Here is a 57671-nt window from a genome sequence, read left to right as displayed (position 1 = left end):
GTTTAGCTTAACAATATGCCAGCCAAACTGACTTTCAAAAGGTTCTGTATAATCTCCAACATTTTTTAATTCGAAAGCTTTCGATTCAAAGATTTCAGAACTCAATTGACCTGATCCAAAACGAGGCAAAGCCCCTCCTTTGGGTGCAGAACTTTTATCTTCAGAAAATTGATTAGCTAAAGTAGCAAAGTTTTCACCTTGCTTTAATTTAGTATAAATTTCATTGATTGTATTTTTTGCCTTTGTCAAGTCGGACTCATTAGCTCCTTGTGGTTTTAAAGTCATGATATGTGCTACACTCACTTCACCACGATTTTCTCTTGTTTCTAAGACTTTCACTAAATGATAACCAAATTTTGTACGAACAGGCATTGAAACTTCACCAACTTTAGTCGTATATGCAGCTGTTTCGAAAGGATAAACCATTCGAAAAGCAGAAAAATATCCCAAATGCCCTTTATTATCTTTTACCGAAGGATCTTGAGAAAACTGCAAAGCCATTTCCTCAAACGTTTTACCATTAAGAATCTGCTTACGAACATCGATTAACTTGTTATAAGCTTTCAAAGTATCTTCTGCAGTGGCATTTTCATCACACAATACTAATATATGCGCTGCTTTTACCTCCTTTTGCATACGGGCATACGCTTCATCAATTAAAGCTTTAGTCACTTTAGTATCAGAAGTATAATTTTTAGCTAATTGATTGCGATAGGATTTAAGTTCATTTTGATACTGTGCCCCATCTTGAAGCCCTAGTTTATTAGCTTTATTAATTTTCAATTTATAAGCAACAAACAGATCTAAATACGCATTCAAATCTTTTTGAGATTCGTCTTTAACTAAATCAATATTTTTATTATAAACTCGAATAAACTCGTCTGTATAATAAGGTTTATCCTCAATCGAAAACAAAACCTCTTTGTTTACACTTTGAGAAAACCCAAAAGAGGACATGGTTAAGAAAGTAGCAAGTACCAGCTTTTTGATATTCATTTTTATGTCATTTATTTTTATAACAAAGCAAAAATAAGAATTCAAGCACATTAAACAAGTAATCAGTAGTTGATTAACAAAAAATTATTAACAAAAAAGGACAATCTTTCGATTGTCCTTTAAAATTGCTGTATAAAAGTTACATCTTCACTATAATAAACTCACTTCGTCTATTAGCTTGATGTTGTTCTTCAGTACAAGATGATGAATTAGTAGGCTCACAACCACAATCATTAACTAATTGTGATTCGCCATAACCACGTCCTGTTAAACGTTTGGCTTCGATACCATTTTTCACTAACCATGCGATAGTTTCTTTTGCACGTCTATCAGACAACTTCATGTTATAAGTAGCTGTTTGACGACAATCAGTATGTGAACGAACATCCACTAACATTGAAGGATATTGCTTCATTACTTCAAGAATTTTAGCTAGATCAACAGCTGCGTCCTGACGTATAAATGATTTATCTAAATCAAAATAGATAATTTTGATATCAAATGTTTTAGCTAAATCCGATCCCTCTTTAATTGTTCTTACTTTTTTACCTGTATCAATTGGCAAATTCGTTTTCCCAGCTCTATTAGGAATATCTACTGATTTTTCTTTAGTTTCATACTCATCTTTTTCGGCTCTTACGTAGTATTTTTTACCCGCAGGAACTTTCTTAAAATCGTAAACTCCTTTTTCATCAGCAGTAACCTTAGCAACTTCGTTGAATTTATCATCAAACAAAATTACTGTTGCCCCTGGCAAAACCTCACCAGTTTCAGTGTTAGTCACCACACCAGCTAATTCATGTTCAAATTCATATTTCAACTGCTTAGTTTCAATAAAAGAATAGATATCATCATTTCCTCTACCTCCTGGGCGATTAGAGGAGAAAAATCCTTTTCGATTAGTATCGATAATGTAGGCAAAATCATCCATTGAACTATTAATAGGCTCCCCTACGTTATGAATTTGTGTAGGCATCCCTTTGTCATCCAATTTACTTACAAAAACATCTAAACCACCTAAACCTGGGTGTCCATCAGAAGCGAAAAACAACTCACTAGTATCAGATATGAATGGAAAAGTTTCTCTTCCTTCTGTATTAATTCCTTTACCTAGGTTCATGGGAGTTCCATAACTATTCTCACCTAAAATAGCCACTTTATACAAATCAGACTGCCCTAAAGTACCTGGCATATTAGATGCAAAATAAAGAGTCTTTTCATCTTGACTTAAAGCAGGATGGGCTACACTGTACTGATCACTGTTAAATGGAAGTTCCGTTATATTAATCCATTTTCCGTTACTATCCAAATTAGCTTTGTACAATTTAAGATTAATCACACGCTTATCATCTCTACCTATTTTCCCTTCGTGGTAATTATTACGTGTAAAGAAAACCGTTTTCAAATCTTTTGAAAAAACAGGGGTGTCTTCATGAAATTTTGAATTCAAATTACTTGAAAACTTTTTCGGTTTAGTCATATCCACAGCGTCTTCACTGCGATTAGAAGTATATAGATTCGTAAATGCTCCATCTGTCCATTTTGCTTTTACTTTCATAAAACCTAAACTATCCCTAGATGTAGAATAAACAACTTGATCTCCATAGAAAGCAGTACCATAATCAGATGATTTTGTATTTACACTTACAGCATTTACTGCATGTCTGCCTGAATTTTTTGCAATAACCTGTTTATAATCTTTTTGTTGACTATATAAACCTGCACGTATATCACTTGAAGACAACTGATTAAATTTTGACAAATATTCATCTGCCTTTTTATAATCTTGAACAGCCTTTAAAGTTTGTGCATAACGGTAATAATACTCAGGTTCTACGGAATTATCAAAATTGAATAATTCAGAATACCAACGATTTGCTTCAGCTAGCTTAGCATTGAAATAATATGAATCCCCAAGCTTTTTAAAAAGTTCCTTTGATTTATATCCTTTATTTGCAACTTTCAAATAAGTATCAATTGCATCAACATAGGCCAAACCATCATACTGATTATTACCTTTAATAACTTTAGTTTCCTGAGCCGTAATTGACTGCAAAGAAAGTCCTAAAACGGAGTATAATATAATTTTTCTCATAATAACAGTTTTAAAAGAAACGAGGAGCAACTACTTTATCAATTTTCTTGAATAACTCGTAGCGTAAAAAGATTTCATGTGATCCTGAATTGAAATTTCCAAGACGCGTAACATCACGATCATAAGCATAACCCACCATCCAAGAGTCATTAATTTGGAATCCTGCCATAGCACTCCAAGCTGCGCTCCAACGGTAAGCTGCCCCCAAAGAGAACTTTTCACTAAACCAAAAATTACCCGATAGATCGACTTGCAAAGGAGCACCCTTTACAACTTTAATCATGGTAGCAGGTTTAAACTGAATTTCATTACTCAATTTAAAAACATGACCTGCAATTAAATGAGGGTGCATACGTTCACTAGCGATATACTGTACGTCATTATCATAAAACTTATTCTCTAACATAAATGGAATTGAAACACCCACATAAGTTTTATCAGAATACCAATACAACCCTGCACCTATATTTGGAGTGAAACGATTATCATTATTTTTAACATTAGTAATACTAGCCGCATTAAATGTGTTCAATTTATTAAAATCAACACTAAATAAATTAGCAGTACCTTTTATACCAAAAGCTAATTTAGAGTTTTCAGTCGTTGGTATTGCATAACTGAAATCTACAGATATTGCATTTCTATTTACAGGACCTAGCGCATCGTTAATTATACTTACTCCTAAACCTTTACGTTGTTCTGAATCTAAAGGAGAGCTAACGGCAAGTACATTAGTCTTAGGCGCTCCATCAAGACCAACCCATTGACTTCTATGCATTACTAAAGCACTTAAACACCCTCTAGAACCTGCATATCCAGGATTAACATTGGCAGTGTTATACATATATTGAGTGTACTGAGCCTCTTGCTGAGCAAGGGCGATACTACTTACGAAAAGTAATATTGATACGATTCTCTTTTTCATAATACATTTTTTTAATTACCCCCCGCCTCTTCAGGCGGAGGGATAATAATTATTATCTATTGATATATAAATAACCTGCTTTTTCTTTAGACTCATTTTTACTATTTACATATCTCAAGATGTAGTAGTAAGTTCCTTCTGGAAGTTGCGTATCACGTTGGATCGTAACTCTACCATTAGACTCTCCTCTAAAAGCTTTGTCATTGTTATTATATCCTGTAGCTTCATACACTAATACGCCCCATCTGTTATAAATTTCAACAGTGTTGTTAGGGTATTTTTGTATTCCGTCAATAAAGAACAGCTGATTCTCTGGGCTGTTTGGAACTACGTGGTTGTACACGACTAACTCTTCTCCTCCCGCTGGATTTACAGTTACTTTAACAATAGCTGTATCACATACCGAAGGATTTACAACTAAACATGCGCTATAAGTAAAAGTATAAGTACCTGCTGGTGTTCCTGCTGGAACAATTACATTTCCAGTAACCTCATCTAAATATGGCACTGGAGAATTAGCAGGTGCTGTAATTACTGGTTGAGCAAAAGTCAATTGATCTAATGTAACCGTTGCAATCGTTGGTGGATTCTTTATATCGTTATTGATTATATCATTAACTAATACATTTCCAACTGAAGCTCCTGTACTTCCATTTACAGTTCCAAAATCATCATCATTTGCTTCCACTTTGGCAATTACAACTACTGTAACTATAGCAGATTGACAATTTTGAGGCACAGCTCCATTTTCACAAATTGTATATGTAAATGAATAAGTACCATCTGGAACTGTGTTAGCTACACTTATAGTCCCGTTAGGATTCAAAGTAATACCCGGTGTAGCGATAACAACAGGCGACAATGTTACTTGACCAGGACCATTGCCTATAGATAATGGTTTACCATTAAAGGTATCGTCATCGAAGATATTTGTAGTACCCGTAGTACCTACAACAATTTGATCAGCATCATTATCTAAAACAATTGGATTAGCAACTACTACGGTAGCGGTCGCTGTATCACAATTTGCTGGAGAAGCTCCTGTCTCACACAATTGGTACGTTACTGTATATGTACCACTTGGCGTGTTAGCCGCTACTGTAATCACTCCGTCTACATCAACACTCAATGGTCCTGATACTACTGGTGTAACATCTGTATTAGCTGTTGTTACTGGCACTCCATTTAAAGTATCGTTACCGATTACTGAACCTGGAACTACCGTCGCTGTTGCTCCTGTTGTAACTGTTACCGCTGGGTCATTTACCGCATCGATAACATTGTTTACTACTACTGTCGCGGTCGCTGTATCACAATTCACTGGAGAAGCTCCTGTCTCACACAATTGGTACGTTACTGTATATGTACCACTTGGCGTGTTAGCCGCTACTGTAATCACTCCGTCTACATCAACACTCAATGGTCCTGATACTACTGGTGTAACATCTGTATTAGCTGTTGTTACTGGCACTCCATTTAAAGTATCGTTACCGATTACTGAACCTGGAACTACCGTCGCTGTTGCTCCTGTTGTAACTGTTACCGCTGGGTCATTTACCGCATCGATAACATTGTTTACTACTACTGTCGCGGTCGCTGTATCACAATTCACTGGAGAAGCTCCTGTCTCACACAATTGGTACGTTACTGTATATGTACCACTTGGCGTGTTAGCCGCTACTGTAATCACTCCGTCTACATCAACACTCAATGGTCCTGATACTACTGGTGTAACATCTGTATTAGCTGTTGTTACTGGCACTCCATTTAAAGTATCGTTACCGATTACTGAACCTGGAACTACCGTCGCTGTTGCTCCTGTTGTAACTGTTACCGCTGGGTCATTTACCGCATCGATAACATTGTTTACTACTACTGTCGCGGTCGCTGTATCACAATTCACTGGAGAAGCTCCTGTCTCACACAATTGGTACGTTACTGTATATGTACCACTTGGCGTGTTAGCCGCTACTGTAATCACTCCGTCTACATCAACACTCAATGGTCCTGATACTACTGGTGTAACATCTGTATTAGCTGTTGTTACTGGCACTCCATTTAAAGTATCGTTACCGATTACTGAACCTGGAACTACCGTCGCTGTTGCTCCTGTTGTAACTGTTACCGCTGGGTCATTTACCGCATCGATAACATTGTTTACTACTACTGTCGCGGTCGCTGTATCACAATTCACTGGAGAAGCTCCTGTCTCACACAATTGGTACGTTACTGTATATGTACCACTTGGCGTGTTAGCCGCTACTGTAATCACTCCGTCTACATCAACACTCAATGGTCCTGATACTACTGGTGTAACATCTGTATTAGCTGTTGTTACTGGCACTCCATTTAAAGTATCGTTACCGATTACTGAACCTGGAACTACCGTCGCTGTTGCTCCTGTTGTAACTGTTACCGCTGGGTCATTTACCGCATCGATAACATTGTTTACTACTACTGTCGCGGTCGCTGTATCACAATTCGCTGGAGAAGCTCCTGTCTCACACAATTGGTACGTTACTGTATATGTACCACTTGGCGTGTTAGCCGCTACTGTAATCACTCCGTCTACATCAACACTCAATGGTCCTGATACTACTGGTGTAACATCTGTATTAGCTGTTGTTACTGGCACTCCATTTAAAGTATCGTTACCGATTACTGAACCTGGAACTACCGTCGCTGTTGCTCCTGTTGTAACTGTTACCGCTGGGTCATTTACCGCATCGATAACATTGTTTACTACTACTGTCGCGGTCGCTGTATCACAATTCACTGGAGAAGCTCCTGTCTCACACAATTGGTACGTTACTGTATATGTACCACTTGGCGTGTTAGCCGCTACTGTAATCACTCCGTCTACATCAACACTCAATGGTCCTGATACTACTGGTGTAACATCTGTATTAGCTGTTGTTACTGGCACTCCATTTAAAGTATCGTTACCGATTACTGAACCTGGAACTACCGTCGCTGTTGCTCCTGTTGTAACTGTTACCGCTGGGTCATTTACCGCATCGATAACATTGTTTACTACTACTGTCGCGGTCGCTGTATCACAATTCACTGGAGAAGCTCCTGTCTCACACAATTGGTACGTTACTGTATATGTACCACTTGGCGTGTTAGCCGCTACTGTAATCACTCCGTCTACATCAACACTCAATGGTCCTGATACTACTGGTGTAACATCTGTATTAGCTGTTGTTACTGGCACTCCATTTAAAGTATCGTTACCGATTACTGAACCTGGAACTACCGTCGCTGTTGCTCCTGTTGTAACTGTTACCGCTGGGTCATTTACCGCATCGATAACATTGTTTACTACTACTGTCGCGGTCGCTGTATCACAATTCACTGGAGAAGCTCCTGTCTCACACAATTGGTACGTTACTGTATATGTACCACTTGGCGTGTTAGCCGCTACTGTAATCACTCCGTCTACATCAACACTCAATGGTCCTGATACTACTGGTGTAACATCTGTATTAGCTGTTGTTACTGGCACTCCATTTAAAGTATCGTTACCGATTACTGAACCTGGAACTACCGTCGCTGTTGCTCCTGTTGTAACTGTTACCGCTGGGTCATTTACCGCATCGATAACATTGTTTACTACTACTGTCGCGGTCGCTGTATCACAATTCACTGGAGAAGCTCCTGTCTCACACAATTGGTACGTTACTGTATATGTACCACTTGGCGTGTTAGCCGCTACTGTAATCACTCCGTCTACATCAACACTCAATGGTCCTGATACTACTGGTGTAACATCTGTATTAGCTGTTGTTACTGGCACTCCATTTAAAGTATCGTTACCGATTACTGAACCTGGAACTACCGTCGCTGTTGCTCCTGTTGTAACTGTTACCGCTGGGTCATTTACCGCATCGATAACATTGTTTACTACTACTGTCGCGGTCGCTGTATCACAATTCACTGGAGAAGCTCCTGTCTCACACAATTGGTACGTTACTGTATATGTACCACTTGGCGTGTTAGCCGCTACTGTAATCACTCCGTCTACATCAACACTCAATGGTCCTGATACTACTGGTGTAACATCTGTATTAGCTGTTGTTACTGGCACTCCATTTAAAGTATCGTTACCGATTACTGAACCTGGAACTACCGTCGCTGTTGCTCCTGTTGTAACTGTTACCGCTGGGTCATTTACCGCATCGATAACATTGTTTACTACTACTGTCGCGGTCGCTGTATCACAATTCACTGGAGAAGCTCCTGTCTCACACAATTGGTACGTTACTGTATATGTACCACTTGGCGTGTTAGCCGCTACTGTAATCACTCCGTCTACATCAACACTCAATGGTCCTGATACTACTGGTGTAACATCTGTATTAGCTGTTGTTACTGGCACTCCATTTAAAGTATCGTTACCGATTACTGAACCTGGAACTACCGTCGCTGTTGCTCCTGTTGTAACTGTTACCGCTGGGTCATTTACCGCATCGATAACATTGTTTACTACTACTGTCGCGGTCGCTGTATCACAATTCGCTGGAGAAGCTCCTGTCTCACACAATTGGTACGTTACTGTATATGTACCACTTGGCGTGTTAGCCGCTACTGTAATCACTCCGTCTACATCAACACTCAATGGTCCTGATACTACTGGTGTAACATCTGTATTAGCTGTTGTTACTGGCACTCCATTTAAAGTATCGTTACCGATTACTGAACCTGGAACTACCGTCGCTGTTGCTCCTGTTGTAACTGTTACCGCTGGGTCATTTACCGCATCGATAACATTGTTTACTACTACTGTCGCGGTCGCTGTATCACAATTCGTTGGAGAAGCTCCTGTCTCACACAATTGGTACGTTACTGTATATGTACCACTTGGCGTGTTAGCCGCTACTGTAATCACTCCGTCTACATCAACACTCAATGGTCCTGATACTACTGGTGTAACATCTGTATTAGCTGTTGTTACTGGCACTCCATTTAAAGTATCGTTACCGATTACTGAACCTGGAACTACCGTCGCTGTTGCTCCTGTTGTAACTGTTACCGCTGGGTCATTTACCGCATCGATAACATTGTTTACTACTACTGTCGCGGTCGCTGTATCACAATTCGCTGGAGAAGCTCCTGTCTCACACAATTGGTACGTTACTGTATATGTACCACTTGGCGTGTTAGCCGCTACTGTAATCACTCCGTCTACATCAACACTCAATGGTCCTGATACTACTGGTGTAACATCTGTATTAGCTGTTGTTACTGGCACTCCATTTAAAGTATCGTTACCGATTACTGAACCTGGAACTACCGTCGCTGTTGCTCCTGTTGTAACTGTTACCGCTGGGTCATTTACCGCATCGATAACATTGTTTACTACTACTGTCGCGGTCGCTGTATCACAATTCGCTGGAGAAGCTCCTGTCTCACACAATTGGTACGTTACTGTATATGTACCACTTGGCGTGTTAGCCGCTACTGTAATCACTCCGTCTACATCAACACTCAATGGTCCTGATACTACTGGTGTAACATCTGTATTAGCTGTTGTTACTGGCACTCCATTTAAAGTATCGTTACCGATTACTGAACCTGGAACTACCGTCGCTGTTGCTCCTGTTGTAACTGTTACCGCTGGGTCATTTACCGCATCGATAACATTGTTTACTACTACTGTCGCGGTCGCTGTATCACAATTCGCTGGAGAAGCTCCTGTCTCACACAATTGGTACGTTACTGTATATGTACCACTTGGCGTGTTAGCCGCTACTGTAATCACTCCGTCTACATCAACACTCAATGGTCCTGATACTACTGGTGTAACATCTGTATTAGCTGTTGTTACTGGCACTCCATTTAAAGTATCGTTACCGATTACTGAACCTGGAACTACCGTCGCTGTTGCTCCTGTTGTAACTGTTACCGCTGGGTCATTTACCGCATCGATAACATTGTTTACTACTACTGTCGCGGTCGCTGTATCACAATTCGTTGGAGAAGCTCCTGTCTCACACAATTGGTACGTTACTGTATATGTACCACTTGGCGTGTTAGCCGCTACTGTAATCACTCCGTCTACATCAACACTCAATGGTCCTGATACTACTGGTGTAACATCTGTATTAGCTGTTGTTACTGGCACTCCATTTAAAGTATCGTTACCGATTACTGAACCTGGAACTACCGTCGCTGTTGCTCCTGTTGTAACTGTTACCGCTGGGTCATTTACCGCATCGATAACATTGTTTACTACTACTGTCGCGGTCGCTGTATCACAATTCGCTGGAGAAGCTCCTGTCTCACACAATTGGTACGTTACTGTATATGTACCACTTGGCGTGTTAGCCGCTACTGTAATCACTCCGTCTACATCAACACTCAATGGTCCTGATACTACTGGTGTAACATCTGTATTAGCTGTTGTTACTGGCACTCCATTTAAAGTATCGTTACCGATTACTGAACCTGGAACTACCGTCGCTGTTGCTCCTGTTGTAACTGTTACCGCTGGGTCATTTACCGCATCGATAACATTGTTTACTACTACTGTCGCGGTCGCTGTATCACAATTCGCTGGAGAAGCTCCTGTCTCACACAATTGGTACGTTACTGTATATGTACCACTTGGCGTGTTAGCCGCTACTGTAATCACTCCGTCTACATCAACACTCAATGGTCCTGATACTACTGGTGTAACATCTGTATTAGCTGTTGTTACTGGCACTCCATTTAAAGTATCGTTACCGATTACTGAACCTGGAACTACCGTCGCTGTTGCTCCTGTTGTAACTGTTACCGCTGGGTCATTTACCGCATCGATTAATGCCGTTACAACAACTGTAGCTGTAGCGGTTTGACAATTCGCAGGATTTGCTCCTGTCTCACAAATAGTGTACGTAATAGTATATGTCCCTGATGGTGTATTTGATGCCACAGTTACATTTCCATCTGCATCTATTGTCAATGGACCGTTAGTACCTGGAGTTACATCTGTATTCGCTATAGTCACCGGAACACCATTTAAGGTATCATTGCCTAGTACACTACCTCCTGTAGATGGTAACGTATCATTAGTAGCAACTAATGCATTAGCAACTACAACAGTTGCTGTTGCTAGATCACAGTTTGCAGGTGTTACATTTAAACCTGATACTGGATCTACTTCACATAATTGATAATTAACTGTATAAGTTCCTGAAACAGTATTGGATGCTAAAGTAATTACACCATCAGCATCAACACTTAAAGGACCATTTACTACTGGAGTAACGTTGGTATTTACTCCTGTTACAGCTACTCCACTCAAAGTATCATTTGTAGTCACATTACCTGGAACAACTACTGGAGCTGTACCACTAGCTAAAGTAACTGCGGCGTCATCTATAGCATCGATTGGATTAGATACAGTGATAGTAGCAATAGCAGTAGCGCAATTAGCCGGAGCTACATTCAATCCTGAAACAGGATCTGCCTCACACAATTGGTAAGTAACTGTATATACTCCCGATGGTGTATTGGCTGCTACGGTTACATCTCCGTTAGCATCTACACTTAATGGACCATTTACTACTGGAGTCACATTGGTATTAGTCGTTGTAGCGGTAATACCACTCAATGTATCATTTCCTAATACAGAGCCTGCAGATACAGGAGCATTAGCACTTGCTACTGGCGCTGGTGTATCATCTGTAGCCACTATTGGATTAGCAACAATCACAGTAGCCAAAGCAGTATCGCAATTAGCAGGTACAGCACTAACTTCACACAACTGATAATTTATTGTATAAGTACCCGATGGTGTATTCGCTGCTACAGTAAGAACACCGTTAGCATCTACACTTAATGGACCGTTTGTTCCTGGAGTCACATCTGTATTAGCAGCCGTAACTGCTACTCCATTCAACGTATCGTTGGATGTAACATTTCCTGGAACTGTAACAATAGCACTTGTACTCGCAACAGTAACTGCGGCATCATCAATTGCGTCTATTGGGTTATTGATTACAACCGTTGCTGTAGCCGTTTGACAATTCGCCGGAACAGCTCCAGTTTCACAAATTGTATAAGGAATTGTATACGTTCCTGATGGGGTATTTGGTGCTACAGTTACATTTCCATCTGCATCTATTGTCAATGGGCCGTTAGTTGCAGGCGTCACATCGGTGTTAGCAACTGTTACTGGAACACCATTTAAGGTATCATTACCAAGAACACTTCCGCCTGTTGATGGTAGCGTATCATTAGTAGCAACTAATGCATTAGCAACTACAACAGTTGCTGTTGCTAGATCACAGTTTGCAGGTGTTACATTTAAACCTGATACTGGATCTGCTTCGCATAATTGATAGTTAACCGTATAAGTTCCTGATACTGTATTAGCCGCTAAAGTAACAACTCCGTTCGCATCTACACTCAATGGACCGTTTGTTACTGGAGTAACATTCGTGTTGGCTCCTGTAACAGCTATTCCACTTAAAGTATCGTTTGTAGTAACATTACCTGGAACAACTACTGGAGTACTTCCACTTGCTAAAGTTACTGATGGATCATTTATGGCATCAATAGGATTAGCAACGGTAATTGTAGCTATAGCTGTATCACAATTTGCCGGAACAACATTTAAGCCAGATACTGGATCTGCTTCACATAATTGATATGTAACCGTATAAACACCTGATGGAGTGTTTGCTGCAACGGTAACTCCTCCATTGGCATCAACACTCAATGGACCGTTTGTTACTGGAGTAACATTCGTATTGGCTGGGGTTACTGCAATACCACTCAAAGTATCGTTTCCTAGTACAGATCCTGCTGATACTGGTACGTTTGTACTAGCTACTGGTGCAGCTGGTGTATCATTTACAGCATCAATTGGATTTGCCACTACTACTGTTGCTGTAGCGGTATCACAATTTACTGGAACTGCCCCTACTTCACATAATTGGTAAGTAATTGTATAAGTACCACTTGCCGTATTTGCTGCAACAGTAAGAACACCGTTAGCATCTACACTTAATGGACCGTTTGTTCCTGGAGTCACATCTGTATTAGCAGCCGTAACTGCTACTCCATTCAACGTATCGTTGGATGTAACATTTCCTGGAACTGTAACAATAGCATTTGTACTCGCAACAGTAACTGCGGCATCATCAATTGCGTCTATTGGGTTATTGATTACAACCGTTGCTGTAGCCGTTTGACAATTCGCCGGAACAGCTCCAGTTTCACAAATTGTATAAGGAATTGTATACGTTCCTGATGGGGTATTTGGTGCTACAGTTACATTACCGTCAGCATCAATTGCCAATGGGCCGTTAGTTGCTGGCGTTACATCTGTATTAGCTGTAGTTACTGATACACCATTTAATGTGTCGTTTCCTAAAACACTACCGCCTACTGAAGGCAACGCATCATCTGAAGCTAATAAAGCATTAGCCACAATAACTGTTGCAGTAGCTGGATCACAATTTACTGGTACAGCACCGTTTTCACAAATTTGGTAATCTACTAAGTAAGTACCACTTGGTGTAGTAGCTGCTACTGAAATTGTACCGTCAGGATTTAAAGTTAAACCTGCTGGAACAACTAGTGATGTTAAGGTAACTTCACCTGGATTAGCACCAATTAAAGCTGGAGCGGCATCAAGAGTGTCATTTACAATGACACTTGGAGTAGAAGCTCCTGCTGCTAAAGCTACAGGTGCGTCATCTACCGCACTTATAACATTAGCACCTGTAATTGTTAATATTAAATTAGCATTTGCCAAATTACCTGCACCTGCCAAATTATCTGATATAGTATATGGTATAACATCTGTAAGTGTTTGACCTGTAACTAAAGCAGCAACGGTAGGATTGGCTGGATTAACAGTATACGTATAAGAACCATCAGTGTTTAGAGTTATAAAACCATAAGTAGTTGGTATATTTACACCCACATTAGCATTAACACCATAAACAGCACGTACACCTCCTGCATTAGCGTCTTGCCAAATTAAGTCAGTTAACCCAGCTACTTGACCAGAAGGATCTGCTGCTGTTACATTAGGGCCATAATTATAATCTAACACTACACTATCGACAGGTGTTGGAAAAAGAACGCGAACATTTCCATGAGCATCAGAAGTAATTACACTCCCCGTACCATAAAAAGTATCAGGTCCATTTAATAAAATCCCTCCTGCCACTTGACGATCAAAAGCAACTGGATTTCCTCCAAGGGTACCCGTAACTCTAAATTGATCTTGCCACACTATAGATTGTGAATAATCGATATCCGATAATGTAAATGAAAGGTTCGTAACAGGTGGGTTAAAGTTCATTGTCAACTTATTATCAGGCGTTGGCAACGCAGTCCCATCTGTTGTGAAATAAACATATCCAAAATGCCCTCCATTTCCGCCTGCAGTTTGATCTACAGTTTGGTTGAAAGGATAAGCAGCACTATTAGTAACAAAGGAAGCCGTTACACCATTAATTGTCCTACTGGTTCCATGTATTGGTGCATCAACTGCATATTGAGCTTCCCAAACCAATTGAGAAAACTGTCTATCCATCTTATCCTCTCCAAAACCAGAATCATCAAACAGAACGTTACCTGTTGCAGTAGGTGCCAGATTAACCGTAACATTGTTCGTATTATTTGTTGCCACAGGTAATTCCGTAACACCATTAATCGTTATAGTTAAGTAGCCATAATCTAAATTACCCACATTATCATCAACTCTATATGCAATGATATCTTGCAAAACATCTCCAGTACGTAATCCCTTCACTGATGAATTATTTACATCTACCGTATAGTTATAACTACCATTAGCTTGCATAGTTATACTACCATAAGTGGTAGTATAAGCATTACCTACCATATTAGGGTATTCATGAACTCTAGTTAATGTTCTTACATCTCCTACAGTTGCATCTGTATCATTTGTTAGCACATTGCCCGCAACAGGTACAACAGCATTAGCCATTAAATTATTAGTATCATCCACAGCAACTGGCGGTGATCCTGTAGTTATTTTAGAATATGCCGAAAGTGTATTTTGCGGATCTGTAACTGCTAAATGCATATATCTAACAGAATCAGCAGCTACACTAGAATGCGCATATCTAAAAGCATTAAATAATAGCAATTGTAAATCAGCCGTTGGAAAAGTACCTCCAGCATTATTGGTAATTACAAATTCAAAAGCATTTGCATGACTTATACGAAAAGTAGTCCCTCCATACAAGACAGTTTGTGCAGTTGGATTTGCAGTATTTATTGTCCATAAAACAACTTGAGTACCCCCTGAATTTACTAACTGAAACAATTCATTAGCTCCTCCTGGCACTGCCAGTGGAGCACCTGCTGTACTCGTCGAGAAAGAAATTCGAGCACTAGTTGCTGTTCCTGTAGAAGTGACAACAGAAACCGCACCAGAAGAAATCCTATAAGGAGTATTGTTCGCTGCTGCACGATTTTCAAATGTTGTCCCAGAAATTGGTCCATTAAGATCAACAGTTGTAACCGTTCGCATTAGTTGATTGGCATTATCAAATTTATTCTTATTTGCTGATTTCGCAGAAAGGTAAGAACCCCCATTTTTTGCAATAGCTCCTTTATAAAATTGATCATAAGGTGATTCTTGCAAAGGCAAAAGCTTTATTTCATTCTGTGCGAATACAACAACAGAACATAATACCAAAAAAGCGACAAGGCGATTTTTATTAAGTAAATATTCTATCATTTTCATAAAATTAAATATTCGTTTTTAATATTTTAAAACTAAAAAGTTTATTCAATGCACCTGTAAGCACCGGCCTACCTCTTGTGTTTACCCTACACCATTTAGGTTTTCTGGTAAACACATTAATTTGTTTGCTTTTCTCCATAAAAAAGTTTGGTTTAAATTAATAATAGTTTAGTTACAAATTTAGTTTTTAGATCTTTACAAAAGAGTAGAACTTCTTCTACAAAAACTCTTATAAATTTAACATTTTTTTTATGATATAACACCTTACAAATTCTAAAATCCAAACATCATGTCGATGAAAAACAAAAAAAATCGACAAACTACATTTATAGAAATAAAAAAAATGCCGACTCTAAAAAAGTCGGCATCTATTTTAATAAAATCGATAAATTACTCTAAATCACACTCTCAGTAAAATAATTCAACAACTCTACATTATTGGTCAAATCTAATTTTTCTAATATACGCTTTCTCAGCGTAGAAATGGTTGATTCTTTAATATCTAAATGATACACCATTTCTTTATTCCCCATCCCGTCGAGCATACATTCTAAAATATCCAATTCACGTTCTGTTAAGGATTCTAACTTTTGTACTTTTTCTTCATTTAATGGAGAACATACAAATTTTCCATTTTGAAAAACGTCATCAATTGTAGCTACAAAAGTATCTGCTTCTGATTGCTTTGTTAGAATAGCATTGGCATATTTTTTTATGATATTAAATTCCTTAAAAGAAAGCCCGCTTGTAAAAACAAAAATTTTAGACTCTGGTGCTTTTTCTTTTACTAAAGCAATAGTATCTGTAAGGTTCGCATCGGTATAATTAACATCTAATAATAACGCATCATAACTTGTATTACTCAATTCAGCTAACAATTGCGCCATGGTATTTACATGAAAAAAAGTTGGGTTTTCAAAAGCCGGCTTAACCATTGCTTCTATTCCTCTGCAAACCACCATATGATCGTCTGCAATTAAAATTTTTTTCTCTCCAGCTATACTCATGTTTTATTTATTTAAATTTAAATTAAATGAAATTTCAGTTCCTTTATTCAACTCACTTTCAACATTAATCGTTCCAGCACTTGCAGCAACTATATTTTTACACAAATATAACCCTAAACCGAAACTCAATGCATCCACTGATTTGTTATTTTTACTCTGATATTCTAAATCGAAGATTCGATTTTTGTCTTTAGCAGGAATTCCAATACCATCATCTTTCACCACAAACACAAACTGCTCTTTGCCTTCAATATTTTCAATACGCGCTGTTATAGCAATATTTGATTTTGCAAATTTAACTGCATTCCCAACTATATTATACACTAATTGATAGAATTTTGCTTTATCATATTGTACTTCATATTGTGGTGGTAGTTGATTATCAAAATTTAACTTTATATTTTTTGAAGAAGCAAATATCATAAGCGACTTAACAATAGCTTTTGCCTCTTTAGCCAAATCTACCTTTTCGAGATTCAATTTAATTCCGCCTTCATTATTCTTGACTAACTCTACCGCTTGATTAGAAATATGCATCAAGGTATTAGAAGTATAAGTTACGGTATCAAAAAACTCTTTCATTTCTGGGTCATCATTTTTATTCCCCATAAAAGAACCGTAAAGATTAATAATACTAACAGGTGTTTTTATTTCGTGGGTAAGTGTGGAAATAATTCTATTTTTCAACAACAAATCTTTTGAAATTTGATCTTTTGCTTCAGCCAATTCTTTTTTAACCCTAAAAGTATCGTTTATATATTTTAACAACAACACTAACATTAAAAGTATCAACACCAATACGGTTACAATCAAATAGAATCGATATTGTTTGTTTAATTTAGCTTGTTCATCAATTTTAACCGCATTATCATCCAAAACCCCTTCAATCATTGCATCTAATTCCGAATTAATTTCGCGATACAATTTCATTAGAGCCGTATTTTTATCAATCAAGGACTTTTCTCCATTTTTGATATTCGCTAAACTTTTCCCTAAAACCGAAAATTGCTTGTTATAGTGTTTTTGCGATTCCATCAACACATTTTTAAACTGCTGTTTGATATCACCAGAAACTACCTTTTTACCAAACTTCAATTTTAACTTACTGTTAATCTGCTCTTTTTGAACATCCGTTTCGCCTTTCATTGCACTTCCCAATCGCGAGAAGAAACCTTTTTTCTTTACACTATCAACTTTTTTATCCGTTTCAAACTCAACACTATTTAAAACGTCTTCAAATTTATATTCTGAAGGCTTTAAAATTTCATCAAGATTAATCTCTTCTGAAACCATAGTCCCATCATTAATTAAAGAATCCGTTTTTTTCTTTAAAGCAATCAAATTGTTATTTAACAATACATTATTTTTCAGTTTATTACGCAACGAAGCACTTTGATTTTCATTAGCGACTAACTGATTTAAATTGGTAGACATAGCCACCAAAGCGTCATTATAAGCCTTTAATTCAGGTAATTCACGAAACAACACATACTGATTGAAATGAGCTTGTGAAGTATCTATAAGACTTGACAATTGTTGGGTTTGTTTTTTAAAGCTTTGATCCATTTTATCAGCTTCCGTAATCACTAACAATTGTTTTTCTCCTTTATATTCTAAGTAAACTAAATAAAAGAAAATAATTTGCAATAAAACTATCACAAAAAGACTTAAGTAGGATTTCTTTTGAAGGGTATTCATCTTTATTTATTAATTTTGCACACTTAATTAATTAGAATACAAAGTAAAGTAATCTAATTTTCATTCCTTAACAAAACGTTAAAATATTTTAATACAAAAATACTTAAAAAAAGTAAACAATGAGTTTTAATACTGAAATTCAACGCCGAAGAACCTTCGGAATTATTTCGCATCCCGACGCAGGTAAAACAACCTTAACCGAGAAATTGCTTTTATTTGGTGGAGCTATCCAAGAAGCTGGAGCCGTAAAAAGCAATAAAATTAAAAAGGGAGCTACATCAGACTTTATGGAAATTGAACGCCAAAGAGGGATTTCAGTGGCAACTTCCGTTTTAGCCTTTAATTACAAAGATAAAAAAATAAATATTTTAGATACACCAGGTCACAAAGATTTTGCCGAAGATACTTTTAGAACCCTTACGGCTGTGGATAGTGTGATTGTGGTGATAGACGTAGCTAAAGGGGTTGAGGAACAAACTGAAAAGCTGGTTGAAGTGTGCCGTATGCGCAACATCCCTATGATCGTTTTCATCAACAAATTAGACCGTGAAGGTAAGGATGCTTTTGACTTGATGGATGAAGTGGAGAAAAAACTGGGTTTACATGTTACTCCACTAAGTTTTCCTATTGGTATGGGATATGATTTCCAAGGAATTTATAATATCTGGGAAAAGAACATCAATATTTTTGAAGGTGACAGTCGTAAAAACATCGAAGAAACGATAGCTTTCGAAGATGTAAACAGCCCTGAATTAGAAAAAATTATTGGAGATAAAGCGGCCGCTCGCTTGCGTGAAGAATTAGAATTAATTGACGAGGTATATCCTTCTTTTGACCGTGAGGCTTATTTGAATGGCGAATTACAGCCTGTATTTTTTGGTTCGGCTTTAAATAATTTTGGAGTAAGAGAATTATTAGACGGTTTTATTGAAATTGCACCTTCTCCAAAGCCGAAGCATTCTGACACGCGCGAAGTAAAACCTGATGAAAATAAGTTTTCAGGTTTCGTATTTAAAATTCATGCCAACATGGACCCAAAACACCGTGACCGTTTGGCGTTTATCAAAATTGTTTCGGGTACTTTTGAACGTAACAAACCTTACTTACACGTACGCCACGGGAAAAATTTAAAATTCTCTAGTCCCAATGCTTTCTTTGCTGAGAAAAAAGAGATTGTTGACATTTCATACCCTGGAGATATTGTGGGTTTACACGATACTGGGAATTTTAAAATTGGAGATACCTTAACAGAAGGTGAAATCATGAATTTCAAAGGTATCCCAAGTTTCTCTCCTTTACATTTCCGTTATATCAATAACGCCGACCCATTAAAAGCAAAACAATTGGAAAAAGGTATTGACCAGTTAATGGATGAAGGGGTAGCTCAGTTATTTACTCTTGAAATGAACGGAAGAAAAGTAATTGGAACTGTAGGAGCCTTACAATACGAGGTAATTCAATACCGTTTAGAGCACGAATACGGCGCGAAATGTAGCTACGAAACCTTCCCTGCTTTCAAAGCATGTTGGGTGCAGCCAGAAGACCCTAAAAGCGAAGAATTTGCCGAGTTCAAACGCATCAAACAAAAATTCATGGCAAAAGACAAATATGGACAATTGGTTTTCCTAGCGGATTCTGATTTTTCCATCACGATGACCCAACAAAAATTTCCTAGTGTAAAACTTTTATTCACCTCTGAGTTTGAATAGAAATCAGAATTTAGAAATCAGAATTTAGAATTTAGAAAAACAAAAGCGACCTCGAGGTCGCTTTTGTTTTTATCTACTATTTCATTCACACTTATCTTAAGCCTGTCCTGTAGGTCCAAAGTTCAAAGGAATCTGAGGCTGTTCTTCTTCTTTAATTTCACCGTGCGCATTTTCGAAACGGTGAATGTTATCGATTAAGGCTTGGGTTAATCTTTTAGCATGCTCGGGAGTTAAAATAATTCTTGATTTTACTTTTGCCTTTGGCATTCCAGGCATGATGTTAATAAAATCTACTACAAACTCGGTATTAGAATGATTGATAATGGCTAGATTAGAATAGGTTCCTTCTGCAATTTTTTCATCTAATTCTATATTGATTTGTCCTTCTTGTTCTGGATTTGGATTGTTCATTTTAATTACAATTTATTAAAAGTTTGAAGCAATAATAATTAAAAAAATCCTAACAGCATACACTGTTAGGATTTTTATCTATTTTAAATTTCAAATTACTTAGAAGTTATATTCTTCTTTAGTAATCATCAATTCATCGTACTCTTCTTTAGACCCTACGATAGTATTATCATAATCTCTCATACCTGTACCAGCAGGGATTCTGTGACCTACAATAACGTTTTCTTTAAGACCTTCTAAGGTATCAATTTTACCAGCAACCGCTGCTTCATTTAATACTTTAGTTGTTTCCTGGAACGATGCCGCCGAGATGAACGACTTAGTTTGTAACGACGCTCTTGTAATACCTTGAAGAATTGGTGTAGCTGTAGCCGTAACAACATCACGAGCTACTACTAAGTTTCTATCTTCACGTTTTAACAACGAGTTTTCATCACGTAACTGACGTGGTGTTACAATTTGACCTGGTTTTAAATTCACTGAGTCACCTGCATCTTCTACCACTTTCATTCCAAATAACTTATCGTTTTCTTCAATAAAGTCTTTCGTATGAATCAATTGTTCTTCAAGGAATAACGTATCTCCAGGGTCTTGCACCTGTACTTTACGCATCATTTGACGGATAACCACCTCAAAGTGTTTATCGTTAATTTTTACCCCTTGTAAACGGTACACCTCTTGAATTTCATTTACCAAGTACTGTTGTACAGCAGATGGCCCTTTAATTCTTAAGATATCATCTGGAGTAATCGCTCCATCTGATAAAGGCATACCCGCTCTTACGAAGTCATTTTCTTGAACTAAGATTTGGTTAGAAAGTTTAACTAAATATTTCTTCACTTCACCAAATTTAGACTCGATAACGATTTCACGGTTACCTCTCTTAATTTTACCGAATGACACAACCCCATCAATTTCAGAAACTACAGCTGGGTTAGAAGGATTACGAGCTTCTAATAACTCAGTAATTCTTGGTAAACCTCCCGTGATATCGCCTGCTTTAGAAGAACGACGTGGGATTTTTACTAAAATTTTACCCGCTTTAATTTTCTCTCCATTGTCTACCATTAAGTGAGCCCCTACTGGTAAGTTGTATGAACGAATCAATTCACCGTCATTACCATAAATATGTAATGTTGGGATTAATTTTTTATTTCTAGCCTCAGAGATTACTTTTTCTTGGAAACCAGTTTGCTCGTCAATTTCAACTAAGTACGATTGTCCTTGTTCTAAATCTTCGTAACCTACTTTACCCGTAAATTCTGAAATAATTACCCCGTTATATGGGTCCCATTTACAGATAGCATCACCTTTAGCCACTACGTCTCCATCATTTACATAAATACTAGAACCGTATGGAATATTGTGTGTACTTAATAAAATACCTGTTTTATCATCTACTAATTTCAACTCTGTAGAACGAGAAATTACGATATCTACTTCGTTTCCATCCGTATCTTCACCTTTAACTGTTTTTAAGTCCTCAATTTCAAGACGACCACCAAATTTAGCTAAGATGCTTGACTCTTCAGAGATACCTCCAGCAACCCCTCCAACGTGGAATGTACGAAGTGTTAACTGTGTACCTGGTTCACCAATAGACTGTGCAGCAATTACACCTACGGCTTCCCCTTTTTGAGTCATTCTACCTGTTGCTAAGTTACGACCGTAACATTTAGCACAGATACCTTTTGTAGCCTCACATGTTAATGGAGAGCGTACTTCTACGCTTTCTACTGGAGAAGCTTCAATTTCTCTAATGATAGCTTCCGTAATTTCTACACCAGCCGCTACGATAACTTCAGAAGTTAATGGATTGATTACGTCTTGTAACGCTACACGTCCTAAGATACGTTCACCTAATCCTTCAACAATCTCCTCGTTTTTCTTTAATGCTGTTACTTCAACACCACGTAACGTACCACAATCCACCGTATTAACGATTACGTCTTGTGCTACATCATGTAAACGACGCGTTAAGTATCCCGCATCCGCCGTTTTTAACGCCGTATCCGCAAGACCTTTACGAGCACCGTGCGTAGAGATGAAGTATTCTAAGATAGATAATCCTTCCTTAAAGTTCGATAAAATCGGGTTTTCAATAATTTCACCACCACCAGCAGTTGATTTTTTAGGCTTAGCCATCAAACCACGCATACCAGTTAACTGACGAATCTGCTCTTTCGAACCACGGGCTCCAGAATCAAGCATCATGTATACCGAGTTGAAACCTTGTTGGTCTTCACGGATATTTTTCATAGCCGCCTCAGTCAATTGTGCATTGGCAGAAGTCCAAATATCAATTACCTGATTGTAACGCTCGTTGTTTGTAATAAGACCCATGTTATAGTTCATGGAAATCTCTTCTACTTTTTCGCGAGCATCAGCAATTAATGGTTCTTTTTGGTCAGGAATTTTGATATCCCCTAATGAGAATGATAAACCACCTCTAAAAGCGAATCCGTATCCCATATCTTTCATGTTATCCAAGAAAGCTGCCGTAGTAGGAACATCAGTTACTGCTAAGATTTTACCAATAATATCACGTAATGATTTCTTAGTTAAAACCTCATTGATATATCCAGCCGCCTCAGGTACTACTTCGTTAAATAATACACGTCCAGCAGTGGTTTCAATAATTTGGTAAGTTAACTCACCATTTTCGTTGAAATCTTTAGCTCTAACTTTGATACGCGCATTTAACTCTAAACGTTTTTCATTTAAAGCAATATGCACCTCTTCCGCAGAGTAGAACGTTAAATCTTGACCTAAAATTGGATGTTCAGGTGTTGACAAACGTTGTTTTGTCATATAGTACAATCCAAGAACCATGTCCTGAGATGGTACTGTAATAGGAGCACCGTTAGCAGGGTTCAAGATATTGTGAGAACCTAACATCAATAATTGCGCTTCAAGGATTGCCTCTGGCCCTAATGGTAAGTGAACCGCCATCTGGTCACCGTCAAAGTCGGCATTAAACGCCGTACATGTTAACGGGTGTAACTGGATTGCTTTTCCTTCAATTAACTTAGGCTGGAAAGCTTGGATACCTAAACGGTGAAGCGTAGGAGCACGGTTAAGTAATACTGGGTGTCCTTTGATTACATTTTCAAGGATATCCCATACTACAGGCTCTTTTTTATCGATGATTTTTTTAGCTGACTTAACTGTTTTTACAATACCTCTTTCAATCAACTTACGGATTACGAAAGGTTTGTACAACTCAGCAGCCATATCTTTTGGCAAACCACACTCATACATCTTTAACTCAGGTCCAACGACGATTACCGAACGAGCTGAATAATCCACACGTTTACCTAATAAGTTTTGACGGAAACGCCCTTGCTTACCTTTTAACGAGTCAGATAATGATTTTAATGGTCTGTTAGATTCTGTTTTAACCGCAGAAGCTTTTCTTGTGTTATCGAATAATGAATCCACCGCTTCTTGTAACATACGTTTTTCATTACGTAAGATTACTTCTGGCGCTTTGATTTCCATTAATCGCTTCAGACGATTGTTACGGATAATTACACGACGGTATAAGTCATTTAAATCCGAAGTAGCGAAACGACCTCCATCTAGTGGCACTAACGGACGTAATTCAGGTGGAATAACTGGAATTACTTTCAAAATCATCCACTCAGGTAAGTTCTCTCTGTTTAAGTTAGACTCACGGAATGATTCCACCACTTGAAGACGTTTTAACGCTTCTGTTTTTCTTTGTTTAGATGTTTCGTTATTAGCAGCGTGACGTAATTGATAAGACAAAGCATCTAAATCCACACGAGCTAATAAGTCCATAATACATTCAGCACCCATTTTAGCGATGAATTTATTAGGGTCGTTATCATCTAAATATAAGTTTTCTAACGGAAGAGAATCTAAAATATTTAAGTATTCTTCTTCTGTTAAGAATTCCATTGCTTGCAATGATTCACCATCTGCGTTTTTAGCAATACCCGGTTGGATAACTACATAACGCTCGTAGTAAATAATCATGTCTAATTTCTTAGATGGCAAACCTAATACGTAACCAATTTTGTTAGGTAACGAACGGAAATACCAAATATGAGCAATAGGCACTACTAAATTGATGTGTCCTACACGGTCACGACGTACTTTCTTTTCTGTAACTTCAACCCCACAACGGTCACATACGATACCTTTGTAACGGATTCTTTTGTATTTACCGCAAGCACACTCATAGTCTTTTACAGGACCGAAGATACGCTCACAGAATAAACCATCACGCTCAGGTTTGTGCGTACGATAGTTGATAGTTTCAGGCTTTAATACTTCACCACGAGATTCCGCCAAGATAGATTCTGGCGACGCCAAACCGATAGAGATTTGGTTAAATCTTTTGATGGTATTTTTATCTTTATTTCTATTTGTTGTCATCTTAAATTTTGTTTAAAAGTTTAAAAGTTTAAAACTTTAAGGTTGCTTTCAACCTTAAAGTTTAAACTTGAAACCAAAAATTTATTCTTCTAAACGGATGTCTAAACCAAGACCTTTTAATTCATGCATTAATACGTTGAATGACTCAGGTAATCCTGGTTCCGGCATAGTTTCACCCTTAACGATAGCTTCGTAAGTTTTCGCTCTACCAATTACGTCATCCGACTTCACAGTCAAGATTTCACGTAATGTACTTGATGCACCATAAGCCTCAAGTGCCCAAACCTCCATCTCTCCAAAACGCTGACCACCAAACTGTGCTTTACCACCTAAAGGTTGTTGCGTGATTAATGAGTAAGGACCAATAGAACGAGCGTGCATCTTATCGTCAACCATGTGACCTAATTTCAACATATAGATAACCCCTACTGTTGCACGTTGGTGGAAACGCTCTCCCGTACCACCATCATAAAGATAGGTGTGACCAAATCTTGGAATACCTGCTTCGTCAGTTAAGGCATTAATTTCGTCTAAAGAAGCACCATCAAAGATTGGTGTTGCATACTTTCTACCTAATTTTTTACCTGCCCATCCTAAAACGGTTTCATAAATCTGACCGATGTTCATACGCGATGGTACCCCTAGTGGATTCAATACGATATCTACTGGTGTTCCATCTTCTAAGAATGGCATATCTTCTTGACGAACGATACGCGCTACGATACCTTTGTTACCGTGACGACCTGCCATCTTATCACCCACTTTCAACTTACGTTTCTTAGCAATATAAACCTTCGCTAATTTTAAGATACCTGATGGTAACTCGTCTCCTACCGTGATTGTAAACTTCTCACGACGTAAAGCACCTTGTAAATCGTTTAACTTAATTTTATAGTTGTGAATTAAGTCATTAACCATCACGTTAGTTTCATCATCAGCTACCCATTGACCGCCAGAAAGGTGAGCAAAATCCTCCACTGCCTGTAACATCTTTTTAGTGTATTTTTTACCTTTAGGTAATACTTCTTCACCTAAATCATTATTTACACCTTGTGATGTTTTGCCATCAATGATTAAGAATAATTTGTCGATTAATCTATCTTTTAATTCAACAAATTTTGTTTCATATTGCATTTCAAGAGCCGCTAATTCATCTTTTTCAGCAGAACGCTTACGCTTGTCTTTAACAACTCTAGCAAATAATTTTTTATCTAATACCACCCCGTGTAATGATGGAGACGCTTTTAATGAAGCATCTTTTACATCACCCGCTTTGTCACCAAAGATAGCTCTTAATAACTTTTCTTCAGGTGTTGGGTCAGATTCTCCTTTTGGAGTAATTTTTCCGATTAGGATATCACCAGGTTTCACCTCGGCACCAATTCTAATCATACCGTTTTCATCTAAGTCTTTAGTAGCCTCTTCCGAAACGTTTGGAATATCATTTGTTAACTCTTCATTACCTAATTTAGTATCACGAACTTCTAATGAATAGTCGTCAATATGAATAGAGGTAAAGATATCATCACGAACTACTTTTTCAGAAATTACAATCGCATCCTCGAAGTTATACCCTTTCCAAGGCATGAAGGCTACTTGTAAGTTTCTACCTAAAGCTAATTCACCGTTTTGAGTTGCGTAACCTTCACAAAGTACTTGACCTTTTACTACTCTATCCCCTTTTCTTACAATAGGTTTTAAGTTGATAGTTGTACTTTGATTCGTTTTACGGAACTTAATTAACTGATAAGTTTTTTCATCTGGGTCAAAGCTTACAGCTCTTTCCTCATCTGTTCTATCATATTTGATAGTGATTTTGTCAGCATCTACATACTCTACTACACCACTACCTTCAGCATTGATTAATACTCTTGAATCAGAAGCTACTTGACGCTCTAATCCCGTTCCAACAATTGGAGATTCAGGACGTAACAATGGTACGGCCTGGCGCATCATGTTCGAGCCCATCAACGCACGGTTCGCGTCATCGTGCTCTAAGAACGGAATTAATGAAGCTGAAATCGAAGCAATCTGGTTAGGAGCAACGTCAGTATAATGTACTGAGTTAGGATCTACTACTGGGAAGTCACCTTCTTCACGAACAATTACTTTATCCGTAGTAATTTTTCCTTCTGCATTCATTTCGATGTTTGCTTGTGCAATCATCTTACCTTCTTCCTCTTCAGCACTTAAATAAACAGGTTCATTAACGATATCTACCACACCGTTTTCAACTTTACGGTAAGGCGTTTCAATGAATCCCATGCCATTTACTTTAGCATAAACCCCAAGAGATGAAATCAAACCAATGTTTGGTCCCTCAGGAGTTTCAATTGGACATAAACGTCCGTAGTGCGTATAGTGAACGTCACGAACCTCGAAACCTGCACGCTCTCTAGATAAACCACCTGGACCTAATGCAGACAAACGACGTTTGTGTGTAATTTCAGCTAATGGATTTGTTTGGTCCATGAACTGAGATAACTGGTTCGTACCGAAGAAAGAGTTGATTACTGAAGACAATGTCTTAGCGTTAATCAAATCAATAGGTGTAAACACCTCGTTATCACGAACGTTCATACGCTCACGAATAGTACGCGCCATACGCGCTAAACCAACACCAAACTGAGCCGATAATTGTTCCCCTACTGTACGTACACGACGGTTAGATAAGTGGTCAATATCGTCAATCTCAGCTTTAGAGTTAATTAACTCAATTAAATATTTTACGATAGTTATGATATCCTCTTTAGTAAGCACTTGCTTATCCATAGGAATATCTAAACCTAATTTTTTGTTCATTCTGTAACGACCTACATCACCTAAGTTGTAACGTTGGTCAGAGAAGAATAATTTCTCGATAATACCACGAGCCGTTTCTTCATCTGGTGGTTCAGCGTTACGTAACTGACGGTAAATGTGTTCTACAGCCTCTTTTTCAGAGTTTGTAGGGTCTTTTTGTAAGGTATTGTGAATGATTGAATAATCAGCCGCATTCGTATCTTCTTTATGTAACAAGATCGATTTTACGTTTGCATCAACAATTTCTTCTACATTATCTTTATCTAAAAGCGTATCACGATCTAAGATAATTTCATTACGCTCGATAGATACTACTTCACCTGTATCCTCATCTACGAAGTCTTCATGCCATGTATTTAATACACGCGCAGCTAAACGACGTCCGATATATTTTTTTAAACCTGATTTAGATACTTTAATTTCTTCCGCTAAGTCGAAAATTTCTAAGATATCTTTATCGCGCTCAAAACCAATAGCACGGAATAAAGTAGTTACAGGTAATTTTTTCTTTCTATCGATATAAGCGTACATCACACTGTTGATATCGGTAGCGAATTCAATCCAAGAACCTTTGAAAGGGATTACTCTAGCAGAGTATAATTTTGTTCCATTAGCGTGGAATGATTGTCCAAAGAACACACCTGGTGAACGGTGTAATTGCGATACAACCACACGCTCAGCACCATTGATAACAAAGGTACCACTAGGTGTCATATAAGGAATTGTACCTAAATATACATCTTGTACGATCGTTTCGAAATCCTCATGTTCAGGATCAGTACAATATAATTTTAAACGAGCTTTTAAGGGTACACTGTAAGTAAGACCTCTATCTATACATTCTTCGATTGTATAACGAGGAGGATCAACAAAATAATCTAAAAACTCTAATACGAACTGATTGCGAGTGTCAGTGATTGGAAAGTTTTCCATGAAGGTGTTGTATAACCCCTCGTTGCCTCTTTCATCAGATTTCGTTTCTAATTGAAAGAAATCTTTAAACGACTTCACTTGAACATCCAAGAAATCTGGATAGTTCGGAATGTTTTTTGTCGAAGCAAAATTCAATCTTTCAGTCTGATTTGTTATCATCAATGGACAAAATTTTGATTAAAAAAAAGTAATTTGAGTGTTTGAAAACACTATTTATAAAACAATGTATACTTCTTTTAACAACCAATACATCTCAAGAAATAAAATGAAGTAGAGTTTTAGTTCCGCCTTCGTATTGGTCAAAAATTTTTTTGTTTTAATTTACGTAAGTATAAACTTAAAAATAAAAATTTATTATACGTAAAATGGTTTAGGCCTTTGGGTGCTTTACCCAAGGCCTAAACCTTTATGCTATACTAAGAAAGCTTATTTAAGCTCAACTACAGCACCAGCTTCTTCTAAAGCTTTTTTCAAGCCTTCAGCTTCATCTTTAGAAACACCTTCTTTAACGTTAGCTGGAGTTGAATCTACTAAATCCTTAGCTTCTTTTAATCCTAAACCAGTTAATTCTTTAACAGCTTTAACTACTCCTAATTTAGAAGCACCAGCATCTTTCAATACAACTGTAAATTCAGTTTGCTCTTCAGCAGCAGCATCACCACCACCAGCAGCAACTACAACTGCAGCAGCAGCAGGCTCGATACCATACTCATCTTTTAAGATTGTAGCTAATTCATTTACTTCTTTAACTGTTAAGTTTACTAATTGTTCTGCGAATTGTTTCAAATCTGCCATTTTTTCTATCTTTTAATGATTTTGTAATATATAAATTTAATAGTGCGCTAATTATTCAGCTGTCTCCTCACCTTTTTGCTCTGCATTGTTAAGTAAAGCAGAAAGGATACGTTTTGCTGGAGACTGTAACAACATGATGATATCTCCGATAACTTCTTCTTTCGATTTAAGAGCCGCTAACGATTCTAATTCTTTATCACCGATGTATACTTCTTCATTAATGTAAGCTCCTTTTAATACAGGCTTATCACTTTTTTTACGGAATTCTTTGATTACTTTAGCTGGAGCATTTGCAACGTCTGCAATTAAGATAGACGTGTTTCCTTTTAAAGCAGTTGGTAATTCACCAAACTCTTTATCAGAAGCTTCCATTGCTTTAGCAAGTAAAGTATTCTTAACAACTTCCATTTTGATACCAGCTTTAAAACAAGCTCTTCTCAAGTTTGAAGTAGTTTCTGCATTTAAACCAGAAATATCTGCTAAGTAAACGATATTAGTTCCAGCTAACTGTGCAGTTAAATCTTGAATCGCTAATGATTTTTCTTCTCTAGTCATGATACTAAAATTTTTTAACTACCAATTAAACAGCTTTAGGGTCTAAAGCGATCGCTGGACTCATAGTACTTGATAAGTGGATAGACTTAATATAAGTACCTTTTGCAGCAGTTGGTTTTAATTTAATTAATGTTTGAATGATTTCGTGAGCGTTCTCTTGGATTTTCTCAGCATCGAAAGATACTTTTCCGATAGCCGCATGAACGATACCAGTTTTGTCAACTTTAAAGTCAATTTTACCAGACTTCACTTCTTCTACAGCTTTACCTACTTCCATAGTAACTGTACCTGTTTTAGGGTTTGGCATTAAACCACGAGGTCCTAAAATACGACCTAATGGACCTAATTTACCCATAACTGCTGGCATAGTGATGATAACATCAACATCTGTCCAACCGTCTTTAATTTTTTGCAAGTACTCATCTAAACCAATGTAGTCAGCACCAGCTGCTTTTGCTTCAGCTTCTTTATCTGGAGTAACCAAAGCCAATACTCTTACATCTTTACCTGTACCGTGTGGTAATGAACATACACCTCTAACCATTTGATTCGCCTTACGAGGGTCTACTCCTAATTTAACAGCGATATCAACTGATTCATCAAATTTTGCAGAAGCAACTTCTTTGATTAATGCAGAAGCATCTTTTAAAGAATAAGCCTTATTCTTCTCAATTTTAGAAGCAGCAACTTTTTGCTTTTTCGTTAATTTTGCCATTTTCTCTTAGTTTAAAGGAGAATCTCCAGTTACAGTAATACCCATAGATCTAGCTGTCCCAGCTACCATGCTCATTGCTTTTTCAATTGTGAAAGCATTTAAATCAGGCATTTTGTCTTCAGCGATCGTTTTGATTTGATCCCAAGAAACACTAGCAACTTTCTTACGATTTGGTTGCCCAGATCCTGATTTAATTTTTGCAGCTTCTAATAATTGAATTGCAGCAGGTGGAGTTTTTACAACAAAATCAAACGATTTGTCTTTGTACACAGTAATTTGTACTGGTAATACTTTGCCTGGTTTATCTTGTGTTCTAGCATTGAACTGCTTACAGAACTCCATGATGTTAACCCCAGCAGCTCCCAAAGCAGGTCCAACCGGTGGCGACGGGTTCGCAGCACCTCCCTTTACTTGTAGTTTAACTACTTTACTAACTTCTTTAGCCATTTTTAAAAAAAATTAAGCACATCGATCAATTGGAAGCGATTGATGTGAATTATATAAATAATTATTATACTTTCTCTACTTGAACAAAGCTTAATTCCAATGGTGTCTTTCTTCCAAAAATTTTCACCATTACCTCTAACTTACGTTTCTCTTCATTGATATTCTCAATAGTTCCATTAAAACCATTGAAAGGTCCATCAATTACTTTAATTGTTTCACCAACAGTATAAGGTATACCTCCATGATCAACTGTAGTCGATAATTCATCTACCTTACCTAACATACGGTTTACTTCTGCCTGTCTTAAAGGCACTGGATCCCCCCCTTTTACTTCACCCAAAAAACCAATTACACCAGTAATTGATTTGATAATATGAGGAATCTCACCTGTTAGATTAGCTTCAATCATAACATAGCCAGGGAAATAAACGCGCTCTTTACTGATCTTTTTCCCATCACGTACTGTAACTACCTTTTCAGTAGGCACTAATACCTGTGATATATAATCAGCCATTCCCACTCGATTAATTTCTTGCTCGATGTAGGATTTCACTTTATTTTCCTGTCCACTTACAGCTCTTACAACATACCATTTCTTCACGCTAGTCTCCGCCATAGTAATTTTTATCCTTTTAATAAATTGAAGAAACCTTCAATTGTTTTAGTAAAAACTTCATCAACTCCCCATGTAGCTAGTGCAAAAATAAATGAGAAGATGGCCACAACAATTGTTAATTTTTGAACCTCTTCCCACTCTGGCCAAGTCACATTTGACTTTAATTCTTCAAAAGCTTCCGCTATGTAATTCGTAACTTTGCTCATTTGTATTTTCATTAGCACGGGCGGAGGGATTCGAACCCCCATCAATGGTTTTGGAGACCACTATACTAGCCCTTGTACTACGCCCGTTTGTTAAGAAACCAGCAGCATATTACTGCTGGTTTTTTTATATATCAACTATAATTAGTCAACGATTTCAGTTACCTGACCAGCACCTACTGTTCTACCACCTTCACGGATAGCGAAACGTAAACCTACTGATAAAGCGATTGGTTGAAGCAACGTAACATTAATAGTTAAGTTATCACCTGGCATTACCATTTCAACACCTTCAGGTAAAGAGATAGTACCTGTTACGTCAGTTGTACGTACATAGAACTGAGGACGGTAGTTGTTATGGAATGGAGTATGACGTCCACCTTCTTCTTTTTTCAAGATATAAACCTCTGCTTTGAAGTTAGAGTGAGGTTTTACTGAACCTGGCTTACAAATAACCATACCACGACGGATATCAGCTTTGTCAATACCACGTAATAATAAACCTACGTTATCACCAGCTTCACCTCTATCTAAGATTTTACGGAACATCTCAACCCCTGTAATAGTAGAAGTTAATTTATCAGCTCCCATACCGATGATTTCAACTGGATCACCTGTATTAGCCACACCAGTTTCAATACGACCTGTTGCAACAGTACCACGACCTGTAATTGTGAATACATCTTCAACTGGCATCAAGAATGGTTTTTCGTTATCACGAACTGGCTCTTCAATCCAAGCATCAACAGCATCCATTAATTCAATAATCTTAGGAACCCAGTTAGGATCGTTATTTAAACCTCCTAATGCAGATCCTTGAACTACTGGACCATTATCTCCATCATAATCATAGAATGATAATAAGTCACGGATTTCCATTTCAACTAACTCTAATAACTCAGCATCGTCAACCATATCAACTTTGTTCATGAAAACAACGATACGAGGAATACCTACCTGACGACCTAATAAGATGTGTTCACGAGTTTGTGGCATTGGACCATCTGTAGCAGCAACTACTAAGATAGCACCGTCCATCTGAGCAGCACCAGTAACCATGTTCTTTACGTAATCCGCGTGACCTGGACAGTCAACGTGAGCGTAGTGACGGTTAGCAGTTTCATATTCTACGTGAGATGTATTAATAGTAATACCTCTTTCTTTTTCTTCTGGAGCGTTATCAATTTGGTCAAATGATTTAGCTTGACAGTAACCTGCATCAGATAACACTTTAGTGATCGCAGCAGTTAAAGTAGTCTTTCCGTGGTCTACGTGTCCGATAGTACCGATATTTAAGTGCGGTTTCGAACGATTAAAACTTTCTTTTGCCATTTTAATTAATTTTTAATCTTAGTTATAATAATAGTGTTCAAAAAAAATCTGTGTGAGCCAATGACGGGATTTGAACCCGTGACCTCTTCCTTACCAAGGAAGCACTCTACCCCTGAGCTACACCGGCGGTAAAGTCTTTGTTTCAGGTTCAATATTTCATGTTGACAAACTTGAAACTTGAAACTATATAACTTTTTTTGTGGGGAGAGCAGGATTCGAACCTGCGAAGGTTTCCCAACGGATTTACAGTCCGTCCTCGTTGGCCGCTTGAGTATCTCCCCGCCTTAATCTTTACATCCGATTTTCGGAGTGCAAATATATTTCATTTTTTTCAATATTCCAAAGAACCAGTAGATACTTTTTATTTTTTTTTATAAAAAAATCTAAAAAAAGTTCTTTACTTAAACCAGAGCCGATGGAGGGACTCGAACCCACGACCTGCTGATTACAAATCAGCTGCTCTAGCCAGCTGAGCTACACCGGCATTCAGTAAAAAAGTCCGCTATTTCTAACGGACTGCAAAGATATACATATATTTTAGTTATCAAAAACTTTTTTCAACTATTTTTATTTTTTTTCAATCAAGCATGCGCCCTTTGTTTTTCCTTACGCTTTACCAACAATCGCTCTAAAGCTTCAACCGACAAATCAATACCTTCTTCAAAAGATTTACACGTTTTTTTCACAACAAACTCATCTCCAGGAACAAGAATCTTAGCCTCTACAATTTTATTCTCTTTCTCACTGGTTTGCTCTACTTTCATAAACACATCAGCAGAAACTATTTTATCATAATACCTCTCTAACTTGTTTACTTTTTCATCTGTAAAAGAAATCAATTTTTTGTCAATGTTGAAATTAACCGCATGAACATTTACCTTCATAATAAAAACTTTTTAAGGTTAAACAAATCTCTAAAAAAAGTTATTTCACATTTCTAGGATGCGTCTTACTATACACCTCTTTCAATTCAGACAAACTGGATTGTGTATACACCTGAGTGGATGCCAAACTAGAATGCCCCAAGAACTCCTTTATCGAATTTAAATCAGCGCCCCGATTCAGCATGTGAGTCGCAAAAGTATGCCTTAACATATGCGGACTCTTTTTTAGCTTTTCCGAGACATTACTAAGATAACAATTTATTAACCTATAGACAAAAGTTTCATTCATTTTCTTTCCATTAGATAAAAGAAATAAATTATTCGCATCAATAACATTTTCCAAACCCTCTCGTTCTACTAAATAAGCTTTAATTTGTGAAGAAATTTCATCTAAGATCGGTATAATGCGTTCTTTTTTGCGTTTTCCTAAAACCTTAAGCACTCCAGCAGCTAAATCCAGATTAGACAATTGCAAATCAATCAATTCCGAACGACGCATTCCCGTGGTATATAACAAATCCACAATCAATTTATCACGCAAGCCCTCAAAACCCTCTTTAAAAGGCTGCAACAAAAGCGCGTTTTCCAACTCTTTTTCAGAAAAAGGCACTTGAACTTTCTTAGCTACCTTCAAAGACTGATGTTTCGCAAGTGGCGAAACCTTGAGCTGATTCGCCTTCAGAAGAAATTTATAATACGCTTTTAACGAAGCCACTCTGCGATTAACACTCACTGTTGACAAACCCGAATCAATCAACGAAACAATCCACGCTCGAATAAACACATATTCCACTTCCAACAAACCCACTTGGTATCGCTCCTGAACAAAACAAGAAAATACTTCTAAATCGCGTAAATAGGCACGAACCGTCAACAAAGAATAGTTTTTCTCTTTAAGCAAATAATCCTCAAATTGATTTATAAAATCCAACATAACCTCACAATATTTACAAAACAAAAAAAATCGTTAGCTAAAAGTACTACTTTTAAACTAACGATTTTATTGCAAGAAAATTAAATATTAATTTTCTACTGAATCTCTTAATCCTTGGATGTAAGCTGCTTTCTGAATCTGAGCTCTTCTAACCACTGATGGTTTTGTGAATTGCTGACGTGATCTTAATTGACGCACTACTCCAGTTTTATCGAATTTTCTTTTGTAACGTTTTAACGCTCTATCGATGTTTTCTCCGTCTTTAATTGGTATAATTAACATAATCTTGACACCTCCTCTCTTTTACGGGTGCAAACTTACAAATAAATAATTAATTAAAAAGAAAAAAAACAAAAATTAATTTTTTCTATCCATAAACCAAGTACCACTTCCAGTATAGTTAGCACCCGAACCCCAAGTTCCACTAGTAAACTTACCTGTTGAAGAATCATAATTAGCTTGAATAGAAAAAGTACTTCCTCCAGGAGTATTATAAGTATAGGTTGCTTTAAAAACATTCCCTACCAAAGTATATGTCCCAGAAGCCTTAGAAGCTATTGAAAGTGAAGCACCGTCAGCAACCATCATTTTACCATCAGCCTCAACAACCATTGAAAACCCACTATTTGGCTCATTTACTCCCGAACCATATTTTCCTACATAATACCCCTGCACTTGATATGTTGGAGGTATAGGCGCAGGACAATCATCATCTTTAGAACATCCTAATAACAACAAAAATACAAACGAATAAAAAAATAGTCTTTTCATAACTTAGTGTTTTTTTTTAATTATAACAACAAATTAACACTACTTTGACAGACTAACACAAATCAATCGTTGACTTTCAAAAAAAAACGACACAAACAACACGTTTACCTTTTTTAGTGAGTTAAATTAATAAATTATAGGATAAAAAAAAGAGGCCGTAAAAACACTACCTCTTTAATCACATTTATAATCAAACAATTATTTTTTTACCGCTGGCTGATAGCTTGCATTATCAATAATCATTTTGGATAAAATTTCTTTTAAAATTTCAGAAGTTCCTCCTCCAATAGGCCCTAAACGACTATCGCGTAACAAACGAGCTAATGGATATTCTTCCATATATCCATATCCACCTAGCATTTGCAAACAATCATAAATAGCTAAATCGGCCACTTTAGTTGATTTTAATTTTGCCATGGTAGCTTCTTTCACCACATACTCTCCTTTATCCAATCTCGCTACAGCGGCATAATTAAACAATTTGATATGTTCTACTTCTGTTGCATGCTCCACCATTGTATGGCGTAAAGCTTGAAACTTATTGATTGGACTACCAAAAGCTTCACGTTGCGACATATATTCTAAAGTATAATCAATAGCATATTCGGCCCTTGCATGCGCATTGATAGCCATGATTAAACGCTCTAAAGCGAAATGTTGCATGATATAAGGAAATCCTTTTCCTTCTTCACCCATTAAATTAGCCACAGGAATTTCAACATTATCAAAAGCTAACTCAGCGGTATCTGATGCTCTCCATCCTAATTTATCTAATTTAGTAGCAGAAATTCCAGGAGTTTTAGCATCAACTAAGAAAATACTGATTCCTTTATTTCCTAATTCTGGGCTTGTTTTAGCTGCCACAACGTAGTAATCCGCATACACGCCATTAGTAATAAACGTTTTAGACCCGTTGATTACATATTTGTCGCCTTTTTTCTCCGCTGTAGTACGCATCCCAGCCACATCACTACCTCCAAAAGGTTCTGTAATACACAATGCTCCTATTTTTTGACCTGCGATACTAGGGGCAAGGTATTCTTGTTTGATACGCTCATCACCTTCAGCATTCAAATGTGTCATTGCCAAATATGCATGTGCCCACATAGCTGCTGCGAAACCTGATGATTTGATTTTTTGTAATTCTTCTAAAAATATTACGGTATAAAATAAATCTAAGTTAGAACCTCCATAAGCTTCAGGATAATTCACACCGAAGAAACCCATTTCCCCGAATTTCTCCCAAATAAAACGCTCTATAGTTCCTGTTTTTTCCCACTTTTCGATGTGAGGAACAACTTCTTTATGCAAAAAATCACGAAAACTTTCCCTGAATAATTGATGATCTTCTGTAAAATAAATTGAATTCATAATGTTGTGTTTGTTCTTAAAAATAAGCCTTATTGTTTAAGGTCCAAATATAAGGCAATTATTTTTAGTTTCTCAACAGGGAACCCCTTAATTTTAACCAACTCATCCACAGACTGAAAAGCACCATTCATGCTCCGATAGAGGATAATTTCACGTGCTAAACCATACCGAATGTAAGGTACTTTCATCAATTCTTTTGTAGAAGCATTGTTAATTTCTACTTTTGAAATCACAGGCATGGTCTTTACCGCAAAGCGTTCATTGAGTGCTAAAACAACTTCTGGCGACAGTCCCCAAACATCTTTTAGTTGGTCCATTGCTACAAAACCGCCTAAGGCTTCTCTACTTTTCAAAATACGCTCCGAGATTACCTCGCCTATCCCAAAAACTTTAACTAAATCTTCTTTAGTCGCTTGATTTATATCTTTAATTTCAATTTTCTCTATTGGCTTATCCTTTTTATTTTCATACTTATAATTCACAAAAGCATATTGCAGATTGGTTGGCTTTCGTTGGTTTACCCAGTCAGGAAATTTGAAAAAGGGTGCTATTTTTTGTAATAAAGCATCAGAAACTATAGTCACTTTTTGAAATTCATCCGCAGAATTAATAAACTTACCTGTTTTACGAAACGCTAACAACCTGTCTATTTCTGCAACCGACATCCCTAATTTATACCCTTTATAATCGGTAATAAAATTAGGATTGAAAGGATATATCTTATAACCATCCTCTTCGTGGGTATTTTTTAAAGTATCAATTTGGGATTGAAGCGCCAACCATTCTTTTTCTTCTTGACTCACCCTTTCAGGTTTAGAAAAATCTAGGGTGAGATATAAAATTTGAATCAGCAATATAACTCCTACTAATAAGAGCAACCCTATGCGTTGATTTCGGGTATAATCGAAGTAGGCTTTCCATTCCATCGTTACAAATCAAAAACTGAAGTACGTTTAGCACGAACCAAATCTTTTAGTTTCATTACAAATCCTATTGTCAAATAGACCCCAAACCACAATCCGATAGTCACAAAAGAAATATAAATAAAAAACAATCGTACGCTATTGGCTCGCATTCCCAAACGGTCCGCTAATCGAGAAGCGATATGAAAGCCTTGACGTTCGAAAAAATATTTTAATTTGAGAATCATTTTTTTTGAGTTTTGAGTTATGAGTTTTGAGTTGTCTGTTGTCTGTTGTCTGTTGTCTGTTGTACGTTGTCTGCTATGCGCTATCTAAAATTAACGAAAGTAATTAGTCGTAAAACTTTTAAACTTTTAAACTTTTAAACTTTTAAACTTTTAAACTACCAACCTAAGAGTAAAGCTACAATTTATTTTTTACACTTCAAAAGTTCCAATCCAATTGTACAATGCAAACAGCGATTGGCATCACAATATTTATTTTTGAGTTGCAATAAGGCTTGTGATTCAAAAGCATTTTGAGCTTCTAGCCCAATTTGCCTGAAATGGGTTATGATACTATTATGCTCGGCTACAATTTCTTCTACCAAATCAAAGGAAAACTCATAATCTTCTTGCCCCTGCATTTTGGCATAGGCAAATTGAAAAGGGACTACGGTATTGATGACCAACAAATCTATAAATGATTTGGTTAATGCTTTTTCTTTTGCAACCGATTGTTTTTCAAAATTATAATGACTTTCCCAATATTCAGAAACAGAAGCTTGAAATAAGCGATAGAAACCTTTCAGATTTTTAGTTTGCATGACTTCAGAAAACAATTGCTTTTGCTGGTGATACAACTTTGCTAATTGCGCCAAACGAATAGTTGGGAAATTATCTGGACGTTGTCTAAAAAAAGCCACATTAGTGTTCAAAGGTGTTAGCAACTGATACTTAACACTTATATAGTCGTATAGAGCTAAAATATCTTTCGTATAAGTATCCTGTGGTTGCTGGGGTATTAACCCAAGTGTCCCGAAAAACAAAGCTTCTAAATAAGCAACATCAAAACTCTCTTTTCGAATGACAGAAAAAGGAAGGTGTTTTGCCATTTGTAAAAAAGCTTCCCCATTAGCATGCAATCCAAAATTTTTAGCCAAGAAACAGAAAAAAGTAGCTTCCCAATCGTTATTATTTTCTTGAAGTAGGGTTAGTATTGGCTGCACTTTTTCTTCCAAACGTTCAAAATACAATCGTTCCAACCAATTCTTCATTACAAATTGCGGAACATCTTGAATCCCGTATTCGCAATTAATCCAATTCTTTTTCTGTCTTAATTGTTCGTATTGCAATAAAACATCGCTGTCCACATAGTCTTGCAAGACTAACACGGGGATTTCCGTCTGGTCGCTACGATATACAGGCGCATCACATTCCCAAACAACATGCAGAATGACGTTATCATAGTTTACATCATTTTGATGATGGTGCGCATACCAATCGGAAGCTTTGAGGTGAATTTCTACATTACCCGCCCATTTTTGAGCGTCAATAAACATTTGGGCATTAAAAAAATCGGGACCTGCTTGTGGCAATTGCGACCCCACATGAGAAATTTGGAGTGTTTCTCCTTGTTGTGTTTTCAACGAAGTCAAATCAAACTTCTTATGTTGCCACACATAGTGCAAAAAATCTTCTTTCATAACTTGGCGTATACTATTACTATCGGCGTAAAAAGAATAACCACTTTTATATCAAAGCGTTACTCTTTATAAAGTTACAAAAAAATTGAATATAAAAAAAACACCTATTAAGAATTGATTCTTAATAGGTGTTTTTTAATCTTTACTATTTTCTTATTTCAGGGTATGAAATTCAGAAGCTTTTATGGTAACTATTTTACCGTTATGACATAAAACTAAGGATTGATTTTTTTCAATCTTTGACTTTATCATTCGTTTATGCGCCAATTTAATCCCTTTTATTAATTTGGAAGCTAAATCGTCTAGCTTTTTCTCACTATTTTTTGCCATATTTTTTCATCATAAATTTCTTGAAAACCAAATATTCCCTGAGCCAAAAGAGCTACTTCGTCATTTGAATTATCAAACAAATAAACTTTAGAAGACAAAGATACATAAATATTAAACAAATTATCTAACCCTCTAACATATCTCCTTTTGATAACATCTTTAGGAATATTACGCCCTCCTTCCTTTACCCTTGCCTTAACTCTCTTTACAGCTAAATCACTACTGTTTAACCAAAAATACAACAAATGTACTTGGTAACCACTATTTATAGCTTTCTGAAAAATCCCTTTGTAAGACTTAGTCGATAAAGTGGTTTCTAAAGAAAAAGTCTTCCCTTCTTTAATTAATTGAGCAATGCGTTCTAACATGATACGTCCTGCTTCAAAAGCAACAGATTCAGGCTCAAAAGGGGATAATCCTTTAGCTATTTCATCGGCATTTACAAAAACTTTACAATCTAATATTTCAGGTAGTAATGTATATGAAGCAGTAGTTTTACCCGCACCATTACAACCTGAAATCACATAGATTATTTTTTCTTGCATTATTTAATTGAATTGATAATATCGTGTTTGGTTATGATATGGTGTTTACCTTCTCCTAAATCTACTAAAACCGCTTGGTTTTCTTTAGTGATTAATTTAGAAACTTCCTCCACAGGAGTCCCTTTAGCCACTACTGGGAATGGAGCCCCCATCACTTCACGAATAGGACGTTCCGCCGTATTTTTATCAGAAATATAACTTTGGAACAAATCACTTTCATCTACTGAACCTACGAAACCGTTAACATCCACCACTGGAATTTGTGAGATTTTATGTTTACGCATTCTTTCAATAGCATGCGATACTAATTCTTCTGTACGAACAATTACCAATGGTTTTTCAATATGTTCCTTGATTAAATCTTCCGCTTTAGTTATTTCTTCTTCTAAGAAACCACGCTCACGCATCCAATCGTCGTTAAACATTTTACCTACATAACGGCTTCCTGAATCGTGGAATAAAACCACCACTACATCATCTGGCTTGAATTCGTCTTTTAACTGTAACAAACCTTTTACAGCAGCACCAGCAGAGTTCCCTACGAAGATACCTTCTTCTAAAGCAATCTTACGTGTATAAACCGCAGCATCTTTATCGGTTACTTTTGTAAAACCATCGATTAATGAAAAATCAACGTTTTTAGGCAAAATATCTTCTCCAATACCCTCGGTGATGTAAGAATAAATTTCGTTTTCATCAAAGATACCCGTTTCATGATATTTTTTGAAAACAGAACCGTAAGTATCAATTCCCCAAATTTTAATATTTGGATTTTTTTCTTTTAAATATTTAGCAACTCCAGAAATAGTTCCACCAGTACCTACCCCTACAACGAAGTGCGTAATTTTACCTTCTGTTTGTGCCCAAATTTCAGGCCCTGTTTGCTCATAGTGTGCTGTTGCATTACTTGGATTATCATATTGATTTACATACCAAGCATTAGGAGTTTCCTCAGCTAAACGCTTAGAAACCGAATAATAAGAACGAGGGTCTGTAGGCTCAACATCTGTAGGACAAACCACTACTTTTGCACCTACCGCACGTAAAATATCACATTTTTCCTTGGATTGTTTGTCCGAAATAACGCAAATAAGTTTATAGCCTTTGATGATTGCTCCAAGTGCCAACCCCATACCTGTATTTCCAGAAGTTCCTTCAATAATAGTTCCTCCAGGTTTTAAGCGACCATCCGCTTCAGCATCTTCAATCATCTTGATAGCCATACGGTCTTTTACAGAATTCCCTGGATTAAACGTTTCCACTTTTGCTAAAACTAACGCATCAATTTCAGCGGTTACTTTATTTAATTTAACTAAAGGAGTATTCCCAATAGTTTCTAATATGTTTTTTGCGTATTGCATTGTATTATATAAATTTAAATGTTCAAAAGTTTATGTGCTTAAAAGTAGTATTACTTATAAACGCAACAAAGTTAAGCATTGCGTTTTAAATTGCTGTTAAGTTTCATTAATCTCCAAAGAATTATTGAAAGAAATTCCATGCGATACCGAAACGTACTACAAAATCTTTATATGGATGATTCGGTGCTGCATAATATTTATATCCAGTAAAACTTGAATTGAAATGTTCCGCTTTTAAGAAAATGCGCGTTTGACGAATGCGTCCATTTACAAAGAAATCCATCATAGGATAATCTCCTATTTTTGTTTTATTTTGTGTATAAAAATCACTTAGCAAAGGATTATATCCATTAGCGTGGTAGGCCGTGAAATATTGAAAAGTGACACCCGTTTGTAAAAACAAAGCTTTCTTAAATAAATAATCGGAAAAATACAGCGTGTTACGTGTGACTAATTTGGGTACATTCAAAATAGCATCCTCTTGTGCTACTTGTTGAAACAATACCGTATTATCTAAAGCCCATTTTCTGAATTTAAACTCCTTTTGCGCTTTAACAGACATATAATTAATAGTACCCGCATATTGCTTAGGTGTAGTCAATAAAGTAACATCCGTAGTATCATCATTGCTAAAATAAATATGGTCGTTTAATACGGTAAACTGTGCCTCAGCAGACAACCACTGGGTGGTTGCATTGAATTTTAAGCTATTAATTTTTTCATTCTTAAAATTATTGAACCAATTATAGGCTACAAAATCACTTTGATACATGCTATGGTTCAAATCCGGTACTTTACTTAAATTTACATATTGAGCTGATAAAAAGTTTTTATCATCAAATGTATATTTTGCCGAAATATCTAAAGTGGAAAAAGTTTGTTTAGACAATCCTTTCGAAAATAAAGCTTCACCGCGTACTTTCCCTTTTAAATAAAAGTATTTTCCACCAAAACTTTGTAAGGAAAATTCATTTTTTGAAGGCACTTTCACTTGATTATTTTCAATTACGATTCGATCATAAAAATAATTAAATCGATTATCATCTACAAAGACATTAAACTTCCCGAATTTGGTGTTAGAAAAAGCAGCAATTAACTTATTATAAAGCATTGCAGAATTGGTCTGGTCTGAATAATTTTGATTTTCATAAGCCGCTCCGAAATACAGTGTATTTGAACCTTTCTCAAATCCAAAGCTTTTCTTTTCATAAATAAACTCATGCTCCAAAAAAACATTATTTGCGTTATCCTTCGAATTTATTCTGAAAAAATGATTCACAAAAAAACGTTTACCTTCAAAAATAGTTTTAGCATCATTTAATAAGATATTCATACGTGCTCTTTGCAAAAATTGACTATTGCCAGAAGAAAAGTCAGCAGCATTTAACAAACCGCCATTTTCTTGATTGGTAAAATCTTGAGAAGCAAAATGCAAATTAACTCCATATCTCTTATTAGTCGTTTGATAACTTGTTGTAAACCGAAAATTACCAGTACTTGAAAGCGAATTTAAATATTTACCCAACGATCTAAGCCCTTTATAAGCAACAGAAAAATTAAGATTTTTTGAAGTATTTAAGGTAATGAAAGCATCGATGTTTTGACCTTGTTCTAAAACAGTTTTAAAATACAATTCGGTTAAAGGAGTAGGAACCTGATAATAATAAATTTCATCAGCTGTGAGGTAATTGAAATATTTCCCTCTGAATCCAAAATTAGGATTACTATTAATTTTTTGAGCACCGAAATCGAGTATTGTATAAGTATGCCCATCATTAGCAAAGGGTAAAAGTCCGAAATTATCTTTTCTTAAAAAATTATGTTTATACTCACTTCGGATAGTAAGCGAGGTATCAACCAGTATGGTGTCTTTTTTAAAAGTGTATAATTTGTACCAATTATGAGGTGCTTTGGGGTTTTCTTTGGGGATCTCTCGAAGGGATTTACGTAATGAATCAACAGCCTCGCCTTTTAATATCGTTTGTGCTAACGAAACAGAAGAACAACAAAACAGAAGAACAGCAACATATATATATCTCATAAAAATAACAAAACTACATAAAAGTTATAAAAAAACCTCGCTAAGCGAGGTTTTTTAAATCAATTATAAGAATGGGTTAGCTAAAAACTCCGCTTGAGGAATTTCTAAAGTAAGCCTTGGATCATTATAAGGAATATCAACACCTTGGAAAGAAAGGTGGTTTGCCCCTCTATTAATTGTGGCTTTATTACGTTTCATAGCGTAATAACTTTTACCTTCACCCCATAACTCAATCCTAGTTTGTAAGTAAATTTCATTCAATAATGCAGCACCAGTTAAAGTATCAACAAACGAATAATCAGAACTTACAAGATAACGTTTACTTAATAAAGTTTTCAATTTATCAATAGCTTCAGATTCCATTCCTGTTTTCGCTGAATATTCAGCATATAACAAATACATTTCCTCAATTCTCATGAAAACAATATCCGTTTCTACAGTTCTCTGACCTCCTTCAACGCGATTTGGATGATAGAATTTATAGTAAGGTAATAAATATCTAGTAGCTGTAGGAGCAACTGAAGTATTAAATTGTTTTCTTCTTAAATCATTAGCAGGGATTTTATTAAATAAATTTCTATCCATTGCTTTACGATCTCCAGCCCATTGGTAACTATAAGTAAAAACATCCATCTGTCCCCACCATGAGATCAAATCGAAGCCCATGTCAGCTTTCAAATCAACTCCCCATAACCAACTTGTAGAGTTCAAATCATTAAAACCTCCTAAAACATCAGTGGTAGATAAAATAACCCCACCAGAGTTATTAATAACATCCAAAGCCAAATCACGCCCTTTAGCTAATGAAGTCGCATCACCTATGTACCCATAAGCATAAGCTGCAAGACCTTTAACAACATTCTGATCTAGAACTCCTTTATGAGGTCTTTGAAAACCATCTAGCAAAGAAATAGCATCCTGATAATCTTTAATTACCTGATCCATGACTTCTTTACATGTGTTACGAGGTTTAGATTCTACCTTCTTTGTTAACTTTAATACAATAGATTTTTGATTAGGAATATATTCATTTGCATACAATTGCTGTAGATTAAAGTAAGCAAATGCACGTAATGCTTTCGCTTGTCCCATAATCTGTTTTGCACCAGCAGTTGAAGGAACTACATCATTTCCTCCTTGAGCATCAATAACTGAATTTGCTCCAAAAATCATCCTATAATAGAATCTCCATGGTTTTGAATTCTCAGCACGCGTAAAATCTTCTGTAGCTGTTAGCTGAGTTAAATTTCTATACCATCCATATGTAGATCGTGATAATGCCATATCACCTGACAACATATCAGAATAAATATCGATTCCTTTTTGACCAAAATCATCATGATCTTCAGTACCACCGACACCATCTTTATACATAGTTGCGTAAATACCGTTTAAAAAACCATCAAATACAGAAGGGTCATAAGCAGCTACTTCACTAACTTGCTCAGGAGTTACAAATTCTGATGGCTTTGTATCTAAATAGTCTTGGGAGCAACCTACAAGGGTTAAACCAAATAATACTCCACCTATTATATGTTTTTTCATAAAATTTAAAATTAAAATTTAACTCTAATACCTCCAGAAATAGTAGTTAATGGAGAATATGCATATTGACTTGTTTGACCAGTTTCCAAAGTTGTAGGATTTAAACCTTTACGAGCAGAACTTAAAAACAAATTATCACCTGAAATGAATACATTTAAATTTGAAATTTTCATAGGCTCTAAAAATCGTTTAGGAATAGTATACCCAATTCGCACATTATTAAGAGCAATGTAATCAGACTTCGTTAAGAAACGTGTAGAACCTGATGCAGCGTTATCTCTAACACCTGATAATCTAGGAACATCTGTTATATCACCAGGTTTTTGCCAACGATCTCTAATATCTGTGTGGAAATTGTTTTTACCTGCTTGCTCATTAGCCATTAAACCAGCGTATGCTGTATCATATGTATAACCACCGAAGCTATATAAAACTTGTGCACTGATATCAAACCCTTTATAACCTGCAGATAAATTCACTGCGCCTCTCACGTCTGGAATAATTGATTTCCCAACAAATTTTTGAGTAGAACGTGCATAATTTTCAGTTGTAGTAGATTTAATTTGTCCAGCATATTGTGGATTTGCCTTAACAAAAGCTTCATAATTCAATACAACTTCCATATCATTTCCAAAAGTAGAACTACCATTATCTGCAACTACACCATCACCATTTAAATCAACATAATACTGATTCCAAGTAGCATTTCCATTTGCTGAATTTACTCCAGCCCACTCTCTTAAATAGAATTCATATATAGAATGACCCGACGCTCTACCGTATCTTTCAAAAACGTCAACAGCAATTTCAGAGCCATCATCATTAGTTGAAGTACTAATTAATTTATTAGCTAACATTTCACCATTAAAAGACAAATCTAAAAACGCATTTTGTTTCTTAATTAAATGAGCAGTTACGTCAAATTCAAAACCTTTATTTTCAAGCAATCCTTCATTAGTGTAAAATCTTGCAAATCCATTTGAAGGTGCAACAGCTTTATTAAATAACAAATTAGTAGTCCTTTTATTATAAAAATCAAAATTAGCTTCGATTCTGCCAAACAAACCTAACTCAATACCTACTTGAGCCATTTTTGAAGTTTCCCAAGTTAGATCAGGATTACCTAATGAATTAAACACAAAATTTGGAGTTGTTGCACCAGCAGTAACATCATATTTATCATAACCTCCATAAGCAGAAATACCAGCTTGCTCACCTGTTAAACCATAACTAGCTTTAAATTTAAGTACATCTACATTAGAATTATCTTTCAAGAAAGACTCATTTGACACATTCCATCCTAATCCTAAAGACCAAAAGTTACCCCACTTTTTATTCAAGAAACGAGAACTACCATCTCTTCTTATTGTACTTGTCAAATAATATCTTTTATCAAAGTTGTAATTCAATTGTCCAAAATAACTTTCTAATTTTTGCTCTTCAGTGTAAGATGCAATTGAATTTACTTTTGTTCCTTGATTAAACTCAGGAATAGGTAATCCGAAATTCTGCTTGAATGCACTCCAATTTCTATCTTCGTAAGCATTATTTTCATGAGCTACTAATGCTTCTAAATCATGTTTACCAAAATTATTTTTATAACGTAATAACTCTAAAACATTATACGAAAACAATTCTCTGTCTGTTCTGTATAATGATCCGTTTGAACTTGCACTTGGACCAAAGTACTTACTTTGCATATTATTAAACTTTCTAACAAAGAATTGTGTACCAATTTTTGTTTCAAAGGTCAAGCCTTTAGCTAATTTTACATCAAAACCAAAGTTAGTAGAAACTTCATTTCTTTTAGCACGTTCCAATGTATATTTAGCATCCGCAATCGCATTCGTTAAAGCACCAAATCCTCTACCTTCTTCACCATAGTCATACTGTCTTTCACCATATAAGTTATACATATACCCACCATCAGCATCTCTTTGAAAAAGAGGATAAATAGAAGGTATATTATCAACAAACCAGAATACACTCCCTGAATCTTCAGATTGTCCACCTTGATTAGTTGTTGACATAGTATAAGCTAAATTGGCAGATACCTTAAACCATTCTTTTACATCACTTGATACATTTAAACGACCAGTAATTCTTTCAAAATCACTATTAATAGAATAACCTACATCCTTTAAATACCCTAAAGATGTAAAATATCTCGTTTTATCACTTGCACCTGACAAGTTAAGATTAGCTTCTGTTCTAATAGAATTTTGGAAAGCATAATCAGCCCAGTTTTCAGGGTCATATTTTCTAGTAACTCCAGGTTTAACTGTTCTAGTAACTGGATCAATCAAATCAGCCCCCGAAGCCACATTCCACATATTGTATGCTGGAGCAACCCCATTTCCAGAAAACAGGTTTGTATTTGCATAAGCTACTGGATTAGCTTGACTAGTTGCGACACCTCTATTATAAAGTCCTTCCCAACCAAAAGCAATATATTCCTCAGGACTTTTTATAACTGAATATCTTGGCAATAAGCTAAAATTAACCCCAGTTCTTGATTCTACTTCTATAAAAGACTCACCCTTTTTTCCATTTTTAGTTGTAATCAAGATAACTCCATTTGCACCTCTAGAACCATAAATTGCTGTTGCTGTAGCATCTTTTAAAACAGATGTTGTAGCAATATCATTTGGATTAATAGACTCAATTCTTCCGTTATATGGAACACCATCTACTACATATAAAGGATCTTTATTTCCATTTATTGAACCAAACCCTCGAATACGAACTGTACCCACTGTTCCTGGTTGACCCGAAGTATTTATAACACGTACACCAGCAACTTCACCAGCTAAAGCCTGCGTTACATTAGATACATTTTTTTTAGTCAATTGCTCTGATTTCACCTCTTTTACAGTACCTATAAAATCTTTCTTTTTTGTAGTACTATATCCAACCACAACAACCTCTCCAATTTGCTTAGCATCACTTTGCATTACAGTATTCATCACACCCGAAGCTCCAACTACCTTAGAAACTTCTCTCATTCCCATAAAAGAAAAAACTAAAGTCTCTCCTTCTTTAGCTTTGATTGAGTACTTCCCATCAAAACCAGTTGAAACTCCTTTTTTCGTACCTTTTATAGCTACATTAACTCCAGGCAGTGGTCCACTTGCGTCAGAAACCACTCCAGTAATCGTTTTCTCTTGAGCAAAAGAAAACTGCATTGTTAACGCTAACAATAGCGTAAAAATCCATTTGAACTTTGATCTCATATTAATTTTATTTGAGTTAGTTATCTCGCAAACTTCTTAATATTTTCTTAATAAAACAAATATTTTCTACAAATAACAACCAAATAGCATTGTTAAAATTTAAGTCATATATTTGAAATCCAATAAATAATATGCGTACATATTATTTATTTCTTAACTAAAACTCTTTTTTAACACTATAAATCCAAAAAGAAATCCATGTTAGCCTCAAAATTCAGTAATTATGCAATAGAATGCGGAACCGACGAAGCAGGTCGCGGGTGCCTTGCCGGACCTGTTACAGCCTGCGCCATTATACTTCCAAATGATTTTAAATTAGATATTCTGAATGATTCTAAGCAATTATCCGAAAAAAAAAGGGATTTTCTACGTCCTTCAATAGAGGAAAAAGCACTCACATTTGCTGTTACTCATATATCTAATGAAGAAATTGACGAAATAAACATCTTAAATGCCTCCATGAAAGCCATGCAAGAGAGTATTTTAAAACTGGATATTAACCCTGAATATATTATTGTAGATGGAAACAGACCTATTTTTGGAAAATTGGGCATCAAAACCCAAACAGGATACAATTTTACTTCAGAAGAAATTGATTTTTTAAAGAACATCCCCAATCAAAGTATTGTAAAAGGTGATGGCAAATTTTTAAGTATCGCTGCTGCTTCGGTTTTAGCTAAAACCTATCGTGATGATTATATGAATAAAATTCACGAGGAATTCCCGATGTATAATTGGAAAAAAAATAAAGGCTACCCCACCAAAGACCACCGAGAGGCGATTGCTAAGTATGGCATCACTAAATACCACAGAAAATCATTCCGCTTATTACCTGAGCAATTGAGCTTGGATATCTGAGTTATGAGTTATGAGTTATGAGTTATAAAACTCTTGCCTTTAAAAGTCAAAAAAGTCATTTAGCAATATAGTTACTTAAAAAAACAACTATAACCTAAATGACTTCCGACTATTAATATCTTAACATTCACATTCAGCACCGAAATCTAAACACTGAATACGTAACACTGAACACTGAGCACTGAACACTGAACACTGAACACTGAACACTGAACACTGAACACTGAACACTGAACACTGAACACTGAACACTGAACACTGAACACTGAATACTGAACACTGAATACTAAACCATCTCCGCTTCAAAAAGCTCAGTAAAATGTTTTATAATTTTTCCTTTCACTTCTTGTTCATCAACAGCACGACCGAGTTCGACATGCAATGAAGTCACTGCTTTACCTTTAATCCCACATGGGATGATGTTGTCAAAATACCCCAAATCAGCATTTACATTTAAAGCAAAACCATGCATAGTCACCCAACGAGAAGCACGTACGCCCATGGCGCAAATCTTTCTCGCAAATGGTGTCCCTACACCTAACCACACCCCTGTTTCGCCATCACTTCTTTCAGAAGCAATACCGTATTCTGCCAAGGTTAATATAATCGATTCTTCTAACAGACGTAAATACTTATGTATATCGGTAAAGAAATTTTCTAAATCTAGAATAGGATAACCTACAATTTGCCCAGGTCCGTGATAGGTAATATCTCCTCCTCTATTAATTTTATAGAAAGTGGCGCCTTTAGCTTCCAACTGTTTTTCTGAAAGCAACAAATTTGACATATCACCGCTTTTCCCTAAGGTATAAACATGTGGATGTTCAACATATAAAAAATGATTATCCGTTTGCAAATCAGGATTGGTGCGTTGTTGTATTTTTTGAGATACAATATCGGCAAATAAAGTTTCTTGATAATCCCAAGTTTCTTTATAATCTTTTTGACCTAAGTCTTGTAGTTTGACTTTTTTATTCATCATCGTTTTATCAGGTTATCCACCTAAACTATAATTATTTATTAAAAGATTTTCAAATTACGTTTTAAACCTTTAAACTAATTAAACACCACATCCAAATTCATTTGCTCGGGTTCTTTTAAAAAAGCATCAAATTTAAATTCGATAGTTATCGTTTTTCTATCTTTTGAAAAAACAACATTCTTATTAGAAACAGATTTTACTGCTTTGGGAAAATGATATTGCACCACATATTTTGAAGCTTCAAAAATCATTTTGTATTGCGCCAAAGAATCGTTATCTAACTTTTTAAGCATTGCTTTATCCACTATAGCTTTACGACTAAACTTTTTACCATCGTATAAATAGTTAATTTTAGTCCCATTTCCAGAAAACAAACTGGGGTCCATCATACCTCCCAAACTTTTATCTTGCTTAGACTTATTCATTTTTTGCAAATCTTGCATATCATTCATTACATCTTGCAAATCAGTCACCGATTTAAAAGGAGTACCGATTGAAAATAAAAACTGTTTTTTATCGGCATTCATTTTCATTTGCATAGTAAAGTTTTCCATTTTCTTCAAGCGTGCTTGTTCTTCTGGAGAAAGTTTAGCTATACTATCTTTTTTCTCTTCAAAAATTTGCTTAAAAGAAAAAGTAGAATCTATCGCTTTGTCCTTCCCTAACGAATCTTTGGGCATCATGGCCATCAAACTTGAACCATCCATATCAAAGGAATATTTTCCAGACCCATCTTCATTAATATATACGTGTTCGGTAAACGTGCAACTTGTCAGCATCAAAAAGATGTTTAGCAACAGTAATAGTTTTTTCATTCGAATTTAAATTTGAGCAAAGATAGGGATTTTGGTTTGGATAATGCGGGTTGATGGATGATGGGTGAAGGAAGTTGAATTTAGAAATCAGAATTTTGAATTTTGAATTTAGAAACTGCACTAAAAAAAAAAGTATCTATACTTTTAAAATTTTGTCTCTTTGCCTCTTTGTCTCTTTGCCTCTTTGTCTCTTTGTCTCTTTGTCTCTTTGTCTCTTTGAATCTTTAATTCTTTTAAACTTTTAAACTTTTAAACTTTTAAACTTTTAAACTAATAATTATCTTTGTCGCCTTAAAATTAATTGTATATGCAACTTTCAGAACAAGAAATCATCAGAAGAGAGAAGTTGACTAAGCTACGTGAGCTTGGCATCAATCCGTATCCCGCAAATTTGTATCCGGTAAATCATACTTCGAAACAAATAAAGGAATCTTTTGAAGAGGGCAAGAAGGTTGTAGTAGCAGGTCGTTTGATGAGTAACCGCGACCAAGGAAAAGCGTGTTTTGCAGAAATTCAAGACAGCGAAGGTCGTATTCAAGCGTATTTTAACCGTGATGTAATTTGTACCGAAGAAGACAAAACCTTATATAACACCGTTTTCAGAAAATTAGTTGATTTAGGTGACTTCATCGGAATTGAAGGTGAATTGTTTACAACACAAGTGGGTGCACAATGTATTCGTGTGACTAATTTTAGTGTATTAAGCAAAACCTTGCGTCCGTTACCTATGCCTAAAACAGACGACGAAGGAAAAGTATATGACGAGTTTAACGACCCTGAACTACGTTACCGTATGCGTTATGTAGACTTAGTCGTTAATCCACAAGTGAAAGATGTTTTTGTAAAAAGAACCAAACTTTTCACCGCCATGCGTACGTTTTTCAACCAAGCAGGCTATATGGAAGTAGAAACACCTGTTCTACAATCGATTCCTGGTGGTGCTGCTGCGCGTCCGTTTATTACGCATCATAACAGTTTAGATATTCCTTTATACATGCGTATTGCCAACGAATTATATCTGAAAAGATTAATCGTAGGTGGATTTGACGGGGTGTATGAGTTTTCTAAAAACTTCCGTAACGAAGGAATGGACAGAACCCATAACCCAGAATTTACCGCTATGGAAATTTATGTAGCTTACAAAGACTACAACTGGATGATGGAGTTCACAGAAAACTTATTAGAATACTGTGCACTTCAAGTAAATGGCACGACTGAAGCTACTTTTGGCGAACATAAAGTAGATTTCAAAGCGCCTTATGCTCGTGTAACCATGACCGATGCTATCAAACAATTTACAGGGTTTGACATTACTGGAAAATCTGAAGATGAATTGCGTGAAGCCGCAAAATCAATGGGCATTGAAGTGAATGAAACCATGGGTAAAGGAAAAATCATCGATGAAATTTTTGGAGAAAAATGTGAAGGCAACTTCATTCAGCCTACTTTCATTACGGATTATCCAAAAGAAATGTCTCCATTATGTAAATCGCACCGTGATAACCCTGAATTGACAGAGCGTTTTGAATTGATGGTATGTGGTAAAGAAATTGCAAATGCCTATTCAGAATTAAACGACCCAATTGACCAAAGAGAGCGTTTTGTAGCACAAATGGAATTGGCTCAAAAAGGAGATGACGAAGCGAATGGCATCATTGACGAAGATTTCTTACGTGCTTTAGAATATGGTATGCCACCTACTTCTGGTTTAGGGATTGGTATGGATAGATTAATCATGTTTTTAACTAATAATGCTTCGATTCAAGAGGTTTTATTCTTCCCGCAAATGCGTCCTGAGAAAAAAGGACCTGAATTAACCGAAGAAGAAAAGATAATTGTTAATTTATTAAAAGCAGAAGACAACCAACCTTTAGCGCAACTTAAAGAAAAAGCAGCCTTAAGTGGTAAAAAATGGGATGCTGCTATGAAAGGATTAGCTAGACATGGCTTGACTAAAGTTGTAGTTGATGGTGATGCTAAAACAGTGGCTTTAGCGTAATTTTTTTGTAATTAAATCTAGACCTAACAGGTCTTTGAGACCTGTTAGGTCTCGCATATAAATAAAAACGGAACTCGATAAAAGTTCCGTTTTTTTTATTACATAATCTTTAGAAAACCAAATTTCAAAGAGTATTAAAACATTAAAAATCAATTCTTTTTTTTTGATTTTTTAAAAAATCCTCTAAAATTCAATCCTCTTTCTCTGATTCATTAGAAAATCCTCTGAAATTCAATCCTTTTTCTCTGATTTATTAGAAAATCCTCTAAAATTCAATCCTCTTTCTCTGATTTATTAGAAAATCCTCTGAAATTCAATCTTTTTTATATAAATTAAACAAAATTAAAAACCACGAAAACAAGTTTTTCAATAAATCAGTTTGAAACAAATTTTATCGTTTAAAAAGCAACCGCAAACCTAATATCGCAAGAATAAACAAAGCAATAGCAGAGCAAGTCATCACGAAATCCCGAATGGGTTTCCCAGCCCAATCCATCCACAAAAACTTATGAAAAATAGCAAACGAATAGCCTTCTACCCTATCAGATTTACCAACGACCGAAGCTATTCTAGAAGTAGCCGTTTCCACAAAATAAGTGGTGTTTTCAGGTGTCGCATAAGCCAATTTCACAACAGGCAAACGCTTGTTAACAAACCCATATTCACGGCTATCAAATTCGGTTACTATTGCAGTCTCCTTCAACGATGCTTTTTTGATTGAACAGGTAGTACTACTAGTACCTTCCCCTTCACAACAGGAAGCACCTGTATTGACTACACCATCAAAATATTGAGCGATAAATGTAGCGTATTTAAATTCTAAATCTTTAGCCACTTTATTTGTTGTAGCATTAATATAAACCACATCAGCAGTGGGAGCTGAATTTTTCTTCCACTTATTTTCTTTTGCATCAATAACCTTTTCAGGTTGCAAAACTGGTTTCAATTCACATCGGTAAAAAAGGGTGTCTTGCCATTGAATTAAACTAGCATTTTGAAAATCGACCTCATTTACATCAAGTTTATTAGAAGCTACTTTCAATTTATCCGCTTCAAGAATGGGTTGATAGACCATATCTTGAATAGGTTTAGGATTCCATTTTTTGGTGAGATGCAAAGCCCCACTAAACGCAAAACCTATAGACAAAACCGAAAACCATAATCCTAATTTACGATGCTGTAAACGGGTTTTATTTGCTGAATTAATTCTCGATTTTCGGAAAACTTTCCAGAAAAAACCATAGATAAACACCCCTGACAAGGCCGACAAAATAATGCTCCCTAAAAGCCCAATCATTACAACTATTCGGATTTCAGGAGTTGCAATAGCATCTAGAAATGACCAATTATGAAAAGTATCGAAAAACCAAATAAATACCTGACGTGAGAGCGGATTGAATGTCGCTAATTTACTAGAAGCCGTTTCAACATATACTTGCATTTTATCGTTTCGGTCAAAACAGACTTTGTAAACAGGCAAATAACGATTTACGTACTTATATTGATTATCAAACTGAGTCAAATAATCCGTTTTTAAAATTGCACTTTGAGCATCATCTAAGAAAAATCGAGCCAAATAATGAGCATAAATCATATCCCCATTTTTTAATTCAGCTCCTGTAGTTACATTGTAATATGCCAATGTATTATCAACTTTTTTGATTTGATAAAACCATTGGTTTTTCATTTCCACATATCGGAAATTTTTAAAAGTTTGCATATGTTCTTTGGCTAAAACCTGTTGCAAACTAAAGTTAACCTGACTAAAATTAACTGGTTTAGGCGTAATAAACTCATTTTTAATCTCTGGTTTAAAGAAATGCGCCATAAAAGGATGCATGATTCCAGATAAACACCATAATACAACAGGTATAAAGGTGATATAAGCAAAAAACCTATGCCATTTATAAATGTGCTGTTTTGCCTTTTTCTCTATTTTTTGAAGAATTGTTTTTTTAGACATATATCATAAATTAGACCTAACAGGTTTTGGAAACCTGTTAGGTCTTGTTAAAAAAATTTACAATGACAAATCATACTGCAATCCAAAAACAAAGGTTCGTGGTGCAGAGGGGGTGTATGTAGGTTGTTGTGTCGCTACATTTCCTTTAGTTACATTATAAGCATACAGTTTGTCCGTGAAATTCATCACATTCAAATAAGCTTCTACCCCTTTAATTTTATAAGCAACTCGACCATTGAACACCTGATAACCATCGTATTTTACGGTATTGATTTGGTCTTGGTAAAAGCTTGACACATATTGCATTTCGGTAGCAATTCTAAAGTTTGGCAACCATTTAGGATAATAACTTAGTTCCGTATTGGCTACCCAACGAGGGGCTGAAGGCATTTCTTTACCATTTAAATCTTTAACTCCATCCAAACTATTTGTTGGCAAAACAAATTCAATAAATTTATGTTCAGAATAGGCACCTCCAACTCGTAAATTCAGTTGAGAAAACGGCTTATAATTCAATCCTAATTCTACGCCTTTATGTAAAGTCTCCCCTACTGATCGATAATCAGTAGAATTATCAACAAGTCTAGTATTAATTAACTCATTTTTACCCTGCATATAATAAACCGAATAATCGATTACTAAATTCTGAGACAACAACTTAAACCACCCACCCACTTCATAATTATTAAAAATTGCTGATTTCAAATCATAGTTAAATTCCGCTGGAACACCATTTTTACCAGTACCCGCTTTAGTTTCAAAAATAACTGATGCGCCTGGAGGTGCAAATCCTTGTGCATAATTAGCATACAAACCTGCGAAAGAAAAAGGATTGTAATTCAAACCTAATTTAAATGTAAACTGATCATATTGCTTATCACCTTCTTTCATACTAATAGCATTGAAATAATCTATTTTCATTTTATCATATCTACCGCCTGCGGTTAAAACCATTTTTTTGAAAGGCGTTGTTTTGAACTGTACAAATCCTGCATAATTAAAAATTGAACCATTATACTCTTTCAATCTAACATCAGGTCTTTCAGTTATTAATTCATATCGATCTATCACCTTTCCATCAAAGTCATAAATTCCTTTCAAATCAATTCTGTATGCCCAGTAATCTATAGGCGAACGATCGAAAAGTCCTCCAGCGACAACATTAGTATTCATAAAGTTGATTTTTTGTATATGTTGAAGCAACAATCCATAACTTTTAAAACTATTGGAATTAACTTCTCCTGTAAACAAAAATTTATCGTTTGTTTTTTTAATCGAATAAGACGGATTTTGACCTAAATTATTTTTACGCAAGAAAGCCGTAAATTGTGTTTGTGCGTTTGCATTCCAATTCAATTCATAGGTAAGCTTAGAACGTAATCCCTCAGATTTTCGATAGGCGAAATCAGTTAAGCTTTTATAGGTACGATGATAAAAACTATACTCATTCACACTCCCGCTCATTTGCGAATAGTAATCGCCATAAAATACCGTAGCAATCAACTTATGCATTTTATTAAACGTATAATCAAAACGCCCGTTGATATTGTATTTTTCATAATCAGAATAGGTCATCCAACTATTTTTTTGGATTGAAGTTAATCCCGAAATATGAAACCCAAACTTCCCTAAAGTACCCGATCCCATGGCTTGAAAACGGTTGTAATGAAACTGGTCGCCTTGAAAACCCACTTTCATTTCATTTTTTAAGGATGGTTTTTTAGAAATCAAATTTATAGCTCCACCCACCGCTTCTGGACCGTAAAGAGAAGAAACAGGCCCTTTTACCACTTCAATATTTTGCAAGTTGAACTGATTGATTTCCAACAAGGCGTTATGATTAAAAACGCCCAAAGGACGAATAGGCAAACCATCTTCTAAATACAAGAAATAAGCATTAGTAGTCATGGGCTGACGAATAGCCATGCTGTGTTGCTCATTACCTAAATTAGCCATCATCACCCCAGGTGTCTTATTGACTAATTCAAACACGGCTGTGGCTTTAGTCTCGTTAATTTGTTTTTCGGACAGTTTAGAAATTGCTAGGGGTGATTCTATTTTCTTGAT

General features: G+C 36.1%; 36 protein-coding genes and 4 tRNA genes (2 of these 40 cut by a window edge). 3 read left to right on the top strand and 37 right to left on the bottom strand.

The features are described from left to right. The 6 genes from ACQY29_RS07415 to ACQY29_RS07390 all read right to left on the bottom strand — a co-directional run. On the bottom strand, positions 1 to 996 hold the 5' portion of the coding sequence (locus tag ACQY29_RS07415; RefSeq protein WP_428224588.1) for a peptidylprolyl isomerase. The gene continues 966 nt to the left of window position 1, outside the view; the window shows 996 of its 1962 coding nt (coding positions 1-996); its start codon is at positions 994 to 996; its stop codon lies beyond the left edge, outside the window. Between the two features lie 139 nt (positions 997 to 1135). Continuing rightward, a complete protein-coding gene (locus tag ACQY29_RS07410) occupies positions 1136 to 3091 on the bottom strand; it encodes an OmpA family protein (RefSeq protein WP_428224587.1) in 1956 nt (651 codons plus the stop codon). A 10-nt stretch (positions 3092 to 3101) separates the two neighbouring features. Continuing rightward, entirely contained in the window at positions 3102 to 4016 is a 915-nt protein-coding gene (locus ACQY29_RS07405) for a PorP/SprF family type IX secretion system membrane protein (RefSeq protein ID WP_428224586.1), read from the bottom strand. Between the two features lie 52 nt (positions 4017 to 4068). Then, positions 4069 to 15738 carry a gliding motility-associated C-terminal domain-containing protein gene (locus tag ACQY29_RS07400; protein WP_428224585.1) on the bottom strand — a complete coding sequence of 3890 codons (11670 nt, stop codon included), beginning with the start codon at positions 15736 to 15738 and terminating at the stop codon, positions 4069 to 4071. A gap of 395 nt (positions 15739 to 16133) precedes the next feature. Further along, positions 16134 to 16745, bottom strand: coding sequence for a LuxR C-terminal-related transcriptional regulator (locus ACQY29_RS07395; protein ID WP_428224584.1), 612 nt, complete (start codon positions 16743 to 16745; stop codon positions 16134 to 16136). A gap of 3 nt (positions 16746 to 16748) precedes the next feature. Beyond that, the gene (locus ACQY29_RS07390; RefSeq protein WP_428224583.1) at positions 16749 to 18443 is read right to left on the bottom strand and encodes a sensor histidine kinase; all 1695 of its coding nucleotides are present in this window, start codon (positions 18441 to 18443) and stop codon (positions 16749 to 16751) included. Between the two features lie 119 nt (positions 18444 to 18562). Here ACQY29_RS07390 and ACQY29_RS07385 point away from each other — a divergent pair, with 119 nt between their 5' ends. Further along, the gene (locus tag ACQY29_RS07385) at positions 18563 to 20152 is read left to right on the top strand and encodes a peptide chain release factor 3 (RefSeq protein WP_428224582.1); all 1590 of its coding nucleotides are present in this window, start codon (positions 18563 to 18565) and stop codon (positions 20150 to 20152) included. A 96-nt stretch (positions 20153 to 20248) separates the two neighbouring features. Here ACQY29_RS07385 and ACQY29_RS07380 read toward each other — a convergent pair whose 3' ends face one another. The 27 genes from ACQY29_RS07380 to ACQY29_RS07250 form a co-directional block, all read right to left on the bottom strand. Further along, positions 20249 to 20563, bottom strand: coding sequence for a DUF3467 domain-containing protein (locus tag ACQY29_RS07380; RefSeq protein WP_428224581.1), 315 nt, complete (start codon positions 20561 to 20563; stop codon positions 20249 to 20251). A gap of 99 nt (positions 20564 to 20662) precedes the next feature. Continuing rightward, complete coding sequence (gene rpoC / locus ACQY29_RS07375) at positions 20663 to 24967, bottom strand: DNA-directed RNA polymerase subunit beta' (protein WP_428224580.1); 4305 nt, start codon at positions 24965 to 24967, stop codon at positions 20663 to 20665. A gap of 81 nt (positions 24968 to 25048) precedes the next feature. Further along, complete coding sequence (rpoB, locus tag ACQY29_RS07370; RefSeq protein WP_428224579.1) at positions 25049 to 28861, bottom strand: DNA-directed RNA polymerase subunit beta; 3813 nt, start codon at positions 28859 to 28861, stop codon at positions 25049 to 25051. A gap of 267 nt (positions 28862 to 29128) precedes the next feature. Continuing rightward, positions 29129 to 29497 carry a 50S ribosomal protein L7/L12 gene (gene rplL / locus ACQY29_RS07365; protein ID WP_428224578.1) on the bottom strand — a complete coding sequence of 123 codons (369 nt, stop codon included), beginning with the start codon at positions 29495 to 29497 and terminating at the stop codon, positions 29129 to 29131. A 51-nt stretch (positions 29498 to 29548) separates the two neighbouring features. Then, positions 29549 to 30052: a 50S ribosomal protein L10 gene (gene rplJ, locus ACQY29_RS07360; protein WP_428224577.1), complete on the bottom strand. Its 504-nt coding sequence runs from the start codon at positions 30050 to 30052 to the stop codon at positions 29549 to 29551. Between the two features lie 25 nt (positions 30053 to 30077). Beyond that, positions 30078 to 30767 carry a 50S ribosomal protein L1 gene (gene rplA, locus ACQY29_RS07355; RefSeq protein WP_428224576.1) on the bottom strand — a complete coding sequence of 230 codons (690 nt, stop codon included), beginning with the start codon at positions 30765 to 30767 and terminating at the stop codon, positions 30078 to 30080. A gap of 6 nt (positions 30768 to 30773) precedes the next feature. Beyond that, complete coding sequence (gene rplK / locus ACQY29_RS07350; protein ID WP_428224575.1) at positions 30774 to 31214, bottom strand: 50S ribosomal protein L11; 441 nt, start codon at positions 31212 to 31214, stop codon at positions 30774 to 30776. A gap of 64 nt (positions 31215 to 31278) precedes the next feature. After that, positions 31279 to 31830, bottom strand: a complete 552-nt coding sequence (gene nusG, locus ACQY29_RS07345; protein ID WP_428224574.1) for a transcription termination/antitermination protein NusG — start codon at positions 31828 to 31830, stop codon at positions 31279 to 31281. 8 nt (positions 31831 to 31838) lie between these two features. Then, positions 31839 to 32036, bottom strand: a complete 198-nt coding sequence (secE, locus tag ACQY29_RS07340; protein ID WP_428224573.1) for a preprotein translocase subunit SecE — start codon at positions 32034 to 32036, stop codon at positions 31839 to 31841. A 15-nt stretch (positions 32037 to 32051) separates the two neighbouring features. After that, a tRNA-Trp gene (locus ACQY29_RS07335) sits at positions 32052 to 32123 on the bottom strand. Between the two features lie 54 nt (positions 32124 to 32177). Further along, the gene (gene tuf / locus ACQY29_RS07330) at positions 32178 to 33365 is read right to left on the bottom strand and encodes an elongation factor Tu (protein WP_428224572.1); all 1188 of its coding nucleotides are present in this window, start codon (positions 33363 to 33365) and stop codon (positions 32178 to 32180) included. Between the two features lie 55 nt (positions 33366 to 33420). Next, a tRNA-Thr gene (locus ACQY29_RS07325) sits at positions 33421 to 33492 on the bottom strand. 73 nt (positions 33493 to 33565) lie between these two features. Then, positions 33566 to 33646, bottom strand: a tRNA-Tyr gene (locus ACQY29_RS07320). Between the two features lie 129 nt (positions 33647 to 33775). Beyond that, positions 33776 to 33849 (bottom strand) — tRNA-Thr (locus tag ACQY29_RS07315). 97 nt (positions 33850 to 33946) lie between these two features. Further along, on the bottom strand, positions 33947 to 34249 hold the full coding sequence (gene hpf, locus ACQY29_RS07310) for a ribosome hibernation-promoting factor, HPF/YfiA family (protein ID WP_428224571.1): 303 nt from the start codon (positions 34247 to 34249) through the stop codon (positions 33947 to 33949). Positions 34250 to 34289: 40 nt separating this feature from the next. Beyond that, positions 34290 to 35183: a tyrosine-type recombinase/integrase gene (locus tag ACQY29_RS07305; RefSeq protein ID WP_428224570.1), complete on the bottom strand. Its 894-nt coding sequence runs from the start codon at positions 35181 to 35183 to the stop codon at positions 34290 to 34292. A gap of 87 nt (positions 35184 to 35270) precedes the next feature. Continuing rightward, a complete protein-coding gene (gene rpsU, locus ACQY29_RS07300) occupies positions 35271 to 35465 on the bottom strand; it encodes a 30S ribosomal protein S21 (protein WP_428224569.1) in 195 nt (64 codons plus the stop codon). A gap of 75 nt (positions 35466 to 35540) precedes the next feature. Continuing rightward, positions 35541 to 35954, bottom strand: a complete 414-nt coding sequence (locus ACQY29_RS07295; RefSeq protein WP_428224568.1) for a hypothetical protein — start codon at positions 35952 to 35954, stop codon at positions 35541 to 35543. Positions 35955 to 36152: 198 nt separating this feature from the next. Continuing rightward, positions 36153 to 37325 (bottom strand): acyl-CoA dehydrogenase family protein, encoded by a 1173-nt coding sequence (locus ACQY29_RS07290; protein ID WP_428224567.1) that lies wholly within the window; start codon positions 37323 to 37325, stop codon positions 36153 to 36155. 29 nt (positions 37326 to 37354) lie between these two features. Beyond that, positions 37355 to 38251: a ComEA family DNA-binding protein gene (locus ACQY29_RS07285; protein WP_428224566.1), complete on the bottom strand. Its 897-nt coding sequence runs from the start codon at positions 38249 to 38251 to the stop codon at positions 37355 to 37357. Positions 38252 to 38253: 2 nt separating this feature from the next. Further along, the gene (locus tag ACQY29_RS07280; protein WP_428224565.1) at positions 38254 to 38475 is read right to left on the bottom strand and encodes a PspC domain-containing protein; all 222 of its coding nucleotides are present in this window, start codon (positions 38473 to 38475) and stop codon (positions 38254 to 38256) included. A 182-nt stretch (positions 38476 to 38657) separates the two neighbouring features. Then, positions 38658 to 39932: a DUF2851 family protein gene (locus tag ACQY29_RS07275; protein WP_428224564.1), complete on the bottom strand. Its 1275-nt coding sequence runs from the start codon at positions 39930 to 39932 to the stop codon at positions 38658 to 38660. A 302-nt stretch (positions 39933 to 40234) separates the two neighbouring features. Continuing rightward, positions 40235 to 40807, bottom strand: a complete 573-nt coding sequence (locus tag ACQY29_RS07270; protein ID WP_428224563.1) for a zeta toxin family protein — start codon at positions 40805 to 40807, stop codon at positions 40235 to 40237. Further along, positions 40807 to 42168, bottom strand: a complete 1362-nt coding sequence (locus ACQY29_RS07265; RefSeq protein WP_428224562.1) for a pyridoxal-phosphate dependent enzyme — start codon at positions 42166 to 42168, stop codon at positions 40807 to 40809. The genes ACQY29_RS07270 and ACQY29_RS07265 overlap by 1 nt, the downstream gene beginning before the upstream one ends. A 121-nt stretch (positions 42169 to 42289) precedes the next feature. Then, positions 42290 to 44209, bottom strand: a complete 1920-nt coding sequence (locus ACQY29_RS07260) for a putative porin (protein WP_428224561.1) — start codon at positions 44207 to 44209, stop codon at positions 42290 to 42292. A 63-nt stretch (positions 44210 to 44272) separates the two neighbouring features. Further along, positions 44273 to 45754, bottom strand: a complete 1482-nt coding sequence (locus ACQY29_RS07255) for a RagB/SusD family nutrient uptake outer membrane protein (RefSeq protein WP_428224560.1) — start codon at positions 45752 to 45754, stop codon at positions 44273 to 44275. 11 nt (positions 45755 to 45765) lie between these two features. Next, on the bottom strand, positions 45766 to 48987 hold the full coding sequence (locus ACQY29_RS07250) for a SusC/RagA family TonB-linked outer membrane protein (RefSeq protein ID WP_428224559.1): 3222 nt from the start codon (positions 48985 to 48987) through the stop codon (positions 45766 to 45768). A 198-nt stretch (positions 48988 to 49185) separates the two neighbouring features. On the opposite strand from ACQY29_RS07250, the gene ACQY29_RS07245 reads away from it, so the two are divergent. Further along, positions 49186 to 49845: a ribonuclease HII gene (locus ACQY29_RS07245; RefSeq protein WP_428224558.1), complete on the top strand. Its 660-nt coding sequence runs from the start codon at positions 49186 to 49188 to the stop codon at positions 49843 to 49845. Positions 49846 to 50131: 286 nt separating this feature from the next. On the opposite strand, the gene lipB is transcribed toward ACQY29_RS07245, so the two are convergent. Further along, complete coding sequence (gene lipB / locus ACQY29_RS07240; protein WP_428225888.1) at positions 50132 to 50824, bottom strand: lipoyl(octanoyl) transferase LipB; 693 nt, start codon at positions 50822 to 50824, stop codon at positions 50132 to 50134. 77 nt (positions 50825 to 50901) lie between these two features. Next, a complete protein-coding gene (locus ACQY29_RS07235; RefSeq protein ID WP_428224557.1) occupies positions 50902 to 51642 on the bottom strand; it encodes a hypothetical protein in 741 nt (246 codons plus the stop codon). Positions 51643 to 51949: 307 nt separating this feature from the next. Here ACQY29_RS07235 and lysS point away from each other — a divergent pair, with 307 nt between their 5' ends. Further along, a complete protein-coding gene (lysS, locus tag ACQY29_RS07230) occupies positions 51950 to 53641 on the top strand; it encodes a lysine--tRNA ligase (protein ID WP_428224556.1) in 1692 nt (563 codons plus the stop codon). Between the two features lie 391 nt (positions 53642 to 54032). On the opposite strand, the gene ACQY29_RS07225 is transcribed toward lysS, so the two are convergent. Both ACQY29_RS07225 and ACQY29_RS07220 read right to left on the bottom strand, forming a co-directional pair. Next, entirely contained in the window at positions 54033 to 55604 is a 1572-nt protein-coding gene (locus ACQY29_RS07225) for a PepSY domain-containing protein (protein WP_428224555.1), read from the bottom strand. A 57-nt stretch (positions 55605 to 55661) separates the two neighbouring features. Beyond that, on the bottom strand, positions 55662 to 57671 hold the 3' portion of the coding sequence (locus ACQY29_RS07220) for a TonB-dependent receptor (RefSeq protein ID WP_428224554.1). It continues 126 nt past the right edge of the window; 2010 of the gene's 2136 nt are visible here — the last part of the coding sequence; the start codon falls outside the window, past its right edge — the gene reads right to left on this strand; its stop codon occupies positions 55662 to 55664.

This window comes from Flavobacterium sp. (genome assembly GCF_965262375.1).
In the GTDB taxonomy this organism is placed as follows: Bacteria; Bacteroidota; Bacteroidia; order Flavobacteriales; family Flavobacteriaceae; genus Flavobacterium.
This window is presented reverse-complemented; position numbering and strand designations above follow the sequence as displayed.

What these genes read in the sequence shown, in the direction of transcription:
- ACQY29_RS07305 (WP_428224570.1), bottom strand. Translation starts at nt 35,183, where the DNA reads ATGTTGGATTTTATAAATCAATTTGAGGATTATTTGCTTAAAGAGAAA.
- rpsU (WP_428224569.1), bottom strand. Translation starts at nt 35,465, where the DNA reads ATGTTAATTATACCAATTAAAGACGGAGAAAACATCGATAGAGCGTTA.
- nusG (WP_428224574.1), bottom strand. Translation starts at nt 31,830, where the DNA reads ATGGCGGAGACTAGCGTGAAGAAATGGTATGTTGTAAGAGCTGTAAGT.
- ACQY29_RS07245 (WP_428224558.1), top strand. Translation starts at nt 49,186, where the DNA reads ATGTTAGCCTCAAAATTCAGTAATTATGCAATAGAATGCGGAACCGAC.
- ACQY29_RS07295 (WP_428224568.1), bottom strand. Translation starts at nt 35,954, where the DNA reads ATGAAAAGACTATTTTTTTATTCGTTTGTATTTTTGTTGTTATTAGGA.
- rplK (WP_428224575.1), bottom strand. Translation starts at nt 31,214, where the DNA reads ATGGCTAAAGAAGTTAGTAAAGTAGTTAAACTACAAGTAAAGGGAGGT.
- ACQY29_RS07285 (WP_428224566.1), bottom strand. Translation starts at nt 38,251, where the DNA reads ATGGAATGGAAAGCCTACTTCGATTATACCCGAAATCAACGCATAGGG.
- rpoC (WP_428224580.1), bottom strand. Translation starts at nt 24,967, where the DNA reads ATGACAACAAATAGAAATAAAGATAAAAATACCATCAAAAGATTTAAC.
- hpf (WP_428224571.1), bottom strand. Translation starts at nt 34,249, where the DNA reads ATGAAGGTAAATGTTCATGCGGTTAATTTCAACATTGACAAAAAATTG.
- rpoB (WP_428224579.1), bottom strand. Translation starts at nt 28,861, where the DNA reads ATGATAACAAATCAGACTGAAAGATTGAATTTTGCTTCGACAAAAAAC.
- ACQY29_RS07405 (WP_428224586.1), bottom strand. Translation starts at nt 4,016, where the DNA reads ATGAAAAAGAGAATCGTATCAATATTACTTTTCGTAAGTAGTATCGCC.
- lipB (WP_428225888.1), bottom strand. Translation starts at nt 50,824, where the DNA reads ATGAATAAAAAAGTCAAACTACAAGACTTAGGTCAAAAAGATTATAAA.
- ACQY29_RS07275 (WP_428224564.1), bottom strand. Translation starts at nt 39,932, where the DNA reads ATGAAAGAAGATTTTTTGCACTATGTGTGGCAACATAAGAAGTTTGAT.
- ACQY29_RS07385 (WP_428224582.1), top strand. Translation starts at nt 18,563, where the DNA reads ATGAGTTTTAATACTGAAATTCAACGCCGAAGAACCTTCGGAATTATT.
- ACQY29_RS07400 (WP_428224585.1), bottom strand. Translation starts at nt 15,738, where the DNA reads ATGAAAATGATAGAATATTTACTTAATAAAAATCGCCTTGTCGCTTTT.
- ACQY29_RS07410 (WP_428224587.1), bottom strand. Translation starts at nt 3,091, where the DNA reads ATGAGAAAAATTATATTATACTCCGTTTTAGGACTTTCTTTGCAGTCA.
- ACQY29_RS07390 (WP_428224583.1), bottom strand. Translation starts at nt 18,443, where the DNA reads ATGAATACCCTTCAAAAGAAATCCTACTTAAGTCTTTTTGTGATAGTT.
- ACQY29_RS07265 (WP_428224562.1), bottom strand. Translation starts at nt 42,168, where the DNA reads ATGCAATACGCAAAAAACATATTAGAAACTATTGGGAATACTCCTTTA.
- rplA (WP_428224576.1), bottom strand. Translation starts at nt 30,767, where the DNA reads ATGGCAAAATTAACGAAAAAGCAAAAAGTTGCTGCTTCTAAAATTGAG.
- ACQY29_RS07395 (WP_428224584.1), bottom strand. Translation starts at nt 16,745, where the DNA reads ATGAGTATAGCTGGAGAGAAAAAAATTTTAATTGCAGACGATCATATG.
- ACQY29_RS07280 (WP_428224565.1), bottom strand. Translation starts at nt 38,475, where the DNA reads ATGATTCTCAAATTAAAATATTTTTTCGAACGTCAAGGCTTTCATATC.
- ACQY29_RS07260 (WP_428224561.1), bottom strand. Translation starts at nt 44,209, where the DNA reads ATGAGATATATATATGTTGCTGTTCTTCTGTTTTGTTGTTCTTCTGTT.
- lysS (WP_428224556.1), top strand. Translation starts at nt 51,950, where the DNA reads ATGCAACTTTCAGAACAAGAAATCATCAGAAGAGAGAAGTTGACTAAG.
- ACQY29_RS07225 (WP_428224555.1), bottom strand. Translation starts at nt 55,604, where the DNA reads ATGTCTAAAAAAACAATTCTTCAAAAAATAGAGAAAAAGGCAAAACAG.
- ACQY29_RS07235 (WP_428224557.1), bottom strand. Translation starts at nt 51,642, where the DNA reads ATGAAAAAACTATTACTGTTGCTAAACATCTTTTTGATGCTGACAAGT.
- tuf (WP_428224572.1), bottom strand. Translation starts at nt 33,365, where the DNA reads ATGGCAAAAGAAAGTTTTAATCGTTCGAAACCGCACTTAAATATCGGT.
- ACQY29_RS07380 (WP_428224581.1), bottom strand. Translation starts at nt 20,563, where the DNA reads ATGAACAATCCAAATCCAGAACAAGAAGGACAAATCAATATAGAATTA.
- rplJ (WP_428224577.1), bottom strand. Translation starts at nt 30,052, where the DNA reads ATGACTAGAGAAGAAAAATCATTAGCGATTCAAGATTTAACTGCACAG.
- secE (WP_428224573.1), bottom strand. Translation starts at nt 32,036, where the DNA reads ATGAGCAAAGTTACGAATTACATAGCGGAAGCTTTTGAAGAATTAAAG.
- ACQY29_RS07255 (WP_428224560.1), bottom strand. Translation starts at nt 45,754, where the DNA reads ATGAAAAAACATATAATAGGTGGAGTATTATTTGGTTTAACCCTTGTA.
- ACQY29_RS07290 (WP_428224567.1), bottom strand. Translation starts at nt 37,325, where the DNA reads ATGAATTCAATTTATTTTACAGAAGATCATCAATTATTCAGGGAAAGT.
- rplL (WP_428224578.1), bottom strand. Translation starts at nt 29,497, where the DNA reads ATGGCAGATTTGAAACAATTCGCAGAACAATTAGTAAACTTAACAGTT.
- ACQY29_RS07250 (WP_428224559.1), bottom strand. Translation starts at nt 48,987, where the DNA reads ATGAGATCAAAGTTCAAATGGATTTTTACGCTATTGTTAGCGTTAACA.
- ACQY29_RS07270 (WP_428224563.1), bottom strand. Translation starts at nt 40,807, where the DNA reads ATGCAAGAAAAAATAATCTATGTGATTTCAGGTTGTAATGGTGCGGGT.